The organism is Streptomyces sp. RPT161, assembly GCF_027533845.1.
In the GTDB taxonomy this organism is placed as follows: domain Bacteria; phylum Actinomycetota; class Actinomycetes; order Streptomycetales; family Streptomycetaceae; genus Streptantibioticus_A; species Streptantibioticus_A silvisoli_A.
In genome coordinates this window covers 681,592-738,479 of sequence record NZ_JAPZVN010000001.1, presented here as the reverse complement: position 1 = coordinate 738,479, position 56,888 = coordinate 681,592, and the positions used below count along the sequence as shown (strand labels likewise).

At 71.0% G+C, this 56,888-nt stretch carries 51 protein-coding genes, 1 pseudogene and 1 riboswitch (2 of these 53 only partly in view); of the genes and pseudogenes, 33 read left to right on the top strand and 19 right to left on the bottom strand.

All coding sequences use genetic code 11. The features are described 5' to 3' along the window. A protein-coding gene (pcrA, locus tag O5O46_RS03335; RefSeq protein WP_269853664.1) for a DNA helicase PcrA crosses the window boundary here: on the top strand, window positions 1-653 show its 3' end. 1,789 nt of this gene lie to the left of the window's left edge; the window shows 653 of its 2,442 coding nt (coding positions 1,790-2,442); its start codon lies beyond the left edge, outside the window; the stop codon is at window positions 651-653. 44 nt (window positions 654-697) lie between these two features. Here the strand turns inward: pcrA and O5O46_RS35430 are convergent. Together O5O46_RS35430 and O5O46_RS03325 are read right to left on the bottom strand one after the other, a co-directional pair. Beyond that, window positions 698-1,246 (bottom strand): annotated as a pseudogene (locus tag O5O46_RS35430) (M23 family metallopeptidase); the annotation flags it as partial. 636 nt (window positions 1,247-1,882) lie between these two features. Beyond that, window positions 1,883-2,713 (bottom strand): esterase/lipase family protein, encoded by an 831-nt coding sequence (locus O5O46_RS03325; RefSeq protein WP_269853663.1) that lies wholly within the window; start codon window positions 2,711-2,713, stop codon window positions 1,883-1,885. 414 nt (window positions 2,714-3,127) lie between these two features. On the opposite strand from O5O46_RS03325, the gene O5O46_RS03320 reads away from it, so the two are divergent. Then, window positions 3,128-3,541, top strand: coding sequence for a cobalamin B12-binding domain-containing protein (locus O5O46_RS03320; protein ID WP_269853662.1), 414 nt, complete (start codon window positions 3,128-3,130; stop codon window positions 3,539-3,541). Window positions 3,542-3,568: 27 nt separating this feature from the next. On the opposite strand, the gene O5O46_RS03315 is transcribed toward O5O46_RS03320, so the two are convergent. Continuing rightward, window positions 3,569-5,173: a DUF5691 domain-containing protein gene (locus O5O46_RS03315; protein WP_269853661.1), complete on the bottom strand. Its 1,605-nt coding sequence runs from the start codon at window positions 5,171-5,173 to the stop codon at window positions 3,569-3,571. 46 nt (window positions 5,174-5,219) lie between these two features. Then, window positions 5,220-6,593, bottom strand: a complete 1,374-nt coding sequence (locus O5O46_RS03310; RefSeq protein WP_269853660.1) for an SWIM zinc finger family protein — start codon at window positions 6,591-6,593, stop codon at window positions 5,220-5,222. 135 nt (window positions 6,594-6,728) lie between these two features. Between O5O46_RS03310 and O5O46_RS03305 the strand changes: the two genes are divergently transcribed. From O5O46_RS03305 to O5O46_RS03270, 8 genes are all read left to right on the top strand, one after another. Next, window positions 6,729-7,814, top strand: a complete 1,086-nt coding sequence (locus O5O46_RS03305; protein WP_269853659.1) for an ATP-binding protein — start codon at window positions 6,729-6,731, stop codon at window positions 7,812-7,814. Further along, a complete protein-coding gene (locus O5O46_RS03300; protein WP_269853658.1) occupies window positions 7,811-10,096 on the top strand; it encodes a DUF5682 family protein in 2,286 nt (761 codons plus the stop codon). Before O5O46_RS03305 ends, O5O46_RS03300 begins: the two co-directional genes overlap by 4 nt. Further along, window positions 10,093-11,262: a VWA domain-containing protein gene (locus tag O5O46_RS03295; protein ID WP_269853657.1), complete on the top strand. Its 1,170-nt coding sequence runs from the start codon at window positions 10,093-10,095 to the stop codon at window positions 11,260-11,262. The genes O5O46_RS03300 and O5O46_RS03295 overlap by 4 nt, the downstream gene beginning before the upstream one ends. A 132-nt stretch (window positions 11,263-11,394) precedes the next feature. After that, entirely contained in the window at window positions 11,395-12,150 is a 756-nt protein-coding gene (locus O5O46_RS03290; protein WP_269853656.1) for a hypothetical protein, read from the top strand. Between the two features lie 294 nt (window positions 12,151-12,444). Next, window positions 12,445-13,656: a hypothetical protein gene (locus O5O46_RS03285; protein ID WP_269853655.1), complete on the top strand. Its 1,212-nt coding sequence runs from the start codon at window positions 12,445-12,447 to the stop codon at window positions 13,654-13,656. Window positions 13,657-14,034: 378 nt separating this feature from the next. Then, complete coding sequence (gene sucC, locus O5O46_RS03280; protein ID WP_269853654.1) at window positions 14,035-15,207, top strand: ADP-forming succinate--CoA ligase subunit beta; 1,173 nt, start codon at window positions 14,035-14,037, stop codon at window positions 15,205-15,207. 20 nt (window positions 15,208-15,227) lie between these two features. Further along, window positions 15,228-16,112, top strand: a complete 885-nt coding sequence (gene sucD, locus O5O46_RS03275; protein WP_269853653.1) for a succinate--CoA ligase subunit alpha — start codon at window positions 15,228-15,230, stop codon at window positions 16,110-16,112. A 216-nt stretch (window positions 16,113-16,328) separates the two neighbouring features. Then, complete coding sequence (locus tag O5O46_RS03270) at window positions 16,329-17,627, top strand: cell division protein PerM (protein WP_269853652.1); 1,299 nt, start codon at window positions 16,329-16,331, stop codon at window positions 17,625-17,627. Window positions 17,628-17,650: 23 nt separating this feature from the next. Here the strand turns inward: O5O46_RS03270 and O5O46_RS03265 are convergent, their stop codons facing one another. After that, entirely contained in the window at window positions 17,651-18,277 is a 627-nt protein-coding gene (locus O5O46_RS03265) for a hypothetical protein (RefSeq protein ID WP_269853651.1), read from the bottom strand. A gap of 217 nt (window positions 18,278-18,494) precedes the next feature. On the opposite strand from O5O46_RS03265, the gene purN reads away from it, so the two are divergent. Together purN and purH are read left to right on the top strand one after the other, a co-directional pair. Next, a complete protein-coding gene (gene purN, locus O5O46_RS03260; protein WP_269853650.1) occupies window positions 18,495-19,133 on the top strand; it encodes a phosphoribosylglycinamide formyltransferase in 639 nt (212 codons plus the stop codon). After that, a complete protein-coding gene (gene purH / locus O5O46_RS03255; protein WP_269853649.1) occupies window positions 19,130-20,683 on the top strand; it encodes a bifunctional phosphoribosylaminoimidazolecarboxamide formyltransferase/IMP cyclohydrolase in 1,554 nt (517 codons plus the stop codon). The genes purN and purH overlap by 4 nt, the downstream gene beginning before the upstream one ends. 73 nt (window positions 20,684-20,756) lie before the next feature. Here purH and O5O46_RS03250 read toward each other — a convergent pair whose 3' ends face one another. Then, window positions 20,757-21,539, bottom strand: coding sequence for an RDD family protein (locus tag O5O46_RS03250; protein WP_269853648.1), 783 nt, complete (start codon window positions 21,537-21,539; stop codon window positions 20,757-20,759). 229 nt (window positions 21,540-21,768) lie between these two features. Between O5O46_RS03250 and O5O46_RS03245 the strand changes: the two genes are divergently transcribed. From O5O46_RS03245 to O5O46_RS03220, 6 genes are all read left to right on the top strand, one after another. Continuing rightward, entirely contained in the window at window positions 21,769-22,632 is an 864-nt protein-coding gene (locus O5O46_RS03245; RefSeq protein WP_269853647.1) for a bifunctional methylenetetrahydrofolate dehydrogenase/methenyltetrahydrofolate cyclohydrolase, read from the top strand. 16 nt (window positions 22,633-22,648) lie between these two features. Continuing rightward, window positions 22,649-23,275 (top strand): DUF3017 domain-containing protein, encoded by a 627-nt coding sequence (locus O5O46_RS03240; protein WP_269853646.1) that lies wholly within the window; start codon window positions 22,649-22,651, stop codon window positions 23,273-23,275. Window positions 23,276-23,315: 40 nt separating this feature from the next. Further along, window positions 23,316-24,536 (top strand): NADP-dependent isocitrate dehydrogenase, encoded by a 1,221-nt coding sequence (locus tag O5O46_RS03235; RefSeq protein WP_269853645.1) that lies wholly within the window; start codon window positions 23,316-23,318, stop codon window positions 24,534-24,536. A 131-nt stretch (window positions 24,537-24,667) separates the two neighbouring features. After that, window positions 24,668-25,324, top strand: a complete 657-nt coding sequence (locus O5O46_RS03230) for a peptidoglycan-binding domain-containing protein (protein WP_269853644.1) — start codon at window positions 24,668-24,670, stop codon at window positions 25,322-25,324. After that, window positions 25,321-25,929 carry a DUF2690 domain-containing protein gene (locus O5O46_RS03225; RefSeq protein WP_269853643.1) on the top strand — a complete coding sequence of 203 codons (609 nt, stop codon included), beginning with the start codon at window positions 25,321-25,323 and terminating at the stop codon, window positions 25,927-25,929. Before O5O46_RS03230 ends, O5O46_RS03225 begins: the two co-directional genes overlap by 4 nt. Window positions 25,930-26,090: 161 nt before the next feature. Then, window positions 26,091-27,080 carry a malate dehydrogenase gene (locus O5O46_RS03220; protein ID WP_269853642.1) on the top strand — a complete coding sequence of 330 codons (990 nt, stop codon included), beginning with the start codon at window positions 26,091-26,093 and terminating at the stop codon, window positions 27,078-27,080. A gap of 63 nt (window positions 27,081-27,143) precedes the next feature. Here the strand turns inward: O5O46_RS03220 and O5O46_RS03215 are convergent, their stop codons facing one another. Further along, the gene (locus O5O46_RS03215) at window positions 27,144-27,695 is read right to left on the bottom strand and encodes a Uma2 family endonuclease (RefSeq protein WP_269853912.1); all 552 of its coding nucleotides are present in this window, start codon (window positions 27,693-27,695) and stop codon (window positions 27,144-27,146) included. 246 nt (window positions 27,696-27,941) lie between these two features. Here O5O46_RS03215 and O5O46_RS03210 point away from each other — a divergent pair, with 246 nt between their 5' ends. Then, on the top strand, window positions 27,942-29,120 hold the full coding sequence (locus tag O5O46_RS03210; protein WP_269853641.1) for an FAD-dependent monooxygenase: 1,179 nt from the start codon (window positions 27,942-27,944) through the stop codon (window positions 29,118-29,120). Window positions 29,121-29,167: 47 nt separating this feature from the next. Here the strand turns inward: O5O46_RS03210 and O5O46_RS03205 are convergent, their stop codons facing one another. After that, on the bottom strand, window positions 29,168-29,359 hold the full coding sequence (locus O5O46_RS03205) for a DUF397 domain-containing protein (RefSeq protein ID WP_269853640.1): 192 nt from the start codon (window positions 29,357-29,359) through the stop codon (window positions 29,168-29,170). Beyond that, window positions 29,356-30,195, bottom strand: coding sequence for a helix-turn-helix domain-containing protein (locus O5O46_RS03200; protein ID WP_269853639.1), 840 nt, complete (start codon window positions 30,193-30,195; stop codon window positions 29,356-29,358). The genes O5O46_RS03205 and O5O46_RS03200 overlap by 4 nt, the downstream gene beginning before the upstream one ends. Before the next feature lie 214 nt (window positions 30,196-30,409). Here O5O46_RS03200 and O5O46_RS03195 point away from each other — a divergent pair, with 214 nt between their 5' ends. The 7 genes from O5O46_RS03195 to O5O46_RS03165 all read left to right on the top strand — a co-directional run bounded on the left by O5O46_RS03195 (window position 30,410) and on the right by O5O46_RS03165 (window position 38,401). Continuing rightward, window positions 30,410-30,709 (top strand): DUF6415 family natural product biosynthesis protein, encoded by a 300-nt coding sequence (locus tag O5O46_RS03195; RefSeq protein WP_269853638.1) that lies wholly within the window; start codon window positions 30,410-30,412, stop codon window positions 30,707-30,709. Between the two features lie 99 nt (window positions 30,710-30,808). After that, window positions 30,809-31,090 carry a hypothetical protein gene (locus tag O5O46_RS03190; RefSeq protein WP_443072367.1) on the top strand — a complete coding sequence of 94 codons (282 nt, stop codon included), beginning with the start codon at window positions 30,809-30,811 and terminating at the stop codon, window positions 31,088-31,090. A gap of 199 nt (window positions 31,091-31,289) precedes the next feature. Next, window positions 31,290-32,792, top strand: coding sequence for an aldehyde dehydrogenase family protein (locus O5O46_RS03185; RefSeq protein ID WP_269853636.1), 1,503 nt, complete (start codon window positions 31,290-31,292; stop codon window positions 32,790-32,792). A 62-nt stretch (window positions 32,793-32,854) separates the two neighbouring features. Continuing rightward, a complete protein-coding gene (locus O5O46_RS03180; protein WP_269853635.1) occupies window positions 32,855-34,405 on the top strand; it encodes a GMC family oxidoreductase in 1,551 nt (516 codons plus the stop codon). Further along, window positions 34,402-35,472 (top strand): quaternary amine ABC transporter ATP-binding protein, encoded by a 1,071-nt coding sequence (locus O5O46_RS03175; RefSeq protein WP_269853634.1) that lies wholly within the window; start codon window positions 34,402-34,404, stop codon window positions 35,470-35,472. The genes O5O46_RS03180 and O5O46_RS03175 overlap by 4 nt, the downstream gene beginning before the upstream one ends. Before the next feature lie 5 nt (window positions 35,473-35,477). Continuing rightward, a complete protein-coding gene (locus O5O46_RS03170; RefSeq protein ID WP_443072382.1) occupies window positions 35,478-37,430 on the top strand; it encodes an ABC transporter permease in 1,953 nt (650 codons plus the stop codon). A gap of 8 nt (window positions 37,431-37,438) precedes the next feature. Further along, a complete protein-coding gene (locus O5O46_RS03165; protein WP_269853633.1) occupies window positions 37,439-38,401 on the top strand; it encodes an ABC transporter substrate-binding protein in 963 nt (320 codons plus the stop codon). A gap of 46 nt (window positions 38,402-38,447) precedes the next feature. Here the strand turns inward: O5O46_RS03165 and pdxR are convergent, their stop codons facing one another. Beyond that, the gene (pdxR, locus tag O5O46_RS03160) at window positions 38,448-39,821 is read right to left on the bottom strand and encodes a MocR-like pyridoxine biosynthesis transcription factor PdxR (RefSeq protein ID WP_269853632.1); all 1,374 of its coding nucleotides are present in this window, start codon (window positions 39,819-39,821) and stop codon (window positions 38,448-38,450) included. Window positions 39,822-39,976: 155 nt separating this feature from the next. Here pdxR and O5O46_RS03155 point away from each other — a divergent pair, with 155 nt between their 5' ends. Beyond that, complete coding sequence (locus tag O5O46_RS03155) at window positions 39,977-40,465, top strand: carboxymuconolactone decarboxylase family protein (protein WP_269853631.1); 489 nt, start codon at window positions 39,977-39,979, stop codon at window positions 40,463-40,465. Window positions 40,466-40,531: 66 nt separating this feature from the next. Here the strand turns inward: O5O46_RS03155 and O5O46_RS03150 are convergent, their stop codons facing one another. From O5O46_RS03150 to O5O46_RS03140, 3 genes are all read right to left on the bottom strand, one after another. Continuing rightward, a complete protein-coding gene (locus O5O46_RS03150) occupies window positions 40,532-41,389 on the bottom strand; it encodes a hypothetical protein (RefSeq protein ID WP_269853630.1) in 858 nt (285 codons plus the stop codon). A gap of 13 nt (window positions 41,390-41,402) precedes the next feature. Then, entirely contained in the window at window positions 41,403-42,248 is an 846-nt protein-coding gene (locus tag O5O46_RS03145; RefSeq protein ID WP_269853629.1) for a papain-like cysteine protease family protein, read from the bottom strand. Between the two features lie 301 nt (window positions 42,249-42,549). Next, window positions 42,550-43,428 (bottom strand): hypothetical protein, encoded by an 879-nt coding sequence (locus O5O46_RS03140; RefSeq protein ID WP_269853628.1) that lies wholly within the window; start codon window positions 43,426-43,428, stop codon window positions 42,550-42,552. A gap of 214 nt (window positions 43,429-43,642) precedes the next feature. Here O5O46_RS03140 and O5O46_RS03135 point away from each other — a divergent pair, with 214 nt between their 5' ends. Next, window positions 43,643-45,937, top strand: coding sequence for an FUSC family protein (locus tag O5O46_RS03135; protein WP_269853627.1), 2,295 nt, complete (start codon window positions 43,643-43,645; stop codon window positions 45,935-45,937). A gap of 138 nt (window positions 45,938-46,075) precedes the next feature. Here O5O46_RS03135 and rocD read toward each other — a convergent pair whose 3' ends face one another. Then, a complete protein-coding gene (rocD, locus tag O5O46_RS03130; RefSeq protein WP_269853626.1) occupies window positions 46,076-47,290 on the bottom strand; it encodes an ornithine--oxo-acid transaminase in 1,215 nt (404 codons plus the stop codon). 194 nt (window positions 47,291-47,484) lie between these two features. Next, window positions 47,485-47,575: riboswitch (ZMP/ZTP riboswitch) on the top strand. Window positions 47,576-47,611: 36 nt separating this feature from the next. Here rocD and O5O46_RS03125 point away from each other — a divergent pair. From O5O46_RS03125 to O5O46_RS03110, 4 genes are all read left to right on the top strand, one after another. After that, entirely contained in the window at window positions 47,612-49,063 is a 1,452-nt protein-coding gene (locus tag O5O46_RS03125) for a glycine hydroxymethyltransferase (protein ID WP_269853625.1), read from the top strand. A gap of 63 nt (window positions 49,064-49,126) precedes the next feature. Next, window positions 49,127-50,137, top strand: a complete 1,011-nt coding sequence (gene trpS / locus O5O46_RS03120) for a tryptophan--tRNA ligase (protein WP_269853624.1) — start codon at window positions 49,127-49,129, stop codon at window positions 50,135-50,137. A gap of 61 nt (window positions 50,138-50,198) precedes the next feature. Beyond that, window positions 50,199-50,795, top strand: a complete 597-nt coding sequence (locus O5O46_RS03115) for a 2'-5' RNA ligase family protein (RefSeq protein ID WP_269853623.1) — start codon at window positions 50,199-50,201, stop codon at window positions 50,793-50,795. Between the two features lie 184 nt (window positions 50,796-50,979). After that, complete coding sequence (locus O5O46_RS03110) at window positions 50,980-51,981, top strand: YihY/virulence factor BrkB family protein (protein WP_269853622.1); 1,002 nt, start codon at window positions 50,980-50,982, stop codon at window positions 51,979-51,981. On the opposite strand, the gene O5O46_RS03105 is transcribed toward O5O46_RS03110, so the two are convergent. Next, on the bottom strand, window positions 51,893-53,146 hold the full coding sequence (locus O5O46_RS03105; protein ID WP_443072366.1) for a D-alanyl-D-alanine carboxypeptidase family protein: 1,254 nt from the start codon (window positions 53,144-53,146) through the stop codon (window positions 51,893-51,895). The genes O5O46_RS03110 and O5O46_RS03105 overlap by 89 nt on opposite strands. 192 nt (window positions 53,147-53,338) lie before the next feature. Between O5O46_RS03105 and O5O46_RS03100 the strand changes: the two genes are divergently transcribed. Next, entirely contained in the window at window positions 53,339-53,587 is a 249-nt protein-coding gene (locus tag O5O46_RS03100; protein ID WP_269853620.1) for an SCO4848 family membrane protein, read from the top strand. Between the two features lie 119 nt (window positions 53,588-53,706). Here O5O46_RS03100 and O5O46_RS03095 read toward each other — a convergent pair whose 3' ends face one another. The 4 genes in view from O5O46_RS03095 to sdhC are tightly spaced (at most 19 nt apart) and all read right to left on the bottom strand, a layout consistent with a single transcriptional unit that may run on beyond the window. After that, window positions 53,707-54,480, bottom strand: a complete 774-nt coding sequence (locus O5O46_RS03095) for a succinate dehydrogenase iron-sulfur subunit (RefSeq protein ID WP_269853619.1) — start codon at window positions 54,478-54,480, stop codon at window positions 53,707-53,709. After that, entirely contained in the window at window positions 54,480-56,234 is a 1,755-nt protein-coding gene (gene sdhA, locus O5O46_RS03090) for a succinate dehydrogenase flavoprotein subunit (RefSeq protein ID WP_269853618.1), read from the bottom strand. The genes O5O46_RS03095 and sdhA overlap by 1 nt, the downstream gene beginning before the upstream one ends. A 19-nt stretch (window positions 56,235-56,253) precedes the next feature. Then, on the bottom strand, window positions 56,254-56,727 hold the full coding sequence (locus tag O5O46_RS03085) for a succinate dehydrogenase hydrophobic membrane anchor subunit (RefSeq protein WP_269853617.1): 474 nt from the start codon (window positions 56,725-56,727) through the stop codon (window positions 56,254-56,256). 2 nt (window positions 56,728-56,729) lie between these two features. Continuing rightward, a protein-coding gene (gene sdhC, locus O5O46_RS03080) for a succinate dehydrogenase, cytochrome b556 subunit (RefSeq protein ID WP_269853616.1) crosses the window boundary here: on the bottom strand, window positions 56,730-56,888 show its 3' portion. 222 nt of this gene lie beyond the right edge of the window; the window shows 159 of its 381 coding nt (coding positions 223-381); its start codon lies off the right edge, out of view; its stop codon occupies window positions 56,730-56,732.

Here is a 56,888-nt window from a genome sequence, read left to right as displayed (position 1 = left end):
AGCAGGAGCAGCCGGAGGGTGTGCTCTCGGACTTCCTTGAGCAGGTAGCGCTGGTCGCCGACTCCGACCAGATCCCCGACGAGGAGGACGGCAGCGGTGTCATCACGCTGATGACGCTGCACACCGCCAAGGGCCTTGAGTTCCCGGTGGTGTTCCTGACCGGCATGGAGGACGGCGTCTTCCCGCACATGCGCGCGCTCGGCCAGACCAAGGAGCTGGAGGAGGAGCGCCGACTGGCCTATGTCGGCATCACCCGCGCCCGCGAGCGGCTGTACCTCACGCGCTCCGCGATGCGCAGCGCCTGGGGCCAGCCGTCGTACAACCCGCCGTCGCGGTTCCTTGAGGAGATTCCGGACAAGCTCATCGAGTGGAAGCGCACCGGCGGTTCGGCGCCTTCGGTGTCGGCCGCGTCCGCCGCGCTGTCGTCCGGGCGCACCGGCAAGGCGGGGCCGTCCGGGTTCGCCACCCGGCGGGCGAAGGAGCGGGAGGTCGTCTCGCTGGCGGTCGGCGACCGGGTCACCCATGACTCGTTCGGGCTCGGCACGGTGGTCGCGGTCAAGGGCAGCGGCGACAACGCCGAGGCGACGGTCGACTTCGGGGACGAGAAGCCGAAGCGGCTTTTGCTGCGGTACGCGCCGGTCGAGAAGCTCTAGGAACGATCAGGGGCTTCGGCCCCCGCCCCCTGGACCCGCCTCGTTCAGCGCGGGTCCAGGCCGTGGGAGGTCAACCACGGTAGGGGGTCGACCGGTTCGCCGCCGTGAGGGCGAACCTCGAAGTGCAGATGGGGGCCGGTGGTGTTGCCGGTGTTGCCGGAGTAGGCGATCACCGTGCCCGCCTGGACGGCGCCGCTGCGGACCTTGGTGCTGCTCAGATGGCAGTACCAGGTCTCGGTGCCGTCAGGAGCGGTGACTATGGCCATGTTGCCGTAGGACGGATTCCACTTGGTGCGGACCGTGCCGTCCGTGGCCGCCACGACGGGGGTGCCCTCGCTCACCGGGAAGTCGATACCGGTGTGCACCGACATCCAGTTGATGCCCGCCTGGCCGAAGTAGGCGCTCAATCCCCGCTGGGCGACCGGCAGTACGAACTTCGGCCGCATCGCTTCCTTACGGGCCGCCTCGGCCGCCTTCCGTTTGGCCTCCTCGGCCTGCCGGTTCCTGAGGTCGAGGCGCTGCTGGGCGCGGCTGGCCCGGTCGGCGAAGTCGTCGGCACCGTGGCTGACATCGGACAGCTGCTGGTCGAGTTTGGTGGCCGGGGCCTGGGTTGGGGTGGCCTCGGCCTGGGGCGGCGCGCCGTCGTGGTGTCCGGCGGCGACGCTGCTCACCGCGGCGGCGGTGACCCCCATGACGGCCATCGACGGCACGCCGACGGTGAGCATCGCGGACCGCCGGGAGCGTCTGACGGCGCGCCGCCGGCGTCCCGGTCCGCCCGACTGCCTTACGGCGGGCTCGGGTTGGGGCGCCGGGGGCGGGAGTTCGTCCTGCGCCGGTTCGGCGGGTTCCGTTATTACCGCCGTATAGTCATCGATTTCCTGGGGGTCGAGGACGTAGCTGCCGGTCTCATACGTCCCCGTGTCGTATGTGTGGAATACCGGGTAGCCGCCGGTGTCATGGACCTCGTGAAAGCCCTGCGCGGTACAGGGGTCATATGCGCTGCCCGGGGCGTATGCGACGGCCGTGCTGTCGAAGTGCGCATACGTGCCGGTCTCGTACGCCCCGGTGGAATAACCGTCGTAGCCGTACGTGCCGTACTCGTCCACCGCCAACTTCGCTTTCGCCTCGGCATCGGAAGAATCAGCGGCGACTGTATCCCGCACTACCGGACGGCGACAATCTACGCGCCGATTCGGGCATGCGCGCGAAGAACATCCGAGCGCTCGGAGTCATGCGGCGTCCACGGCTCCGTCGGATTCCTCCTCGGTGCTCAGTGTCTGCCGAATCGCCGCGACCACCGCGCTGTTGACCGGGAACGTCAGATGTCCGATGCCCGGCGCCAGGACGTTGCGGGCGGTCAGGTCGGGATGGTCGAGCCGGGCGGTTTCGGCGGGCACCATGAATTCGTCGAGTTCGCTCCAGAAAGCGACGAAGCGGGTGCGGCAGCCGATCGCCGGTTTCCCGAGTTCGCGCAGCAGTTCGGAATTCGGCCGCATTTGCCGAATGAGCGGGTGCGGGCTGGCGAACGGTATGACACGGGTACCGGAGTGCGGTGTGCCGAGGGTGATGAGCGTGCGCACCCGGGCGTCGCCGCCCAGCCGTTGCACGTAATAGCGGGCGACCAGGCCGCCCAGGCTGTGTCCGACGATGTCGATCCGCTGGTGACCGGTGAGTTCGCACAGCCGCTCCACCTGCTGTCCCAATAACGCCGCCGCGTCGCGCACATCGCCGGTCAGTGGCGAGTAGTTGAGCGCCTGCACGGTCGTCCAGCCGTGCCGCCGCAGGCTGCGGGAGAGCAGGGCGAAGACCGACCGGTTGTCCACGAAGCCGTGCAGCAGCAGCACCGGCGGCGGCCCGCTCGGCGCGGCCGGAATCCGGCGGCCGGCGAGCGCGTCGTCCGCGGCGGCCTGCGCGTCGGCGGCGCGCTCCTGGAGGACACCGGTGGGGTAGAGGAGGAGGTGCCCGGTGAGCACCGCCAGCTCCACGCTGGTGGCCCGGAGCAGTGCGAGCGAGCGCATCAGTCCGCGCCAGCCCACGTCCGTCAAGGACAGATCAACCATGGCCCGACCTCCCCCTTTTCGGCGCAGGGAAGACAGGCCTGGCCCCCCGCGGCCCTTGTGGGTCGCCGGGTGGTGCCCGTGGCCCGCCCGCACCGACGGTGTCGGCGGGCAAAGCCGTACCGCCGCGCCGTGCGGCTGACGGCGCGGGGGTACGGCGACCTGGCTGCGGCTCCCCAGGTAGACGAGCGGCCCGCCTGCCACCACCCGGTCGCTACGGGTGGCGCGCTACGACGAGGCGCTACAAACGACGAGGGCGCAGATGCGGGCCGATCGCTGTGCGAACGTGTCCCACGTGTGATTTCCCCCTCCCTGCGCACCGTGAAACTGCCGTGTGCGCAATGCTGGAGATAACGTTCGTTCACGCTGGAGCCGAATGGCGCTCGATGGCAGCGATGGCATGGCATGGAGGCAGTGATGGGTGTGTCCGGTCCGATCCGCGTGGTGGTGGCCAAGCCGGGTCTCGACGGCCACGACCGGGGGGCCAAGGTCATCGCGCGGGCGCTGCGCGACGCGGGCATGGAGGTCATCTACACCGGTCTGCACCAGACCCCGGAGCAGATCGTGGACACCGCGATCCAGGAGGACGCCGACGCGATCGGCCTGTCCATCCTCTCCGGCGCGCACATGACCTTGTTCGCCAAGGTGATCGAGCTGCTGCGGGACCGGGACGCGAGCGACATCAAGGTGTTCGGCGGAGGGATCATCCCCGAGGCGGACATCCCTCCGCTCAAGGAGCTGGGCGTCGCGGCGATCTTCACCCCGGGCACGCCGACCGGCGACGTGGTGACCTGGGTGCGGGAGAACGTACGGCAGCCCGCCCAGGCCTGAACGACATCCCCGGCCGAGCGGTCGGGACTACCCCGCCAGCTCCGCCAGCATGGCCGCGCGTAGCCGCAGCGTACTGACCAGCCGCTGGAACGCCTCCGACCAGTACGCCCCGGCGCCCGGAGAGGCGTTGGAGCCGTCCTCCGGGGTCGCGGTGAGCGGGTCCAGGCGGTCCGCGAGCGCCGGGTCGAGACAGCGTTCCGCAAGGCCCATCACGCCGCTGAAGCTCCACGGGTAGCTGCCCGCCTCGCGGGCGATGTCCAGCGCGTCGACCACCGCCCGGCCCAGCGGCTCGGCCCACGGCACCGCGCACGCGCCCAGCAACTGGAACGCCTCCGACAGACCGTGCCCGGCGACGAACTCGGCCACCCACACGGCCCGTTCGTTCTCCGGCAGCACGGACAGCAGCTTCGCCGGATCCCCGACGGCCACCACCGCACCCGCCGGTACCGGCGGCGGCCCGAGCAGCGCCCTGGCCCACTCGGCGTCCCGCTGCCGCACCGCCGCGCGGCACCACGCCGCGTGCAGGTCCGGCTGCCAGTCGTCGGCCACCTCCAGCGCCACGATCTGCTCCGGCGTGCGGCCCCCGAACCGGGCGGGCCATATCCCCAGCGGTGCGCCTTCCACCAACTGGCCCAGCCACCAGGACCGTTCACCACGCCCCGGCGGCGGACCGGCGGTGACCCCGTCCCGTTCCATCGCCGGATCGCAGGCGTGCGGCGCCTCGACCGCGATGCGCGGAACGACCCCCGTACGGTCCAACGCGACACAGGCCAGGGCCCGTTCGGCCATGCGGTGGGAGAGCGCGGAGCCGGGCAGCGCGGACAGCAGCTCGGCGGCGGTGGCGCGGACGTTGCGGCTGCGGTCGGTGAGCGCCTGCTCCAGGAACGGCTCGTCGTCAGGGCCGAGACCGCCGCGCAGCGCGTCCAGGAACAGCAACCGGTCCTCGGCCCGCTCCTGCGCCCAGGTGCCGCTCAGCAGCGCCAGTCCGGCGGCCGGATCCCGCTCCCGTACACCGGTGAGCAGTGCGACGCGTTCGGCGAACAGGCCCTCCGCCCACAGCCGCCGGGCCGCCTGCGGGTCGGCGGCGGCGTCTCCGGCCGCACCGCGGTTGCCCGCGCGCAGGGCGAACCTCCACTCCGGGTTCAGCTCGGCGAGCCACACGGCGCGCGGACCGGCCAGGGCCAGTGCGTCGGGCCGCAGATCGGTGCGCGCCCGGGCGGCGTCCAGCAGATCCGGTAGCACCGCGGCCGGGGCGCGGTAGCCGTGCCGTCCGGCCGCGGCCAGCCACTGCGGCAGCAGTTCGGCGAGGCTCGGTGCCGCGCCGCGCCGTCCGCCCCCCGAACCGCCCTGGTGCGTACGGTCGTTGAGCAGGTCGCGGAGCCTGGCCCGGGCGGCCGGCGGGGGCAGCGGACGCGGATCGTCCGGAGCCGGTGCGGGATGTGGTGCGCTACGGGCCGGGCGCAGTCCGGCGCGGCGGCGCACCGTGGCCACGGCCGCCGCGTCCAGCAGCGCGGCCGCCGGGTCGGGGTGCTCGTCGCCGGTCTCGATGGGCGGTCTGCGCCTGGCGGTGCCCAGCAGTGCGGCGGACACCAGCTCCTCCCAGGCCGGTGCCGCACGCTCGGTGATGCTCATGGTTCCCCTCCCGTTCGTTGCCGCCGCCAAGGCGCCGCGAGCCGCGTCACAGCGCCACCGCCTGCGCCGCCCCGTCGCCCGCCGACCAGGTGGTCAGTGGGGTGAAACCGCGGTGCCCCACGGTGCCGAAGACGGTGACCGGATGGCCGCCGGAGACCGCGGCGAGCCGCCACAGGCCTGGCCGTCCCAGCCGCCGCGGATCCACCGGAAGCGCCGAGTCCCCCTGTCCGTCGGCCAGTTGCCAGCCGCTCTGGTCGGGTATCGGCACCACCCCGGAGAGCACCACCGGCCATTCGTCCAGCCAGGGGTCCGCGCGCAGCGCCTCTCCGTACCCGGACAGTGCCTCCCCGACCGGCACGCCCTGCGGTGTGTGGCCCGGGACCGGTGGGCCGTGCCGGGTGCCCAGCGCGGCGCGCAGCGGCAGCCCACCCGGGTGGTAGGCCAGCTCGGCCTCCAGCGACCGGCCCACCGGCAGCGCCACCTCCGGCGCCCGGCCCGCCGCTCCGAACGACAGCAGCAGCGCCGAGCGACCGCTGCGCACACCGCGCAACCAGATGCGGCGGGTGGTCATCGCCCCGTCCACACTGTCCTGTTGGGCGAGCACCAGCCAGCTGTCCCGGAGCGTCGGACCGGCCAGCAACTCCGCGCCGACGGTGGTGAATCCGAGCCGGGCACGGACCGTGTCGGCCAGCGGGCCGGGCAGCGAGTCCAGGGCGAGGCAGCCGCGGGCCAGCAGGTGCAGCATCGCGTACTCCTCCAGCAGCCGCGACGGCCAGTCGCCGCCGGACATCGGTATCGCCCCCAACTCCCGGGCCCGCGCGGCGAGTCCGGGCGCTTGGGCGTCGACCATGCGGGCGGCCACGCCGTGCCAGCCGTGCTGGTCCTCCCGGCCCGTGGCGAGCCCGCCGCGCAACTGGTCGACCAGCCGGGCCTCCAGCTCGACCGCGCCCGCCGCCACCCGCTGGGCGCGCCGCTCAGTTCGTCTGCGGGCCGCCTGCGGGCCGCCCGCCGCGCCCCCGCCGTCGCGCCTGGCCGCCTTCTCGCGCACAGCCGCCGTGCGCTTGGCACACCACTGCGCCACCCACTCCGGCGGCTCTGCCTCGTGCGTGCCCGCGGGCAACTCGCGCCGCGCCCACAGCAGCAGCACCCCCAGGGCGTGCTTGCACGGGAACTTGCGGCTGGGACAGCTGCAGTTGAACGCCGGACCCGCGAGATCGACGGCCGTGCGGTACGGCTTGCCGCCGCTGCCCGCGCACAGCCCCCACACCACCGCACCGCCACCGTCCCCCGACGGTCCCGCGGTGCCCGTGCCGGACCACGGCCCTGGTACGGCCAGCCGGGTACCCGCCTTGTGTGACGCGGCGTCAGGAGCAAGCGCGAGCACCTGCTCCACCGACCACCGCTGCTCGGTGTCCTCCATGCCCACGACGCTACGAGCCACCACTGACAACCGGCTCTGACCTGCGGCTTACCCCTCTCCAAGGGGGATTGTCAGTGGTCTCGTGCAACCTGGGGCCACACAAGTTCCCTGCCTGGAACGACCGTTGGGGGAGTCATGTCCGAAGAGGCCCTGCGTCCGCATGCCGAGGACGCCTTCGCCGAGGAGCTGAAGGCGCTGTCGGCCGTCGACGACCGCCCGCGCCCCGCCCGTTGGCGGCTGTCGCCGTGGGCGGTGGCGACCTATCTCATGGGCGGCACGCTGTCCGACGGAACCGTCATCAGCCCGAAGTACGTGGGGCCGCGGCGGATCATCGAGGTGGCCGTCTCCACCCTCGCCACCGATCGCGCGCTGCTGCTGCTCGGCGTGCCGGGCACCGCCAAGACGTGGGTGTCCGAGCACCTCGCGGCGGCCGTCAGCGGCGACTCCACGCTCCTGGTCCAGGGCACCGCGGGCACGCCCGAGGAGGCGATCCGCTACGGCTGGAACTACGCCCACCTGCTGGCGCACGGCCCCAGCCGGGCCGCGCTGGTGCCCGGGCCGGTGATGCGCGCCATGTCCGGGGGCGGCATCGCCCGGGTCGAGGAGCTGACCCGCATCCCCGCCGACGTCCAGGACACCCTCATCACCATCCTGTCGGAAAAGACCCTGCCGATAGCGGAGTTGGGCGAGGAGGTGATGGCGGTACGCGGCTTCAACCTCATCGCCACCGCGAACGACCGGGACCGCGGTGTCAACGACCTGTCCAGCGCGCTGCGCCGCCGGTTCAACACCGTCGTGCTGCCGCTGCCCGCCACCGTGGAGGACGAGGTGGACATCGTCGCGCGGCGGGTGGACCAGATAGGCCGGGGCATTGAGCTGCCGCCGGTGCCCGAGGGCACGGACGAGATCCGCCGCGTCGTCACCGTCTTCCGTGAACTGCGCGACGGCATCACGGCCGACGGCCGTACCAAGGTGAAGTCCCCGTCCGGCACGCTTTCCACCGCCGAGGCGATCTCCGTGCTGACCGGCGGCCTGGCGCTGGCCGCGCACTTCGGCGACGGGGTGCTGCGCCCCTCCGACGTCGCCGCCGGAATCCTGGGCGCGGTGGTGCGCGACCCGGCGGCGGACCGCGTCATCTGGCTGGAGTACCTGGAGTCCGTGGTGCGCGAGCGCGACGGCTGGAAGGACTTCTACCGGGCCTGCCGCGAGGTGACCGGATGAGCGTCACGCATGAGCGGCCACTACTGCTCGGGGTGCGGCACCACGGGCCGGGCTCCGCCCGGGCGGTGCGCGCCGCGCTGGAGCGGTACCGGCCGGAGGCGCTGCTGGTGGAGGGGCCGCCCGAGGCGGACGCGGTGGTGGGGATCGCGGCGCAGGAGGGGCTGCGGCCACCGGTGGCGTTGCTGGCGCACGCGGCGGACGATCCGGCGCGGGCCGCGTTCTGGCCGTTCGCCGAGTTCTCACCGGAGTGGGTGGCGATCCGCTGGGCGCTCGGCCGGGACGTGCCGGTGCGCTTCATCGACCTGCCCGCCGCCCACACCCTCGCCCTGCCCGACGAGGCCGACGAGGAGAGCGGGCAGGAGGCCGCCGCACGGGTCGATCCGCTGGCGGTGCTGGCCGGGGCCGCCGGACACGACGACCCGGAGCGCTGGTGGGAGGACGTCGTGGAGCACCGCGCCGACGGCGGCCCGGACGCCGACCCGCTGGCCCCGTTCACCGCGCTCGCCGAGGCCATGACCGCGCTGCGCGAGCGGCACGCGGACGGCGGCCATCCCCGCGACGCGGTACGCGAGGCCCATATGCGGCTGCGGATCCGCGAGGCCGCCCGCGAGCACGACCGCACCGCCGTGGTCTGCGGCGCCTGGCACGTACCGGCGCTGGCCGCGCCCGCCACCGCCACCGCCGACCGGCAGACGCTGCGCGGCCTGCCCAAGGTGAGGACCGAGATCACCTGGGTGCCCTGGACCCACCGCAGGCTGCGCCGCCGCAGCGGTTACGGCGCCGGAATCGACTCGCCCGGCTGGTACCGGCACCTGTTCACGGCCCCGGACCGCCCCCTGGTGCGATGGATGACCGCGGTCGCCGGGCTGCTCAGGGCCGAGGACCGCCAGGTGTCGTCCGCCCACGTCATCGAGGCGGTACGGCTCGCCGAGACGCTGGCCGGGATGCGCGGTCGGCCGCTGGCCGGTCTCGCCGAGACCATGGACGCGGTACGGGCGGTGATGTGCGAGGGATCACAGCTGCCGCTGGCGCTGATCCACGACCGCCTGGTGGTGGGCGACGACCTCGGCGAGGTCCCCGACACCGCCCCCGCCGTACCGCTGGCCCGCGACCTGGCCCGCCAGCAGCGCACCCTGCGGCTCAAACCCGAGGCGGCAGAACGGGAGTTGGACCTGGACCTGCGCCAGGGCACCGACGCCGCCCGCAGCCGACTGCTGCACCGGCTGGCCCTGCTCGGCATCCCCTGGGGCGAGCCGGTCCGCTCCCGTACCGCCAACACCGGAACGTTCCGGGAGAGTTGGCGGCTGCGCTGGGAGCCGGAACTGGCGGTGCGGGTGGCCGAGGCCGGGGTGTGGGGCACCACGGTGGAGTCTGCCGCCACGGCGAAGGCCGAGGACACCGCGGTGGCCGCCGCCCAGCTCGCCGAGGTCACCGCGCTCGCCGAGCGGTGTCTGCTCGCCGCGCTGCCCGACGCCCTGCCGACCGTGCTGCGGGTACTCACCGACAAGGCCGCGCTCGACGCCGACGTCGGCCATCTCGCCCAGGCACTGCCCGCGTTGGTGCGCTCCGCGCGCTACGGCGACGTACGCGGCACCGACGCGGGTGCGCTGCGCGAGGTCGCCGAGGGCATCGCGCTGCGGATCTGTGTGGGCCTGCCGCCCGCGTGCGTGGCGCTGGACGAGGCGGGCGCCACCGAGATGCGCGGCCATCTCGACGCCGTGCACTCGGCGGTCGGCCTGCTGGCGGCGGATCGGCCGGGCGAGCGCTGGACCGCCGTGCTGACCTCGCTGGCCACCCGGGACAGCACGGTCGCGGGCACGATACGCGGCCGGGCCGCCCGGCTGCTGCTGGACGAGGGACGGTTCGACGCGGCGTGGGCCGCCCGGCTGATGGGGCTCGCCCTGTCACCCGGCAGCACACCGAGGGACGCCGCCGGCTGGCTGGACGGGTTCCTGTCCGGCGGCGGAGTGCTGCTGGTGCACGACGGGCAGCTGCTGGCCCTGATCGACGGCTGGCTGTCGGCGGTACCGGACGAGGCGTTCACCGATGTACTGCCGTTGGTGCGGCGGACGTTCGCCGAGTTCGAGCCCGGTGTGCGGCGCACGGTGGGGGAGTTGGTGCGACGTGGGCCGGGGGCGGCCGGGCCGGGGGCGGCCGAGGCGTACGGCAACGGCTTCGGGGAGGGGCTCGACGCCGCCCGCGCCGATGCCGTACTGCCCACGCTACGGCTGCTGTTGGGGACCGGCGCCCAGGTCGGTCTCAAGGAGGGGAGCAGCGCATGACGACCGACGACGAGCGGCTTCGCCGCTGGCGGCTGGTGCTGGGCGGCGAAGCGGACGGCACCGGATGCCAGCTGGCCGGCCGGGACCTGCGGATGGACGCCGCCCTCGCCGCGCTCTACGGCGGCGGCAACCAGTCCGGTGCCGACCGCGCGGCGGGGCTCGGCGGCTCAGCACCGAGGGTGGCCCGCTGGCTGGGCGACATCCGAACGTACTTCCCCACCTCGGTGGTCCAGGTGATGCAGCGCGACGCCATCGACCGGCTCGGGCTGTCCGCCCTGCTGCTGGAGCCCGAGATGCTGGAGGCCGTGGAGGCGGATGTCCATCTGGTCGGCACGCTGCTCTCGTTGCACCAGGCGATGCCGGAGACCACCAAGCAGACGGCGCGGACCGTGGTGCGCAAGGTGGTGGCCGACCTGGAGGCGCGGTTGGCGACCCGTACCCGGGCGACGCTGACCGGCGCCCTGGACCGCTGCGCGCGCGTTCGGCGGCCGAGGCACCGCGACATCGACTGGGAGCGCACCATACGCGCCAACCTGAAGAACTACCTTCCGGAACACCGCACGGTGGTGCCCGAGCGGCTGGTCGGCTACGGGCGGGCGGCACAGGGCGTCAGGAAGGACGTGGTGCTCTGCGTCGACCAGTCGGGGTCGATGGCGGCCTCCGTCGTCTACTCCTCCGTGTTCGGCGCCGTACTGGCCTCGATGCGGTCGATCGCCACCAAACTGGTCGTCTTCGACACCTCAGTGGTGGACCTCACCGATCAACTGGACGACCCAGTGGAGGTGTTGTTCGGCACCCAGCTCGGCGGCGGCACCGACATCAACCGTGCGCTCGCGTACTGCCAGACGCTGATCACCCGGCCCAGCGAGACCGTGGTGGTGCTCATCAGCGACCTGTACGAGGGTGGGATACGCGACGAGATGCTCAAGCGGGTCGCGGCGATGAAGGCTGCGGGCGTGCAGTTCGTGGCGCTGCTCGCGCTGTCCGACGAGGGAGCGCCGTCATACGACCGGGAGCACGCGGCTGCGCTCGCCGCGCTGGGCGCGCCCGCCTTCGCCTGCACCCCTGACCTGTTCCCCGAGGTGATGGCGGCCGCCGTCGAGAAGCGACCGCTGCCCATCCCCGACGACGCTCCGCCCATAACGGACATGAAGCCGCATCAGTAGCAAGCGGAATACCGGGCTTGCGCCAGCAAGCCCGTACCCGCAAGGATCGAGGCTGTCACCCGGAACGTGTGTCATCCGTACGGGAAGGTCTCCCACTTGCTACCTGCCGCGCTTGCCCTGCCTGCTGCCGTCGTGCGTCCGCGCACCACGGCCGCTCGGCGTGCGCTCCAGGTAGCGCTGTTGCTTGGAGGCTTCCTCGCGCTGGCGTTCGTACTGAGCGGGCAGGCGCACGCGGACTCACCGGACGCGGTGTCCCTGCGATACGCGGGGACACCTTTCGGCGCGGTGGACGAGGTCGCGCCAGCGGCACCGTTCCACGCCGTCGCGCAGGGCGCCGCACAGCGGTTCGCCGCTGACGCGCAGCAGGCCGACCGGGGCGTCAAGGACACGGTGGCGGCGGCCACCAGCAGCGTGCGGCCGGTGACCGGCCTGCTCGGTGCCGTCCAAGACGCGGCCGGCCAGGTCACGTCGCCCATCGCCGGTGCCACCGGCGCAGGGCACGGCGACCCCGGCAACCCGGTCAGCAGCGCGCCAAGCCCCCTACCGCACAAGGCGGTTCCGGCGCACGTCGGCACCGCACCCGCCGCCCGACCCACCGCTTCCGTGGCGGGCCGGTACCCGGCGGGCGCCGCGCACCGTGCCGCGGCGCACCAGGCGCACCCGGCGCACCAGCTGCGGGACGGGCGGGCACCGGCCCAACTCCCGTTCCCCGCGGGCCACTCGGGCCACCCCTGCGAGGGTGACGGTTCCACCCACCACACGGGTGACGCGCACGCCGCGCTGTTCGCGGACGGTGCGCGGTTCCACCTGGGCGCGGACGTGCCGCGCCCCGCGAACGGTTCGTCGCCGTCCCGTCGGTCGACGGACGTCTCCGTCCAGCCGGACTAGGCGGTTCCGGCACCACCCGGTGCGTTGGCACGGGTGATCGCGCCCCACGTGCCCCACACGGCTCCTTGTAGTCATGTGGCATGTGGCGGACCGCCGCCGGTCGCTGTTCAGCCGGTCTCGGACTCCGCAGGTACGGGCGCACCGCCCCTCGCTCCCAGCGCATCGCGTGGTCGAGCCGTTCCATGACGCATCAGCCGGCGTCGCTCGTCAGTCGACGTCTATTCAATCCCCCTGTCACGCAGCCCAGTTGATCGACGCTGCGTAGATCAGTGACCCGCAAGGAGCAGGTTCACCATGCGTACCAGCATTCGTCGTGCCGTCATCGTGGCCGCCGCCGCTTCCGGTATCTGGGCGGTGGGCAGCGTCGCCGCCAACGCGGCCGTACTGCCCAGCGTTCCCGGCACCGGCGCCCTGACCGGCGCCGCCAGCTCGGTCACCGGCCAGCTGCCCGCCACCGGTTCGCTGACCGGTACCGCCACCGGCGCCGCCAGCTCGGTCACCGGCCAGCTGCCCGGCACCGGCTCGCTCACCGGTACCGCCACCGGCACTGTCCGGTCCGTCGAGGGCCTGACCGGCGCCGGCCACACCATGCACCCCGGGCTGGCCCCCCAGGGCAGGGGCCGCGGTCCGGTCAAGGGTCTGCCGGTCGCCCCCACCCGTTCCGTCGAGACGCTGACCGGCGCAGCGCACGGCCTGACCGGCAAGGGCCTGCCGACCGGGGCCGTCAAGCACGTCACCGACACGGCCAACGGCGCCGTCAAGCACGTCGGTCACCTGCCGTCGACCACCTCGGTCCCGTCGCTGCCCGGGCTGCCGAACCCGGGTCGGGCCACCGACCTGGCCAACGGCGTCCTGGCCGTGGGTTCCCGGCTTGACGCCCTGACCAAGCTGACCAAGGCCGCCAAGCTCCCGTCCGGCCTGCCCGCCGTGCCGAGCGTGCCGTCCGGCCTGCCCACCGCTGTGCCGACCGCGGGTCTGCCGTCGGTGCCCTCCGTTCCGGCCGTGGCCGGCGCCGTGCACGCCGTCACCGCGCAGGTGACGCCGACCGTGGCGCAGGTGACCGCCGATGTGCTGCCGCCGCTGGGGCAGCGCGTGGTGGCCGGTGTGCTGCCGGTGGCCCAGGGCGCGGTCACTGGTGTCGGCACCCTGGCGCAGACCGAGGGCGCCCAGCTGCCGCCGTTCGCCAACGGTGTGGTCAACCAGGTCAAGCCGTTCGCGGCCGGTGTGGCCGCCGAGGCCGTGCCGTTCGCCAAGGGCGTCGCCGCCCAGGCGGTGCCGTTCACCGAGGGCGCGGCCGCCCAGGTCGGCCCGCTGGCCCGGGGCGTCGCCGGTGAGGCGGCCGGGTTCGCCCAGTACACCGTGCGCAACGTCGCCGGCCACGTCACGGTGATCGGTGAGGGCACCGTGTACGACGTCAAGCTGGTCGTCGCCTCGCTGCCCGAGGGCGGCACCGCGGCCGGTCTGACCGGCCCGGCCGCCATCCCGGGCCTGCCGGCCGCCGTCTGAGCCGGGCCGCCGTCCGACCCGGACGGCGCGCCACCCGACTGGGCGGCTCCGGGCGAGTACCTCCCCTTACTCGTCCGGGGCCGCCCGGCCTGCGTTTTTACGCCCGTTTCGTGGCGTCCGCCTTGCATCTGTGGCTTGGTACAGCAGTTCGGTCGCTGACTCTGTGACCGTTCTCACCGCTTCGGTGCGGTCTGGAATTTAGACCGGTGCCACAGGCAGGGATAACCTGCGAGGCGGACATGCCGCGTACCTGGTCGACGTGAGCGCCCTCTAACAGATCGCGTAGTCACGCTGCCCGTCACGTCACGGCACGCCCACGCAGACAACTAACCCGCGATCACCAGACTGCGATTTAGAGAAGCAAAGGGACGGACGCGCGTGGACCTGTTCGAGTACCAAGCGAGGGATCTCTTCGCGAAGCACGGAGTACCCGTGCTCGGCGGCGAAGTCATTGACACCCCTGAGGCAGCGCGCGAGGTGGCCGAGCGTCTCGGTGGCCGCGTGGTCGTCAAGGCCCAGGTCAAGACCGGCGGCCGCGGCAAGGCCGGTGGTGTGAAGCTGGCCGACGACCCGGCGGACGCCGTGGAGAAGGCCACCGCGATCCTGGGCATGGACATCAAGGGCCACACGGTCCACAAGGTGATGCTGGCCCAGACCGCGAGCATCGCGGAGGAGTACTACGTCTCCTTCCTGCTGGACCGCGCCAACCGCACCTTCCTCGCCATGGCGTCCGTCGAGGGCGGCATGGAGATCGAAGAGGTGGCGGCCACCAAGCCCGAGGCCCTCGCCAAGATCCCGGTCGACGCCAACGAGGGCGTCACCGACGCCAAGGCCCGCGAGATCATCGAGGCCGCCAAGTTCCCGGCCGAGCTGCACGACCAGCTGGTCGAGGTCCTCAAGAGCCTGTGGACCGTCTTCATCAAGGAAGACGCGCTGCTCGTCGAGGTCAACCCGCTGGCCAAGACTCCCGAGGGCAAGGTCCTCGCGATCGACGGCAAGGTCTCGCTGGACGAGAACGCGCGCTTCCGTCAGCCGGAGCACGAGGCGCTGGAGGACAAGGCCGCGGCCAACCCGCTGGAGGCCGCCGCCAAGGCCAAGGGCCTCAACTACGTCAAGCTGGACGGCGAGGTCGGCATCATCGGCAACGGCGCGGGCCTCGTGATGAGCACCCTCGACGTGGTCGCCTACGCGGGCGAGAAGCACGGCAAGGTCAAGCCCGCGAACTTCCTCGACATCGGTGGCGGCGCCTCCGCCGAGGTGATGGCCAACGGTCTGGAGATCATCCTGGGCGACCCGGACGTGAAGTCCGTGTTCGTCAACGTCTTCGGCGGCATCACCGCGTGCGACGCGGTCGCCAACGGCATCGTGCAGGCCCTGGAGTTGCTGAAGTCCAAGGGCGAGGACGTCAACAAGCCGCTGGTCGTCCGACTCGACGGCAACAACGCCGAGCTGGGTCGCAAGATCCTGACCGACGCTAACCACCCGCTGGTCCAGCAGGTGGACACCATGGACGGCGCCGCGGAGCGGGCCGCCGAGCTGGCTGCGAAGTAAGGGACGAGGTCACCAACACCATGGCTATCTTCCTCACCAAGGAATCCAAGGTCATCGTCCAGGGCATGACCGGCTCCGAGGGTCAGAAGCACACCCGGCGGATGCTCGCCTCCGGCACCAACATCGTCGGCGGCGTGAACCCGCGCAAGGCCGGCCAGAAGGTCGACTTCGACGGCCAGGAGATCCCGGTCTTCGGCTCCGTCAAGGAGGCCATCGAGGCCACCGGCGCCGACGTCACCGTCATCTTCGTGCCGGAGAAGTTCACCAAGGACGCGGTCATCGAGGCGATCGACGCCGAGATCCCGCTGGCCGTCGTGATCACCGAGGGCATCGCGGTGCACGACACCGCCTCGTTCTGGGCGCACGCCCAGGCCAAGGGCAACAAGACCCGGATCATCGGCCCGAACTGCCCCGGCCTGATCACCCCCGGCCAGTCCAACGCGGGCATCATCCCGTCGGACATCACCAAGCCGGGCCGCATCGGTCTGGTGTCGAAGTCCGGCACGCTGACCTACCAGATGATGTACGAGCTGCGTGACATCGGCTTCTCGTCGGCGGTCGGCATCGGCGGTGACCCGATCATCGGCACCACCCACATCGACTGCCTCAAGGCGTTCCAGGAGGACCCCGACACCGACCTGATCGTGATGATCGGTGAGATCGGTGGCGACGCGGAGGAGCGCGCGGCGGCCTACATCAAGGAGCACGTGACCAAGCCGGTCGTCGGCTACGTCGCCGGCTTCACCGCCCCCGAGGGCAAGACGATGGGCCACGCGGGTGCGATCGTCTCCGGTTCGTCCGGCACCGCCCAGGCGAAGAAGGAGGCCCTGGAGGCCGCGGGCGTCAAGGTCGGCAAGACCCCGTCCGAGACGGCGCGCCTGGCGCGCGCCGCGCTCAACGGCTGAGCCCCCAGCTGACCGAAGAGGTCCGCCCTCCCCGACAAGGGAGGGCGGACCTCTTCGTCTTCGTACCGCACAGAGCGTGAGCGGCCGGGGCGGAGCCCCCGAAAGGGGGCCTGCGGGGGCACGGCCTCCGGACCCCAACCCCCTTTCGGGGGGCGAAACCATTCCTTTTCGTGCCGTACCGCACGCATTCGCGCGCAATATGCAGCATTAGGTGACGTGACCCAATTGCTGCACCGCTTCAGGTTGTTGTACCGGCATGACCATGCCCTCCGCTTCTCGCCGAAGGCCGCCACCGCCATGTTCGGTGGGGTGGTCGCCGCCGGGGCCGGGCTCGCGGCGCTGGCGGTGCTGGCGCTGTCGCTGTGGACCATCTCGCCGTACTCCGCCGGAGGCCCCGGCACCGCCTTGCACGTCGCCGCCGCGCTGTGGCTGCTGGCGCACGGCGCCGAGCTGTCCCGAAGCGACGGGCTGACCGGCGGCACCGTACCGATCGGGGTCACCCCGCTGCTGCTGACCGCGCTGCCCGCGTGGCTGCTGCACCGCATCGCCGCGCAGGCGCTCGCCCCCGACCCGCTGGCCGACGGTGAAGGCCCGGACGGTGAACCGGAGTTGGGGCCGGTCGCCGCCACCGGATGGTTGGTCGCCGGGTATCTGCTGGTGGCGCTGGCCGCCGCGCTCTACACCGACGTCGGTCCGCTGCGCGGGGAACCGCTGTCCGCGCTGCTGTGCGTACCGCTGGTGGCCGCGCCGGTGGCGGCCGTGGGCGCCTGGACGGCGTACGGGCGGCCGACGTCGGCGCTGGCGAACTGGGCGCCGCCTCCGGTGGCCTGGCTGCTGCCGCGCGGCGGCGCGAGCACGGGACTGCGGGCCGCCGGGGTGGCGGTGGGCGCGGTGGTCGTCGGCGGCGCGCTGCTCAGCGGCGGTGCGCTGGCGTGGCACGCGGGCGCGGTGGGCGATGACTTCGGCCAGCTCACCGGTTCGTTCTCCGGACGGTTCGCGGTGCTGCTGCTGATCGTCGCGCTGGTGCCCAATGTGGCGCTGTGGGGCGCGGCCTACGCGCTGGGGCCGGGGTTCGCGCTGGGCGTCGGCGGTGCGGTGTCGCCCGCCGGGGCCTACGGGTATCCGCGGGTGCTGCCGCACTTCCCGCTACTGGCGGCGCTGCCCTCACCGACCGGTCGCGACGGCGGATCGCCCTTCCTGTGGCTGGTGTTGGCGGTCCCGGTCGCCGCCGCGGCGGTGTTGAGCTGGTACGTGGCCCACGTGGCGGTACAGCACGACTGGACGGTGCCGGGCACCGCGGCGGTGGTGGCGCTGGCCGCCCTGTGCGGTGGCGCTGTGCTGGCCTGGTCCGCCCTGCTGGTGGCCGGTCCCATGGGCACCGGTGCCCTCTCCAGCTTCGGTCCGGTTGCCTGGTCCATGGGAGTGGCACACTTCGGCTGGATGCTGGGGCTGGGGCTCCCCGGAGCGCTCGGCGTCCGCTGGTGGCTGCTGTCCCGGGCCGGGGCACGCGTGTAGCCTTCGCGGGCCGCAGAGAAACGTCAGTCCTGAGCTCCGAGGACCTGTCGGAGTTGCGAGGGCAGCAACTGGCTGCAAGCCTGCCGCGCGGGCTGCGTCAGCGCGTCGTTGACGCACGAGTAGTAGTTCCGGTACGCCAGTTGGAACGTGAAGCTCGCGGCGACGATCGCCAGCGCCACGACGCCCGTCAGGATTCCGCTCAAGGCCGCGGTGAACTGCGGCCGTTGCCCCTCCTTGGGCTTGGCGCGCAGCGAGCTGACCCCCCAGTACAGCGCCAGCACCCCCAGCAGCAGTGCCACCGGCGCCATGCTGAACAGCCCGAAGAACAGCCCCCACATACCAGCCAGCAGCGCGTAGCGCGCCCGCCGCTGCGCCGGGTCGGTCACATCGAACCGAGGGCCCTCGGGCCGCACCGGGCCGCGGGAGCCGAACTGGCCGTTGGACGGGTCGTGACGCTCCGGCTGCTGGTCGCTCCACCGTTCGCCCTGGCCGCTCCTCGGCTGCCACGGCCGATCCGGCGTGCCCTTCGGCGGCGGCGCGAACGGATCCCGCTCCTGCTCGTCGGACGGCGCCTGGCGCTCACGCAGCGCGGGGGTCGCGAGCGGGGCGGGGCCCGGATCGCGATAGGTGGTGATGCGGACGCTGCTCATGGTTGGTTGCGCCATCCCCTTGCCGTCGGCTTCCTCGTGCGTCGTCGCACGTCATCAGACGCTACCCGGCTCCGTCGCCCCCGTCCCCGTGGGGGCCGGACGCCGTGCCGGTATCGTTGCTGACGGTCGGCGCCTTCGTAGGGTTCCCTGGATCTCAAGGACCCTCCGTTTTGTACGACCACACAAACGAACGGTCCCGCGAGAAAGAACCCCTGCCGTGGCCCCCGCCGAGTCCGTACCGTCCGCCCGCCCGTGCCGCCTGGTCGTCCTGGTCTCCGGTTCCGGCACCAACCTCCAGGCCCTGCTCGACGCCATCGCCCGTGACCCCGGGTACAAGGCGCGGATCGTGGCGGTGGGCGCCGACCGGGAGGGCATCGCCGGTCTGGAGCGGGCCGAGCGGGCCGGGCTGCCCACCTTCGTCTGCCGGGTCAAGGACCACGAGGACCGCGCCGCCTGGGACCTCGCGCTGGCTGAGGCGGTCGCCGGGTACCAGCCGGACCTGGTCGTCTCGGCGGGCTTCATGAAGATCCTGGGCAAGGAGTTCCTGGGCCGCTTCGGCGGCCGGGTGATCAACACCCACCCGGCGCTGCTGCCCAGTTTCCCCGGCACCCACGGGGTCCGGGACGCTCTCGCGTACGGCGCCAAGGTCACCGGCTGCACCGTCCACTTCGTCGACGACGGCGTCGACACCGGCCCGATCATCGCGCAGCGCGCGGTCGAGGTCCGGGACGAGGACGACGAGGACACGCTGCACGAGCGCATCAAGGAAGTCGAGCGACGGCTGCTCGTCGAGGTCGTCGGGCGGATCGCCCGCGACGGCTACCGCATTGAGGGAAGAAAGGTCATCGTCCCGTGAGTACGAAGCGCCCCATCCGACGGGCCCTGGTCAGCGTCTACGACAAGACCGGCCTTGAGGAACTGGCCCGAGGGCTGCACGCGGCCGGGGTCGAGCTGGTCTCCACCGGATCGACCGCGAAGAAGATCGCCGACGCCGGGGTGCCGGTCACCCCGGTCCAGGAGCTGACCGGCTTCCCCGAGTGCCTGGACGGCCGGGTCAAGACCCTGCACCCGAGGATCCACGCGGGCATCCTGGCCGACCAGCGGCTGGAGTCGCACCGCGAGCAACTCGCCGAGCTGGGCGTCGCCCCGTTCGAGCTGGTGGTGGTCAACCTGTACCCGTTCCGGGAGACCGTCGCCTCCGGCGCCTCGCAGGACGAGTGCGTGGAGCAGATCGACATCGGCGGCCCCTCGATGGTCCGCGCCGCCGCCAAGAACCATCCGTCGGTCGCGGTGGTCGTCAACCCGGCCCACTACGAAGAGGTGTTGAAGGCCGCGGCGGACGGCGGCTTCGACCTGGCCGCCCGCAGGAAGCTGGCCGCCGAGGCGTTCGCGCACACCGCCGCCTACGACGTGGCGGTGGCCAACTGGTTCGCCACCGACTACGCCGCCGACCAGGACACCGCCTTCCCGGAGTTCCTGGGCGCCGCCTTCGAGCGCAAGAACGTGCTGCGCTACGGCGAGAACCCGCACCAGGGCGCCGCCCTCTACACCGACGGCACCCCCGGCCTGGCGCAGGCGGAGCAGTTGCACGGCAAGGAGATGTCGTACAACAACTACGTCGACACCGAGGCCGCCCGCCGCGCCGCCTACGACCACGACGAGCCGTGCGTGGCAATCATCAAGCACGCCAACCCCTGTGGCATCGCGATTGGTTCGGACGTCGCCGAGGCGCACCGCAAGGCGCACGCCTGTGACCCGCTCTCCGCGTTCGGCGGCGTGATCGCGGTCAACCGGCCGGTGAGCGTGGCGCTGGCCGAGCAGGTCGCGGAGATCTTCACCGAGGTCATCATCGCGCCCGGCTACGAGGACGGCGCGGTCGAGGTGCTGTCCCGGAAGAAGAACATCCGGGTGCTGCGCTGTGCCCACCAGCCGTGTGAGCGGCGGGAGTTCCGGCGGATCGAGGGCGGTCTGCTGATGCAGGTCAAGGACCTGTTGCAGGCGGACGGCGACGACCCGGCCAACTGGACGCTGGCCACCGGCGATCCGCTGGACGAGGCGGCCCTGCGGGAGTTGGCCTTCGCCTGGCGGGCCTGTCGCGCGGTGAAGTCGAACGCGATCCTGCTGGCCAAGGACGGCGCGACGGTCGGCGTCGGCATGGGCCAGGTCAACCGCGTCGACTCGGCGCGGCTGGCGGTGCAGCGGGCGGGCGCCGAGCGCGCGGCGGGCTCGTACGCGGCGTCGGACGCGTTCTTCCCGTTCCCCGACGGGCTTGAGGTGTTGACCGAGGCGGGCGTCAAGGCCGTTGCGCAGCCGGGCGGTTCGGTGCGCGACGAGGCGGTGATCGAGGCGGCGCGCAAGGCGGGCGTCACGATGTACCTCACCGGCACGCGGCACTTCTTCCACTGACGCCGACCAGGAAGAAGCCGCCAACGCGTAAGGGGCGGCCCGCGGTCGCGGGCCGCCCCTTGGGGTTCACGCGCTACTTCTTGACGACCACGGTTCCGGCCGCGCGGTCGTGCCAGCCCTGGAGCTTGCCGGAGTTGTCGAAGAACGGCGACAGGTACACCAGCAGCGCGCCGATGTAGCACAGGAAGACGCCGACGATCGGGATGATGTAGCGGATGAAGCCGCCGCCCAGGCCCGGGGCCTGGCCGTTGGACTCCTTGACCACCTTCAGGCCCATCGCCATCTTGCCCAGCGTGGCACCGAGGAACGAGATCATCAGCCACTCGTAGAGCAGCGCGAACAGCGCGAACGTGCCGATGAAGGCGAACATCACCGCGATGACGCCGGAGCCCGCGTTGAGGTTGTCGTTCAGGCACTGCGAGTACTCGGGCGTGCCGTAGGTGTAGACCGAGCAGTCCTTGTTGCTGTGCGCGACGCCCATCGCGCTGGCCATGCCCGCGAACATGACGATGGTGATCACGATCCCGGCGACCAGGCCGTCGATCAGCCGGGCCAGGAAGCGCTGGCCCATCGTGGCGACCTGGACGGTGCCCAGGTAGGCGATGTTGATGTACCCGTTGTTGGCCTGGACCGTGCCCGGCGCCTGCGGCGGGTAGCCGTACGGCGCGGAGTTCGGGTCGTACCCCGGCTGCTGCTGGTAGCCCGGCTGCTGCGGGTAGCCGTACGGAGGCTGTCCTTGCGGCGGCTGCTGCGGGTAGCCGTACTGCGGCTGGCCCGGAGGCTGCTGCTGCGGGTAGCCGTACGGCTGCTGCGGCGGCTGGCCGTACGGGTCCTGGGGTCCGGGCGGGTAGCTCACGTAACAGTCCTTACAACGAGAAGCGGGGACGAACCGGACCATGAAAGATCCGGGCATGATTGAGCACCCTGTTCCCCCGTGGTCCAGCGACCCCATGGTTCTAGCACCCGGCGGGCCATGTCCAGACAGCACCCACTGGGCCAGCCGGTATGTGGGGAATTACGGTGAATGACCGGACGGATCTGGTCCGGATTGGTTCACGGCGGGCCGCATCCGCGAGGATGGGAGCATGACCGCCCAGATTCTCGATGGCAAGGCCACCGCCGCCGCGATCAAGTCCGAGCTAGCCGAGCGCGTCAAGGCGCTCAAGGCCCAGGGCGTCACGCCCGGCCTGGGCACCCTGCTGGTCGGTGACGACCCGGGCAGCCGCTGGTACGTCAACGGAAAGCACCGCGACTGCGCGGAGGTGGGCATCGCCTCCATCCAGCGCGAGCTGCCCGCCACCGCCACCCAGGAGGAGATCGAGGCGGTCGTACGGGAGCTCAACGAGAACCCGGCGTGCACCGGCTACATCGTCCAACTGCCGTTGCCCAAGGGCATCGACACCAACCGCGTGCTGCAGCTGATGGACCCGGCCAAGGACGCGGACGGCCTGCACCCGATGAGCCTGGGCCGCCTGGTGCTCAACGAGACCGGGCCGCTGCCGTGCACCCCCAACGGCATCGTGGAGCTGCTGCGCCGGCACGGCGTGGAGATCAACGGCGCGCACGTGGTCGTCGTCGGCCGGGGCATCACCGTCGGCCGCTCCATCGGCCTGCTGCTCACCCGGCGCTCCGAGAACGCCACCGTGACCCTGTGCCACACCGGCACCCGGGACCTGCCGGGCCTGCTGCGCCAGGCGGACATCATCGTGGCGGCGGCGGGCGTGCCGCACCTGGTCAAGCCGGAGGACGTCAAGCCGGGCGCCGCCGTGCTGGACGTCGGCGTCAGCCGGGACGAGAACGGCAAGATCGTCGGCGATGTGCACCCCGGCGTACGTGAGGTGGCCGCCTGGCTGTCGCCGAACCCGGGTGGTGTGGGCCCGATGACCCGCGCCCTGCTGGTCCAGAACGTCGTGGAAGCGGCCGAGCGGGCGGCCGACGCCGCGCACTGACGGAGAGGGGTCCCTCGTGGCCGGAACAGATCCCCGGGGGGCAGCCCCCGGGTCGAACGGCGCGGGCGCCAAGGCGAACGGCACCGCCGCGAAGCTGAAGGACACCGCCGCCGCCAAGCAGCCCGACGGCGCGGGCGCCGACGCCAACGGCACGGCCGCGAAGGCGAACGGCACGGCCGCGAAGGCGAACGGCGCGGGCGCCAAGGCGAACGGCACCGCGGGCCGAGCCACCGGCAAGCCCGCCGCCAAGGCGGCCGCGCCGTCCCACCGCTTCCCCGAGGTCACCCAGGACACCGCGCGCCCCGAGGGCGGCGGCCGGGCCGCCGGCGGGGCGGCTCCGGCCCCGGCCCGGCAGTGGCCGCTGCTGACCGTGTTGGGCGGGGTCGCCCTCGGCCTGGCCATCACGGCCGCGGGCGGTTTCCGGGTCGGGCTGATCCTGGTGGGCGCGTGCCTGCTGCTGGGCGCGGTGCTGCGCTGGCTGCTGCCCGAGGTCGGCATGCTCGCCGTCCGCAGCCGTTTCACCGACCTGATCACCTACGGCGGGCTGGGCTCCGCCATCGTGCTGCTGGCCCTGATGATCCAGCCGAAGCCGATCCTGCACCTGCCCTTCCTGGACGACATCGTGCACTTCGCCGTCCGCTGACGTTCCATGGAACGGGGGAAGTGGAAACGGAAGCGGCGCCATGGCCAAGATCAAGGTCGCCCGTCCCGTGGTCGAGCTGGACGGCGACGAGATGACCCGGATCATCTGGCGGTTCATCAAGGACCAGTTGATCCTGCCGTACCTCGACATCGAGCTGAAGTACTTCGACCTGGGCATCGAGCACCGCGACGCCACCCGTGACCAGGTCACCGTGGACGCCGCCAACGCGATCAAGAAGTACGGCGTCGGCGTCAAGTGCGCCACCATCACCCCGGACGAGGCCCGGGTCGACGAGTTCGGCCTCAAGGAGATGTACCGGTCTCCCAACGGCACCATCCGCAACATCCTCGGTGGCGTGATCTTCCGCGAGCCGATCATCATCGCCAACGTCCCCCGGCTCGTCCCGGGCTGGACCAGGCCGATCGTGGTCGGCCGCCACGCCTTCGGCGACCAGTACCGCGCCACCGACCTCAAGGTTCCCGGCCAGGGAACCCTCACCATGACCTTCACGCCGAAGGACGGCTCGGACCCGGTGGAGCTTGAGGTCTACGAGTTCCCCGGGGCCGGTGTGGCGCTGTCGATGTACAACCTGGACGCCTCGATCCGCGACTTCGCGCGGGCGTCGTTCCGCTACGGCCTGGACCGCGGCTTCCCGGTCTACCTGTCCACGAAGAACACGATCCTGAAGAAGTACGACGGACGCTTCAAGGACATCTTCCAGGAGGTCTTCGACACCGAGTTCCGCGACGACTTCGGCAGGGCCGGGCTGACCTACGAGCACCGGCTGATCGACGACATGGTCGCCGCCGCCCTGAAGTGGGAGGGCGGCTACGTGTGGGCGTGCAAGAACTACGACGGCGACGTGCAGTCCGACATCGTGGCGCAGGGCTTCGGCTCGCTCGGCCTGATGACCTCGGTGCTGATGACACCGGACGGCCGGACCGTGGAGGCCGAGGCCGCGCACGGCACCGTCACCCGCCACTACCGCCAGTACCAGCGCGGCAGGCCGACCTCCACCAACCCGATCGCCTCGATCTTCGCCTGGACCCGCGGCCTGGCCCACCGCGGCAAGCTGGACGGCACCCCCGGGGTCAGCGACTTCGCGCACACCCTGGAGCGGGTCTGCGTGTGGACCGTCGAGGGCGGCCAGATGACCAAGGACCTGGCGCTGCTGATCTCCCCCGACCAACCGTGGCTGACCACCGAGGAGTTCCTCGCCGCGATCGACGAGCACCTGAGGGCGCGGCTCGCTCTCGCCTGATCTGGCCGGAATGCTATGGCTGACGCGACGCGTTGCGACCAACCGCTGCCTGACAGGCATGGCTTGGGGTAATCACCGTGTGGGGTGATTCCCATCGGGGGACGCGTTGCATAGATGGGCGGGGGAGAGGCATGGCACGTTGGCAGCCGTTACCGGACGGCCTTGAGGCCCAGCTACGCGAGCTGGTGCGGTACACCCGCGGCACCAAGGACCGCCCGCCACGGCGAATGGTCGCGCCGCGGGGCGCGTTGGCGGGAGGTGACACGCTGCGGCTGGTCGAGCTGTGGGAGACCGCGGCCCGTGGTGCGAGCGTCGATCCGCCGGTGTGGGGCCGCGAACCCTTCGTCGGCTTCGAGGACTTCACCGCGCCGCTGGTCTCCGAGCGCCGGTCCCGCCAGCGCCGCGCGGTGCTCGCCGCGGCCGTGGCGATCGTGGTGCTCGGCGGGGGCCTGGCCAGCGGCTACGCGCTGCTGCCCGGCGCGCAGCGGGACACCGGTACGGGGGCGGCGGGCGAGCTGCCCGGCTTCCCGTGCCACGACAAGGTGCAGGACGGCCGCCACTACGCCGGTTACGTGCAGACCAGCACGGACGTGGTGGGCGAGGGCGCGAACGGTCCCCAAGTCACCGAGATCCAGTGCCTGTTGCGGCGCCAGCGGGTGGACACCGGCACGGTCAACGGTCACTTCGGGCGGCGCACCGCGGACGCCGTCAAGGCCTACCAGAGGACCCACCGCCTCCCGGCGGACGGTGTGGTGGGCAAGGACACCTGGGTGCGGTTGCGCGCGTGAGCCGCCTGACCGACGACCCGACCAATCCGGCCGGCCACCCGGAATGTCCCTCGTGTGAGGGAGCAGGATTCGGTCAGCCCGCGCGGGGGCAGCCGGGGGAACCGGAACAGCCGTGGCCCGAACCCACCCGCAGCCGACTGGAGCTGGCCGTCTGGACGGCGCTGGCCGCGGGCGCGGTGGCCCTCGCCGTGGGCGCCGTGCTGCTCCTCGTCGGCGCGGTGCCCAACTCCACCGCCACCGAGGTCGCGCCGCCGTTCTGCCAGGGCCGCAGCTGCGCCGGTCTGGACCCGGACGTCACGCTGTGCGCCGACGACGCGGTGACCACGGCGTCCGCGTGGCTCGCCGGGCGCGAGGTCGACCTGCGGGTCAGCACCCGCTGCCGGGCCGCCTGGGCGCTGCTGCGCGATCCCCGGGCGAGCGACGCCATCGAGGTGCGCGGCGCGCACGGCGACGTACGGTGGCAGAACGCCCAGGGCACCGGGGTACGGGCGTTCACCCCGATGATCCCGGACACGCGCGGCGAGGCCGTGGAAGCCTGCCTCGCCGCCCGTGACGGACGGGTCTGCGCGCACCCCGAAGCACACCCGGACGAAGGACACCCGTAAGCGGTGACCCGGGCCACACCCTCCCGAGGGTTCGACGCGCCCTAGGTCCGATAGCCTGACGGCGGATCTCTCGGCGTCGAGACATCGGCAGTCACCGGCGCCGGACCATCCCGAAACAACAGGGGCCGGGGCGCCCAAAAAACACAGCGCAGGAGATCGCAATGACCCGCACTCCCGTCAACGTCACTGTCACCGGTGCGGCTGGCCAGATCGGCTACGCACTGCTTTTCCGCATCGCGTCCGGGCAGCTCCTCGGCGCCGACGTTCCGGTCAAGCTGCGCCTGCTGGAGATCACGCCGGCCCTGAAGGCAGCCGAGGGCACCGCCATGGAGCTGGACGACTGCGCCTTCCCGCTGCTCAAGGGCATCGACATCTCCGATGACCCCAACGTGGCCTTCGACGGTGCCAACGTGGCCCTGCTGGTCGGCGCCCGCCCCCGCACCAAGGGCATGGAGCGCGGCGACCTGCTGGAGGCCAACGGCGGCATCTTCAAGCCGCAGGGCAAGGCGATCAACGACCACGCCGCCGACGACATCAAGGTCCTGGTGGTCGGCAACCCGGCCAACACCAACGCGCTGATCGCCCAGGCCGCCGCCCCCGACGTACCGGCCGAGCGCTTCACCGCGATGACCCGCCTGGACCACAACCGCGCGGTCACCCAGCTGGCGAAGAAGACCGGCGTCGCCGTCTCCGAGATCCGCAAGCTGACGATCTGGGGCAACCACTCCGCCACCCAGTACCCGGACATCTTCCACGCCGAGGTCGCGGGCAAGAACGCCGCCGAGGTCGTAAACGACGAGAAGTGGCTGGCCGAGGAGTTCATCCCGACCGTCGCCAAGCGCGGCGCCGCCATCATCGAGGCCCGTGGCGCCTCGTCGGCCGCCTCCGCCGCCAACGCCGCCATCGACCACGTCCACACCTGGGTCAACGGCACCAAGGAGGGCGACTGGACCTCCATGGGTATCGTCTCCGACGGCTCCTACGGTGTGCCGGAGGGCCTGATCTCCTCCTTCCCGGTCACCACCAAGGACGGCAAGTTCGAGATCGTCCAGGGCCTGGAGATCAACGAGTTCTCCCGCACCCGCATCGACGCGTCCGTCAAGGAGCTTGAGGAGGAGCGCGAGGCCGTCCGCGCCCTCGGCCTCATCTGAGCCGCAGACACCAACTGGGCCCCGCCGTCGGCACGTTGCCGGTGGCGGGGCCCAGTGATTTGTTCAGTCGCGGGGGAACTCGGCGGTGGTAAGGGTCAGTCCGATGACGGTGTCGGTGAGGTCGACGGGCACGCCGAAGGCGGCGGTGAGTTCGCTGAGGTAGGCGCCGTCCTTGGGCTGGGTGAAGAGGTGGCACGTGCCGGTATACGGGTCGGCGATGAGGTAGACGGGGACGCCAGCCGTCGCGTACGTGGCCTTCTTCGACCCGTAGTCGTTGTTCGCGGTGTTCCTGGAGATCACCTCGGCAACGAACTCGACATCTTGGTATCGCGGGTGGCCCTTTTTGGTGGGCTGGGCGTCCTTGCGGAGCACTGCCACATCTGGACAGAACCCGTTCATTTCGCCGGGGAAGTCCATCCGGACGTCGGAACGAATCTGCTTCCTGGAGTACTTCGCCCGCAGTTGCTCGACGATATCCAGGATGATCTCCCAGTGCGCAGCCCGTTGCGGCGACATGTAGACGGCCCCCTCGACAATCTCAACCCTGTAGCCCTCGGGGACTGGCTCCAGCTGCTCGAACAGGGCGTCCAAAGGGGTCTGGTCGCTCTCGGCCATCTCGGTCCTGTCCATCAGGTCGGCGGTCACGTTGAGCTCCTCCCCGCTGCCGCGTATCGCAAGCAGCCGCACAGTTCAACGATACGCACGGCGGCCAGGACACGAGGCCCTTTGTCAGCGGGCTGACAGTGGCCGGAACGGCTTGTCAGTGGGTTGTCAGGCGGAATGGCCAGGATCGGTGGCAACGCCAGGCATCACGTCTCGCGTCGAACCGGATAGATCCCACCTGATGTCGAGGAGCCCCAGATGGAGAACGTCAATGTCCTTATCTCCGGAGCAAGCGTCGGTGGCCCCGCCCTGGCGTACTTCCTGAACCGATACGGCTTCAACGTCACCGTCGTCGAGCGGGCGCCCCACCTACGTCCCGGCGGGCAGGCGATCGACGTGCGGGCCGCCGCGCTCGATGTCCTTGAGCAGATGGGCGTCCTGGAGGAGGCGCGCCGTCTCAAGACCGACGTGCGCGGCATGTCCATCGTGGACAGCACCGGCAAGGAGCTGTACCGCACCGCCGAACACACCTTCACCGGCGGCCCGATCGCCAACTCCGATGTCGAGATCCTCCGCGACGACCTGTGCCGTCTGATCTACGAGGCGACCGGTGAAGGCGTCGAGTACCTCTTCGACGACTCGATCACCAGCATCACCCAGGACGCGCACACCGCCCACGTCACCTTCGAGAACAGCGCACCGCGCGACTTCGACATCGTCGTCGGCGCGGACGGACTGCACTCCAACGTCCGCAAACTGGTCTTCGGCCCCGAGTCGCAGTTCTTCCGCTACCTCGGCTCCTACCTGGCCGTGTTCACCGCCCCCAACTTCCTTGACCTGGACCACTGGCAGGTCTTCTACCGACTCGGCGGCATCATGATGAGCCTCCGCGACAACAGCGAACTCCGTGTCTACATGGGCTTCGAGTCCAAGGAACCCATTGACTACGACTTCCGCGACCTCACCGCGCAGAAGCGGCTGATCGCCGAGAGGATGGCCAACGTCGGCTGGGAGTTCCCCAACGCGCTCAAGTACATGTGGGACGCCCCCGACTTCCACTTCGACTCCATGAGCCAGATCCGCATGGACAGTTGGTCCAACGGCCGGGTCGTACTGCTCGGCGACGCCGGATACTGCGGCTCGCCCATGTCCGGTCAGGGCACGAGCATGGCGCTGATCGGCGCGTACGTCCTCGCGGGCGAGCTCAAGGCGGCGGGCGGCGACCACGCCGCGGCGTTCGCCGCCTACGAGGACGAGCTACGTGGCTTCGTGGAGCGGAACCAGGGCATCGCCCTGGAGAACGCCGAACAGCGGGCCGCGGCGGAGGAGGCCTTCGCCGGGATGTCCGAGGAGGAGATAGCCCAAGCGATGGGCGACAGCGGGGACCACGAGGAGTTCCGCGACGTGGTGACGTCGTACTCCCTCAAGACGTACTGACGGGAAGTGGCCGCCCCCCCCGCGTGGGGGCGGCCACTTCACCCTGCTCAGACGACGGTGGGGTACGCGCGGGCGAACTCCACGAAGGCGGACCACTGTTCGGGCGTGAAGTCCAGTACGGGACCGGTCTTGTCCTTGGAGTCCCGGACGTGGACGGCGGCGGGGTGCGCGGCGACTTCAACGCACTGGCCGCCTCCGCCGCCGCTGTAGCTGGACTTGAACCAAACGAGCTCGTTCATGTCGCTCCCGTTGCCAACTGCTTGATGAAGCTGACCGATTCATCGGGTGTAAGGGCCTGGCTCCGCAGGATCGCATACCGTTGGGCGATCTTGCTGACGGTTGGACGGTCTGTGATCAGGCGGCCGATGTTCTGGACCTCTAGGTACGCGCACAGCTCTTTCTCAGGCGGTTCGACCACGGTCAGTGGACCTTCGAGCCCGGCGTGGCCTGGGCGCTCGGTCGGCATCACTTGGATTTCGACGTGCCGCATCTGTGCTACGTCCAACAGGCGCTCCAGTTGCTCGCGCATGACCTCCCGGCCACCGACGGAGCGACGTAGAAGAACCTCTTCGAAAATGAAGCTCAGGGATGAGGCTGGCACGCGCGTGAGCAGCTTCTGTCGGGCTAGCCGAGCGTCGACTCGGAGTTCGATCTCCTGGTCGTCCAAGGCTGGGCGGTGCTCGATGTGTACGGCGTGTGCGTACGCCTCGGTTTGTAGCAGCCCGTTGACGAGTTGGTTGTCGTACGCCGACAGCGCAACCGCCTCTGCCTCCAGCTCCGCGAACGGCTGGAACCACGAGGGATGCGGCTCCTTCAGCAGTTCATCCGCCACCGACGTGAAGACCCCGTGCACCTGGAACAGCTCCTCGAACGCAAGCAGTAGTTCGGGCTTCGGGGTCCGCCGCCCTGACTCGATGCTGCGGATCTGGGACTCCGAGTACCCGACCTTCTTACCGAGTTGAGCCTGGGTGAGCCCGGCTCTTAGCCGTAGGGCCTTGACCTGGGTGCCGATGATCCGCAAGCTCACAGGTGTGTTGCCGTCGCTCATCACGATTCTCCCCTCATCGATGAGCACGAAGCGCGCACCGCGCAACCACCGCACAGATCCACCGCACAGCGCGTCAGCGGCCCCGTACCCTGCGTGGATCTCGAAACCGTAGCCCTGACCAGGGCAGCCTCGGGGCATGAACGCTGAAAGCCCACCCGATCGAATGCCGGTTCCCCTGCGAGGAGTTGGCGGAGAGAGGACGTTTACAGACGCGGCGCCGGTGGACGTACGGACGATCGCCATGACCGTGAACACGGTCCTGGGCGACCGCGCCGCCTACCCCCGGTACGAGGAGGTCGAGGAACTCGTCCTGTGCCTGCGTGGGCACATCATGCTGCTGATCCCCGAGGTGGAGACGCTGGCATGCGCGCAGCCGAAGGACGACCTGTGCCGCGCGCTGGCGCTGGCCGGAATCGCGGAGGCCCGGCGGAAGTTGCGCGGCGACACCGGGACGGGACTGGCGTCCGCCGTCCTGCACGCGCAGCAACTGGCGCGAGCCTGCCAGGCGTTGCTGCTGCACCACAAACGCCTGACGGCGTAGCGCCGAAAAAAATCATGGACACGGGTGTCATACGAGGGCGCCCCCTCGCTCGTGTAGCTGGTGAAGGTCACAGCAGCACCGAGACCAAGGGGGAAAACAATGGCATCCGTGCTCATTCGGAAGACCGCGGCGCTGGCCGCCGGCGTGGCCGCCGTGGCGGGCCTCGGCTTCGTCGCACCGGCCGCCCAGGCCGTCCCGCGGCACCACGCCGTGGTGGCACACCACAGCGACCAGGCCCCGTCCGGATGGATCGACCGCGGCAAGTACTGGACGTTCGACGGTTGCAACAGCGACGGCCAGCAGGGCGTCCAGCGCGGTGCGTGGGACCAGTACCAGTGCGCCAACGGAAGTGTCTTCTGGAACCTGTGGACCAACCGCTGAACCACCCTCCGAAGGGGCGGCCGGGGAGTACGTGACGGGGGCTCCGGCCGCCCCGGCAGGATCGGCCGCCACGCAATGGCGGAAAGGTGACTAGCGTCACTCTTTTCAAGAAAACACGCATACGTATGCGCCTTCCGGTTAGGGGTTCGCTGCTGGTCAGCCAGCTTGCGCAAATCGGACATTGGAAGGCAGAACAGACGTGTCGGCAGTCGAGACCATTCATGTGAACGGGGCGTGGCAGCCCGCCGCGTCCGGCGCGCAGCGGGAGGTCCTCGACCCCGCAGACGCGAAGACGCTGGCCTTGGTGGCCGAGGGCGGCGTCGCCGACACGGACGCGGCGGTGGCCGCGGCCCGCCGGTCGTTCGACGAGGGGACCTGGCCGCGGACGACGGTCGCCGAGCGGGCCGCGCTGCTGCGCCGGGTCGCCGACCTGCTCCAGCGGGACCGCGAGGCGATCGCGCTGACCGAGAGCCGGGACACCGGGAAGACCCTGGAAGAGGGCCGCGTCGACGTGGACGACGTGACCAACGCGTTCCGCTACTTCGCCGACCTGGTGATGAACGAGAGCGGCGGCCGTGTGGTGGACGCGGGATCGCCCGACGTGCACAGCGTGGTCGTCTACGAGCCGGTCGGCGTGTGCGCGATGATCACGCCCTGGAACTACCCGCTGCTCCAGGCCAGTTGGAAGATCGCTCCGGCGCTGGCGGCGGGCAACACCTTCGTCATCAAGCCCAGCGAGGTCACCCCGCTGTCCACCGTGCATCTGATGAAGCTGCTGGTGGAGGCAGGGCTTCCGGCCGGAGTCGGCAACGTGGTCACCGGCTCCGGCGACCCGGTGGGCGCCCGGCTGGCCGAGCACCCGGACGTGGACCTGGTCTCGTTCACCGGCGGTCTGGCCAGCGGCACCAAGGTGATGGAGGCCGCCGCGGCCAGCGTGAAGAAGGTCGCGCTTGAGCTGGGCGGCAAGAACCCGAACGTGGTCTTCGCCGACGCCTGCGCCACCGAGGAGGGCTTCGACACCGCCGTCGACCAGGCGCTGAACGCGGCCTTCATCCACAGCGGCCAGGTCTGCTCGGCCGGTGCCCGACTGATCATCGAGGACTCGGTGCGCGACCGCTTCGTCGCCGAACTCGCCCGCCGCGCCGAGCGGATCAAGCTCGGCCGGGGCACCGAGCCGGGCGTCGAGTGCGGCCCGCTGGTGTCCGCGGCCCAACTCGCCAAGACGGAACGCTACGTCGCGGCGGCGCTCGCCGAGGGCGCCAGCCTGCGCTGCGGTGGCTCCCGCCCCGAGCCCAGCCAGATCCGCCCGGCCACCGGCTACTTCTACTCGCCGACCGTCCTCGACCACTGCCATGGCGAGATGAGCGTGGTCCGCGAGGAGACCTTCGGGCCGATCCTCACAGTGGAGACCTTCCACACCGAGGACGAGGCGGTGGCGCTGGCCAACGACACCGAGTACGGCCTGGCGGGCGCGGTGTGGACCACCGACGCGGGCCGCGCCCGGCGGGTCGCCGGACGGCTGCGGCACGGAACGGTGTGGATCAACGACTACCACCCGTACCTCCCGCAGGCCGAGTGGGGCGGCTTCGGCAAGTCCGGCATCGGACGCGAACTCGGCCCGTCCGGGCTGAACGAGTACCGCGAGCCCAAGCACATCTACCAGAACCTGGCGCCGCGCCCGGTCCGCTGGTTCGGCGGCTGACCGCCGAACCGTTCCAAAGGGCCCGAGTTCACGCACCCCCGCACCAGAGGAGCAGTACCCCCATGCCCGTGAATGACCACGTTTACGACTATGTCGTGATCGGCGGCGGCACCGCAGGATCCGTCATCGCCTCCCGGCTCACCGAGGACCCCTCGGTCCAGGTCGCGGTGATCGAGGGCGGGCCGTCCGACGTCGACCGCGAGGACGTGCTCACGCTGCGCCGCTGGCTGGGACTGCTCGGCGGCGACCTGGACTACGACTACCCGACCACCGAGCAGCCGCGCGGCAACTCGCACATCCGGCACAGCCGCGCCCGGGTGCTCGGCGGCTGCTCCTCGCACAACACGCTGATCAGCTTCAAGCCGCTGCCGTCCGACTGGGACGAGTGGGCGCAGGCCGGTGCCGAGGGCTGGGACGCGGCGGCCATGGACCCGTACTTCGACCGGCTGCGGAACAACATCGTGGCGGTGGACGAGAAGGACCGGAACGCCATCGCCCGTGACTTCATCGACGCCGCCCAGGCGGCGATCGGCGTGCCGCGCGTCGAGGGCTTCAACCGCAAGCCGTTCCACGAGGGCGTCGGCTTCTTCGATCTGGCGTACCACCCGGAGAACAACAAGCGGTCCTCCGCGTCGGTCGCCTACCTGCACCCCTTCCTCGACCGCGGCAACCTCCACCTGATGCTGGAGACCTGGGCGTACAAGCTGGAACTGGACGCCGACAAGCGGGTCACCGGTGTGCGGGTGCGCACCAAGGACGGCGAGGAGATCCTCGTCCGGGCCGCCCGCGAGGTGCTGGTGTGCGCTGGCGCGGTGGACACCCCGCGGCTGCTGATGCACTCCGGCATAGGCCCGAAGCAGGACCTTGAGGCGCTGGGCATACCCGTGGTGCACGACCTGCCGGGCGTCGGCGAGAACCTGCTGGACCACCCCGAGTCGGTGATCGTCTGGGAGACCGACGGGCCGATCCCGGACAACTCCGCGATGGACTCCGACGCGGGCCTGTTCGTCCGCCGGGACCCGGACTCCAAGGGCCCCGACCTGATGTTCCACTTCTACCAGATCCCGTTCACCGACAACCCCGAGCGCCTCGGCTACGAAAAGCCCCCGCACGGGGTGTCGATGACCCCCAACATCCCCAAGCCGCGCAGCCGCGGCCGCCTCTACCTGACCAGCGCGGACCCGTCGGTCAAGCCCGCCCTGGACTTCAGGTACTTCACCGACCCCGAGGACTACGACGGACGCACCCTGGTCGACGGCATCCGCATCGCCCGGGAGATCGCCAGGACCGAGCCGCTGGCCAGCTGGCTCAAGCGCGAGGTCTGCCCGGGGCCCGAGGTCACCTCGGACCAGGACATCTCCGAGTACGCCCGCAAGGTCGCGCACACCGTCTACCACCCGGCGGGCACCTGCAAGATGGGCGCCGACGACGACGAACTCGCCGTCGTCGACCCGCAGTTGCGGATCCGGGGCCTGAACGGCGTCCGTATCGCGGACGCGTCCGTCTTCCCGACGATGCCCGCGGTGAACCCGATGATCGGCGTGCTGATGGTGGGGGAGAAGGCCGCCGAACTGCTCGGCGCAACCCCGACCCGAGGCGGTGATGCCCGATGAGCGACTCCACGAACCCGGTGTTCGCCGTCCGCAACCTGTGGAAGGTCTTCGGCCCCAAGGCCGACCGGATCCCCGGATCCCCCGAAGCCGACCTGAGCGGCGAGGACCTGCGGCAGCGCACCGGCTGCACGGTCGCGGTACGGGATGTCTCCTTCGACGTGCGCAAGGGCGAGGTCTTCGTCGTCATGGGCCTGTCCGGCTCCGGCAAGTCCACCCTGGTGCGCTGTCTGACCCGGCTGATCGAGCCGACCTCCGGCGGGATCGCCATCGACGGCGAGGACGTGCGCGGCATGGACACCGCCCGGCTGCGCGAGCTGCGCCGCCACCGCGCGGCCATGGTCTTCCAGCACTTCGGCCTGCTGCCGCACCGCTCGGTGCTGGACAACGTCGCCTACGGCCTGGAGATCCAGGGGGCGGGCAAGGCGGAACGGCGGGCCAAGGCCGGCGAGATAGTGGAGAAGGTCGGCCTGGCGGGCCTTGAGGGCCGACGCCCCGGCCAGCTCTCCGGTGGCCAGCAGCAGCGCGTCGGGCTCGCCCGGGCGCTCGCCGTCGACCCCGAAGTGCTGCTGTTCGACGAGCCGTTCAGCGCGCTCGACCCGCTGATCCGCCGGGACATGCAGGAGGAGGTCGTCCGCCTGCACCGGGAGGAGGGCCGCACGATGGTCTTCATCACCCACGACCTGTCCGAGGCGCTGCGGCTCGGCGACCGGATCGCGCTGATGCGCGCCGGGCGGATCGTGCAGTGCGGCACCCCGGAGGAGATCGTCGGCTCCCCGGCCGACGAGTACGTGCGCGACTTCGTCCGGGACGTGCCGCGCGAGCAGGTCCTCACGGTGCGCCGCGCGATGCGGCCCGCCGTGGGCGGTGAGGCCGACAACGGTCCCGCGGTGGCCCCAACGACCCTGGTCAGCGAGGCGATCGAGGCGGTGGCCAGGACCGGCGGTCCGGTCCGGGTGGTCGAGGGCGCGCGCTGCCTCGGGGTCGTGGACCACCAGGTGCTGCTGGCGGTGGTGGCGGGGGTTGAGAGCGCCGGTTCCGGTGCGCCGACTGAGAAGGCCGTCGCGTGAGTGCTGTGAGTACGGCCGCGGCCAAGCCCGTCGGCGGTTCCGTCCGGGAGTTGGTGGCACGGCGGCGTGGGCTCGCCAAGCTGGTGCTGCTCGCCGTTGTCGCGGCGGTCGTGGTGCCGCTGGTGAACTCGCGCTGGGGCAGCGGCAGTTGGCCCGCCGCGCTGACCGTCGACCCGTCGGGTTCGCTGGGCAAGGCCAGCAACTGGATCATCGACAACCGGGACAGCAGCCCGGTCTTCCTCTACTTCTTCGGCTACGTCAGCTACGGCGTGGGCTACGCCGTACGCGGTGTCTACCTCCTGTTGCTGGCCCTCGGCTGGACCGGGGTGACCGCCGCGGCGACGCTGCTGGCCTGGCGGTTCGCCGGGCGGCGGGTCGCGCTCACCGCCCTGGTCTCGCTGCTGGCCTGCGGGGCGCTCGGCATGTGGGTGCCGACCATGCAGACGCTGGCGCTGATGGTGGTGGCCGTGCTCGCCTCGGTCGCCGTGGGCGCGCTGCTCGGTCTTGCCGCCGGGCTGTCGGACCGGATGTTCCGGGTGCTGCGGCCGGTGCTGGACACCATGCAGGTGCTCCCCGCCTTCGCCTATCTGCTGCCGTTCGTCTGGGTCTTCGGCATCGGCGTGCCGCCCGCGGTGCTGGCCACCGTGGTCTACGCGGCCCCGCCGATGGCCCGGCTCACCGCGCTCGGGCTGCGCGGCGCCGACTCCGGCGTGCTGGAGGCGGTCACCTCGCTCGGGGCGACCGGGCGGCAGCGGCTGCTGACCGCGCGGCTGCCGCTGGCCCGGGGGCAGCTGCTGCTGGGCGTCAACCAGACGATCATGATGGCGCTGTCGATGGCCGTGATCGCCTCGGTGATCGGCGCGGGCGGCCTCGGCGACCGCGTCTACCAGGCGCTGTCCACCGTCGACGTCGGCAACGCGCTGGCCGCGGGCATCCCGATCGTGCTGCTCGCCGTCGTGCTCGACCGTACGACGGCGGCCGCCGGGGCGCGGATCGGATCCGATCGCGAGCGGTTCGGGCGCGGCTGGGTCGTGTGGAGCGTGCTCGCCGCGGCGATCGCCGGGTGCGCGCTCGTGGGACGGTTGCTTGACTCGGCTTCCTGGCCGGGGAGTTGGACGGTCAGCATCGCGGCACCGGTCAACAGCGTCGTCGGCTGGATCACCGGGCACCTCAACACCGGCGTTCCGGTGATCGGCGGGACCGCCGACTGGGCGGCCGGGTTCACCACCTGGGTCCTCGACCCGCTGCGCGACGGCCTTCAGGGTCTGCCGTGGTGGTCGGTGCTGCTGGTCGTGGGCGCGCTGGCCTGGCTGATCGGTACCTGGCGCACGGCGCTCACCGCCGTGCTGGCGATGGCGGCGATCGGCGTGCTCGGGGTGTGGAGCGTCTCGCTGGACACCCTCTCGCAGGTGCTGGCCGCGCTGGCGGTGACGCTCGTCGTCGGCATCGCCATCGGCATCGCGGCGGCGCGCAGCCGTCGGTTCGAAGCGCTGCTCCGGCCGGTGCTGGACGTCTTCCAGACCATGCCGCAGTTCGTCTACCTGATCCCGGTCGTCGCGCTGTTCGGCGCGGGCCGGGCCGCGGGCGCGGCGGCGGCCGTGGCGTACGCGGTACCGGCGGTCGTGCGGATCACCACGCAGGGCCTGCGGCAGGTGGACCCCGGGGCGATGGAGGCCGCGCGGTCGCTGGGCGCGACCGGGGGCCAGCAGGTGCGACAGGTGCAACTGCCGCTCGCCCGGCCCGCGTTGCTGCTCGCGGTCAACCAGGGCGTGGTGCTGGTACTGGCGGTGGTCGTCATCGCGGGCATGATCGGCGGCGGTGCGCTCGGCTACAACGTGGTCTTCGGGCTCGCCCAGGGCGATCTGGCGACCGGGTTGATCGGCGGTACGGCGATCGTGTGCCTCGGGCTGATGTTGGACCGGGTGACGCAGCCGGTCGCCTCCGCGAAGGGACGGTGATGGTGATCATGCGTAGGAAGTTGCTGGGCGCGCTGCTCGCGGGTGGCGTGCTGGTCACCGCCACGGGCTGCGGTGCGGCCGACATGACCAAGCAGACCTCGCCGTACGCGAACGCCTCCGGTGCGAAGACGGTGACCCTGTCCGTGCAGTCGTGGGTGGGCTCGCAGGCCAACGTGGCGGTCGCCCAGTACCTGCTGGAGCACGAGCTGGGGTACCGGGTGGACACCGTCCAGGTAGACGAGGTGCCCGCGTGGGACGCGCTCAGCCAGGACCGCGTGGACGCGCTCCTGGAGGACTGGGGGCACCCCGACCAGGAGAAGCGGTACGTCCAGGAGAAGAAGACCATCGTCTCCGCCGGGGGCGAGGGGGTCACCGGGCACATCGGCTGGTGGGTGCCGAAGTATCTCGCCGACGAGTATCCGGACATCCTCGACTGGCGGAACCTCAACAAGTACGCGGATCTGATGCGGACCGCGGAGAGCGGCAACAAGGGGCAGTTGCTTGACGGTTCGCCGTCCTACGTCACCAACGACAAGGCGCTGGTGAAGAACCTCCATCTCAACTACCAGCCGGTGTTCGCCGGTTCCGAGGCGGCGCAGATCACCCAGATCAAGCAGTTCGCCAAGGACAGGAAGCCGTTCCTGACGTACTGGTACACGCCGCAGTGGCTGTTCAACGAAGTGCCGATGGTGGAGGTGAAACTCCCGCCGTACACGGACGCCTGTGGCGCCAAGGCGCCAGCGGACATCGACTGCGCCTACCCCACGACTCCGTTGCAGAAGTACCTGAACGCGAACTTCGCCAAGCACGGGGGGAAGGCTGCTCAGTTCCTGAAGAACTTCCACTGGACGAAGGACGAGCAGAACGAGGTGTCGCAGATGATCGCGGAGCAGAAGCTGTCGCCGGAGGCGGCGGCGAAGCGGTGGGTTGACGCCCATCCGGACGTCTGGCGGGCCTGGCTGCCCAAGTAGTTCTTCCCGCCCGCCCACCCGTTTGCCGCGGGTGGGCGGGCGGAAACTACGGCGCCAGCGTGGCGCAGAGGGCGTCGAGCGCGCCGGCGAAGGCGTGTTCCGGCGGGGTGCCGTATCCCACGACCAGCGCGGGGCGCTGGCCCGTCGCGCCGTACATCCGCATGCCCGTCACCGCCAGGCCCAGTTGCGCCGCGCGCTTGATGAGGTCCGCCTCCGGCGGGTAGCCGTCAGGCAGTTCGATGACCGCGTGCAGTCCGGCAGCGATGCCGGAGACCCGTACCCCGGGCGCCCGCGCCGCCAGCGCGGTGACGAGGCGGTCCCGCCGCAGCCGGTACCGCGACCGCATCCGCCGCACATGCCGGTCGTACGCGCCGCCGGCGATCAGCTCCGCCAACGTCAACTGATCGACGACCGGTGACTGCCGGTCGGCGAGCCGCTTCTGCCGTACCAGTGGCTCCATGAGCCGCTGGGGCAACACCAGCCACGCCAGCCGAACCCCCGGCGCCAGGCTCTTGCTCGCGGTCCCCGCATACACGACATTGGCCGGATCAAGCCCCTGGAGCGCTCCGACCGGCTGCCGGTCGTACCGGAACTCCCCGTCGTAGTCGTCCTCGACCACCACGCCCCCGCTGGCATGCGCCCACGCCACCGCCGCCGTACGGCGCTCCGGCGAGAGCGCCACGCCGGAGGGGAACTGGTGCGCGGGCGTCAGCAGCACCGCCTCCGCGGCCAGCGAGGACAGCGTGCCGACATCGGCGCCGTACTCGTCCACCGGCAGTTCCACGGTGGCGAGACCGGACTCCCGCAGCACGGTGCGGGTGTCGGGGAACCCCAGCGCCTCCACGGCGATCCGCCGCCCGCCGAGTTCCGTGAGCGCCCTGCCCAGCAGGCCGATGGCCTGCACATAGCCCGTGCAGACCAGGATCAGGTCCGGGTTCGCCCGTACCCCCCGCACCCGGGAGAGGTACTCCGCGAGCGCCTCCCGCAGTTCCACCCGGCCGCGCGGATCGGTGTAGCCGAAGGCGTCGTGCGGCGCCTTGGCCATCGCCTGCCGGGTGGCGGCGACCCACGCGGTGCGCGGGAAGGACGACAGGTCGGGCGAGCCGGGCCGCAGGTCGTACGGCAGGTGGTCACCGGCGGCCAGCCCCGGGAACGCCAGCGCGACCGACGTCGACACCGGCTTCTGCGGGCGGGCGCCCGGCGCCACCCGGGTCCCGGAGCCCTGGCGCGCCGTCAACCACCCTTCGGCGACCAGCTGTCCGTACGCGTCGGCGACGGTGTTGCGGGCCAGGCCGAGGTCCCGGGCGAGGGCTCTGGACGAGGGCAGTCTGGTGCCCGGCGCGAGGCGTCCGTCGCGTACCGCGTTGCGCAGCGCGGATTCCAGGCCGCTGCGCAGCCCACCGCCAGAGCGAAGTTCCAAATGCAGGTCAAGTCCATGACCAGAGGGGTCTGAATCGCTCGTACCGCTGTCATGCTGCCTGCCACACCGGTCAGAACCGTGCGGTTGAATGGCCCGTTCAAACACATCACAAGTGGACCATGCGTGCGTACCAGTGCGCACCTACGGTGGATGTCATGACGACAACGGTGAACCCCGCAGAAGCCCTGGTCCCGGCCCCCACCCAGCGGATCGCGCTGGCGAAGCTCATGCCCGACTTCTACAAGGCGATGGTCGCGCTCGACCGCGCCGCGTCGGACGGGCTCGACCCGGACATCAGGGAACTGATCAAGATCCGCGCCTCGCAGCTGAACGGCTGTGCTTACTGCCTCGACATGCACACCCGTGACGCGCGGAGCCAGGGGATGTCGGAGCAGAAGGTGTTCGGCGTGCAGGTCTGGCGGGAGACGCCGTTCTTCACCGCCCGCGAGCGCGCCGCTCTGGCGCTGACGGAGGCCGTCACCCACCTGGGCGAGCACGGCGTCCCCGACGAGGTCTACGACGAGGCGGCGAAGGTCTTCGACGAGCAGGAGCTGAGCCGGGTGATGGGCATGGCCATCGTCATCAACGCCTGGAACCGCATCGGTGTGGCGTCCCGCCTGTCGCCGGCCCACCGCCACGCGTAGCCCGGCCCCCACGGCGGCGGGGGCCATGCCCCGCCGCGCCGTGGCGGGACATGGGCACGCCGGGTGTCAGGCGGACCGGGTCCGCCTGCGTACGGCGACGGTGCCGCCCACCGCCACCAGTGCCAGGGCCGCGCCCGAGCCGCCCAGCAGCGCCGGATCCGGACCCGTGGAAGGACGCGCCGGGGCGGCGAGGCCGTAGCCCCCGGCGAGGCCCTTGCGGTCGTAGGCCGACCCCGGCAGCTTGTCGGCGTACCGGCCGTGCACCAGCTGCTGGTACGCGCCGAGCGACATCGTCCGCTTGCCGCCGAAGGCGGCGACCGCCTCCTGGTTGAGCGGTTGGACAATGCCGCCCTTGAGGCGGTACCAGGCGTGGATCTGCGGCTCCGTGAAGACCGTTGAGTCCGCCGTGGCCTGGTCGGCGTAGCCGATGTCACCGCCGCCGTCCCGCACTCCGGCCAGTTGCCAGGCGGTGCCCCTGGGCCCGGCGGACAGCAGCACGGTGGCCTGGTGACCGCCCGCCCCGCGCACCAGTGCGGCCAGATACGACAGCCGCAGCGCACCCGCCGCGGTCGGGCGGGCCTTCCCGGTGACGAAGCCGGGCGTGATCTCGTACAGCGCGACCGGGTCGTTGACGCTGAACGTCTGCTGGTTGTCGCGCGCTCCCGCGTTCATCGGCGCGTCCTGCTGGCCGCCGTCGGCGCCGACGTTCGCCGTGGCGCTGAGGAACCGGGAGACGGTGTCGTGCACCCGCGCCGACCGCAACACCTGGCGCGCGCCCTGGTAGTTCGGAACGCCCGCGGGGCCGTCGGCGGCCTGGGCCTGGGGGCATACGGCGAGCAGAAGCGCCGTCACGGAGAGTGAACCGAGGGACAGCTCGCGGGCCAGTCGTGGAATTCTTCTTCTACTACCGTCGCTGTTGCGCATTTGCCGCCCGCCTTTAGCTGTAGATCCCGACACGGGAATGAGTCCACTGGAACGACGAGTTGCTCACGTAGTCGTTGTAGTTCCACCACGTGTAGGTCTGGGTGGACGGCCAGGGATCGCCGACCGCGATCATTTGCGACGACGGGTCGTATCCGTAGACGACGTTCATGTGGCCACCGCCGGAACGCCAGCCGATACGGACGGCGAACGGCCGTCCGCTGGTTATCTCCTTGCCGGTTTCGGAGAAGGAGGCACTGCGGTAGAGGTCGTAACCGGTGCTGGTGAAACCCATGTTGGACCAGGCGTTGGCCATGTCGTCCAGCGTCGCCGGCTGGTCATCGCAACTGAGGTTGCCGTTCTGGGCGGCCAGGCGGCAGAAGTCGTTCTGGCTGTACTGGGTGTAGCCCCAGTAGTCCGCGATGGTCAGGCCGGAGGCGTCCCAGCACCACTCGTCCTGGACCTGCTTCTGCATCGCGATGTTCAGGGTGACCCGCACGTCGGGCCGCGACGAGCAGACGGGCAGGCTGTCGGTGTTCTCCGAGATGAACGCGTCGGCTATGTAGAAGGATCCCGGTGCGGACCAGATCCAGCGGGCGTCGTTCTCCACCGTGTCGCCCTGTACCTGGCAGGTCATGGAGACGGTGCCGCCCACGGTGGCCTGACCGACTATCTGCGCGGAAAGGCGCGGCGCCTGGCGTTCGTTGATGGTGCGGTAATTGCCCTGGCCGCCGACGACGGTACCGGTCGGGGAATCGGCCTGGGCGCGGCCGCCGCCGCTGAGCAGAAGTACGGCGGCGAGCGCGGATGCCGCGACCGCCGCCAATGCTCTGCCCGGCAGGGAGAAGCGGGAAGCGTGCATGGAAGGACTCTTTCGGGCGTGGGGGAAGACACGCGCACGCCAAACGGCAGGAAACGGCGTGCGACGCGTACCTGTGCCGGGCGGACCAACTCGCCGCCCCGCGCGGGGAATTACTACAGCACCCGAACACCGCGAGGCAATGACTCTCCGTCAATATCCGTGAAATGAAGGGGAGTAGTCGCAGGCTGTGACGAACGCAGTCGCGGCCCCGAACCCCAGGCCAGGGGATTCGGGGCCGCGACCGCGGACGTTGTCTGTGTTCTGTCTGTTGGTTACTGGCGGTAGTGCTCGACGGGCCGTCTCAGGATTCCGCGCCGACCTTCGTCGCCGACGTATCGGCCGCTGGTTCCGCGCCGCCTTCGCCGAAGCGGGCCAGTGCGAGCGCGCCGAGCACGGCGAGCGCGTAGCCCGCCACGGCCAGGCCGCCCAGGCCCGCCCGGGTGCGGTCGCCCAGGGCGAGCACGCCGACCAGCGCCGGGCCGATCGTCTCGCCGATCACCATGCCCGCCGTCGCGACCGTCACGGAACCGCGCTGGAGCGCGGTGGTCAGCAGCATGAACGCCGAGGCTCCGCCGAGCAGCACCGCGTAGGTCGCAGGGTTCGTGAGCATGTCCATGATGTCGAAGTCCGGCACCAGCCGCACCGCCACGGTCACCACGCCGAAGCCGAAGCCCGCGCCGAGGCCGAGTGCGGCGGCCCGCACGCGTTCCGGCAGCCATCCGGCGGCCAGGCCCGCCAGCAGTACGAGCGCCGCCGCGCCGAGCACGCCCCAGCGCAGTTCCGGGCTGCCGGAGCTGTGCCCTTCCGCGCCGGAGGCGGCGGCCAGCAGGCCGAGGCCCAGGCAGACGGTGGCTACGGCGCCCCACTCGGCCTTGCCGAGGCGTGCCCTGAGCAGCCGGGAGGCGACCACCGCGGTCACCGCGAGGCTTGCCGCCAGCGCGGCACCGACCGCGTAGATCGGCACGGTACGGAGGGCGACCAGCTCCAGTCCGAACCCCGCGCCGTCCAACGCCAGCCCGACCACGTACCACCACTGCCGCAACGCGCGCACCAGCAGGCGGGGGTCCACCCCCGCGGAGTCCTCCCCGGTAGCGGCCCGCCGCGCCGCGACAGCCTGAAAAACGGAGGCGGTGCCGAAGCAGACCGCCGCCCCCAGCGCACACAACAATCCCAGAACCACGCACTGGACTCTACGCGGCGCCCGAGGGCCTGCCGGGCGGCGCCTGCCACGGTGACGGCACCGCCACCTCCCGCCGCCGCGGCGGGCCCGGTCGTCAGGCCGCCGTTACCGGAAGGATATTTCCGCAGCTGCGGGGGTAGCCGTGGGAAGCTGTACGCGATAGATCATCGCTGGTCGGCGGTCCGCGCGAGGCGGGCTTCGCGCGGAGGGCGGAATGGCAGAAGCACTTCAACGGGTACGGCAGGCGTGGGACGAGGTGTGGGACCGGTTCGTCGCGTCCGACCCGGGGCTGATCCGGCTGATGGCCGGACTCCGCACCGTCGCGTCCATCGTGCTGACCCTCGCGGTGCTGGCCGCGTTCCAGATCCCGGTGAGCCTGCTCGTCGCGGGCGCGATGGCGGCCATGGTCGCGACGTTCGCGATCAGCGAGCCGCTGCCCAGGGACCAGGCGGTCACCCTCGCCTGGGGCCTGCCCACCGCGTTCGCCGCGATGTCCCTCGGCGCCCTGCTGAATCGTTACGTCATCATCGGCGACCTGTTCTTCGTGGCGTTGATCTTCGCCGCGGTCTACGTACGCCGGTTCGGCGACCGCGGCACCTCGCTCGGCCTCATCGGCTTCCAGGTCTACTTCGTCTCGCTGTTCGTGCACGCCCGCGTCGCCACGCTGCCGCAGCTGTACGGAACGCTGTTCGCCGCGTTCTGCTGCGCGGCGGTGGCGCGGTTCGTCCTGGTACGGGCCACGCCCGAGTCCACGTTGCAGCGGCTGCGCAGGGCGTTCAGGGCGCGTCTGGCCCAAGTGGTGGAAGCACAGATGGCGTTGGTGGGGGAGACCTCACCGGACAAGCTGGACAAGGCGATTGACGACCTGCGGCGGCAGACGGCCCGCCTGCACGAGTGCGCGCTGATGATCCAGGGGCGGCTGGAGGACGGCACCCGCGACGCCACCTCCGCCGCGCTGCTGCAACGCCGCGTCGCCGACGCCGAGATCGCCGCCGAGCGCCTCGGCGTACTGCTGCTCAAGGCCCGGCACTTCGACAGCGCCGACACCCTCACCCTGCACCTGCCGGACGCCCCCGCGCTGGACGCCCCGGCGAAGGCTCCGGTGGAGGACGAGACGACCCGGCGGCTCCGCCGCGACCTCGCCGGACTGCACCTGCTGATCACCCGCATCGCCCCGAACGACCGCGGCACCGGCCTCGCCGTGATCCGCAACCGCCTGCTGGACTACCGGGAGGACGAGAACCTGCCGCGCGCCTCGCTCGCCGTACAGGACGCGTTCCGCGGCGTCGGTGAGGCCGCGCGCGCGGTGCTGGGCCTACGGCTGGCACTGGACGGCCCGCAGGACGAGACGGACGACAGCCCGGAGACGACCCGTTCCCGCGAGGAGTTCGACGCCGAGGACGTGGCGATCGTCCGGGAGGAGGAGCCCGAGGAGACGCTGGCCGGGCTGCAACGGCCCACCACCCGGGCGGCCTTCCAGGTCGGTGTCGGCTCGGCGCTGGCCATCGCCGGCGGCGAACTGCTGTCCAGCCAGCGCTGGTACTGGGCGGTGCTGACCTGCTGGGTGGTCTTCCTCAACACCTCCTCGACCGGCGAGATCCTGGTGAAGGGCTACCGGCGGCTGCTGGGCACGGTCATCGGCGTGATCGCCGGTGTGGTGCTCGCCGGACTGGTCGGCCACCACACCTGGACGGCGTTCGCCCTCGTACTGCTCTGTGTGTTCGGCGCGTTCTTCACCGCGCCGCTGTCGTACGTGCTGATGTCGTTCTTCCTCACCGCGATGCTCGGCCTGCTCTACACGCTGCTGAGCACCTACAGCATCGCCGTGCTGGAACTGCGCATCGAGGAGACCGCGTTGGGCGCCGCGTGCGGCATCATCGCCGCGCTGTTCGTCCTGCCGGTACGCACGCACCACCACACCGACCGGCAGTTGCGGGAGGTGCTCGACAAGCTCGGTGAGGTCAGCTCGGCCGCGGTCGAGCAGCTCAGCGGCGGTCCGGCGGCCGATCTGCTGGACCTGGCACGGGAGTTGGACAGCGCGCTGGACAACCTGCGGCGCTCCACCCGGCCGTTGACGCACCCGATCACCCCGCTGCGGGTGCGCCGCCGTACCGCGCGCTATCTGGTGGCACTGCTGGAGACCTGCGCGTACCACGCGCGCAGTCTGGCGGCCACCGCCGAACTCGTACCCAGCAGCACCCGGATCGCCGCCGACCCGCGGCTTGAGCGGGCCGGTCGGCGCATCCGGCGCAACATCGACGTGCTCATCGAGCACCTGGAGGACGAGAACGCCACCAGCGAGGTCGAGTCCGGCGCGAGCGTGGCCTCCATGCTGGAGGGGCCGGAGGCGGTCGGGCCGAAGCCCGGTTCCGTGACGTTCCGGGTGCTGCGGCATCTGCAACGGCTGCACGAGGGCGTGGTCGGCCTGGCCCGGCCGCTGGGCGTTCCGGTGGCCGAGACCCGCGACCGGGGAGGCAAGGCGGTTCAGACCCTCCCGAGCGGATCCTGACCACGGGTGCCGTGGTTGCGGCGGGTCTTCTAGCAGGGGCAAGTCCCCAAGTCCCGAAGTCCACAAGCGACCTGAGCAACTCCCCTGGCGCGGCGCCGCCGAGACGGTCGCGGCGGGCCAGGATCCGCCGGAGCGGCGCTACACGTCGAGCACCGTGCGCAGCTGCTCCAGGCCCCAGTCCAGGTCCTCCTTGGAGATCACCAGCGGCGGGGCGATGCGGATCGTGGCGCCGTGCGTGTCCTTGACCAGCACCCCGCGCTCCATCAGCGCCTCCGACACGTCCCGGCCCGAGCCGTGCCCGGGCGCGATGTCCACTCCGGCCCACAGGCCCCGGCCGCGTACCGCCTGCACGGCGCCGCCGCCCACCAGCGCGCCCAGCTCCCGGTGGAGATGGGCGCCCAACTCGGCGGCGCGCTGCTGGAATTCACCGGTCCGCAGCATCGCGATGACCTCCAGGGCCACCGCGCAGGCCAGCGGGTTGCCGCCGAACGTCGAACCGTGCTCGCCCGGCCGGTACACGCCGAGCACCGCGCTCGACGACACCACGGCGGAGACCGGCACCACACCGCCGCCGAGCGCCTTGCCCAGGACGTACATGTCCGGTACGACGCCCTCGTGTTCGCAGGCGAAGGTGCGGCCGGTCCGACCGAGGCCCGACTGGATCTCGTCGGCGATGAACAGCGTGCCGCGCCGCTCGGTGATCCGCCGTACCTCGGCGAGGTAGCCGGACGGCGGCACCAGCACCCCGGCCTCGCCCTGGATCGGCTCCAGCAGTACGGCGACCGTGCGCTCGTCCACCGCCGCGTCGATCGCGGCCGCGTCGCCGTACGGCACGATCTCGAAGCCGGGGGTGTAGGGGCCGTAGTCCCGGCAGGCCTCCTCGTCGGTGGAGAAGCTGATGATGGTGGTGGTCCGGCCGTGGAAGTTGTCGCCGGCGACCACGATCTTGGCCTGGCCGTCGGGCACGCCCTTGACCCGGTAGCCCCACTTGCGGGCGGTCTTGACCGCGGTCTCCACGGCCTCGGCGCCGGTGTTCATCGGCAGGACCATCTCCATGCCGCACAGGTCCGCCAACTCCGTACAGAACGCGGCGAACTGGTCGTGGTGGAACGCGCGGGAGGTGAGGGTGACGCGGTCCAACTGAGCCTTGGCCGCGTCGATCAACCGCTGGTTGCGGTGGCCGAAGTTGAGCGCCGAGTACCCGGCGAGCATGTCCAGGTAGCGACGGCCCTCGACATCCGTCATCCAGGCGCCTTCCGCTGTCGCGACGACGACGGGCAACGGGTGGTAGTTGTGCGCGCTGCGCGCGTCGGCTTCCCGGATCAGCTCCGCGGAAGTGGCGTGCGTGGTCATACGGGCTCCTCTCGTCACACGTCTCACACGACGAGGCAGCAGCTTGCCGCCTCAAGTGTGCGGCCCGGAACCCCGGCGGCGGCACACTTTCGTGTAGTTGCCCGCCGTCGCGGCGGATTTTCCTCCTGTGCCCCGGTGGGCCGGGAGTCTTCGGAGGCGGCCCCGGAAGATCGAGCGCCGGAGGCGATAGGCTCAGGACGGGCCGTGACTGGCGCGCTGGGATGGGAATGACCATCGGGGAGCGGCTCGGGTAGTAACAGGGAGCCGTGCGCCTGGGCCGTCGCAACGCAGAGCTGTCCGTACGCCCTCAGGAGAGTCCCCATGGCCGCAGAGCCGAGTGCCCCGACCACCGAGACGATCGCCTACCGCTCCGCCCTCGACGTGATCGGCGGCGTCGAGCCGCGCGTCGCCGACGCCATCCGCGCCGAGCTCGCCGACCAGCGAGAGTCCCTCAAGCTCATCGCCAGCGAGAACTACGCCTCCCCGGCGGTGCTGCTGGCCATGGGCAACTGGCTCAGCGACAAGTACGCCGAGGGCACCGTCGGCCGCCGCTTCTACGCGGGCTGCCGCAACGTCGACACGGTGGAGGCGCTCGCCGCCGAGCACGCCCGCGAGGTCTTCGGCGCCGCGCACGCCTACGTACAACCGCACTCCGGCATCGACGCCAACCTGGTCGCCTTCTGGGCGGTGCTCTCCCAGCGGGTGGAGAGCCCGGCCCTGCACAAGGCCGGAGTACGGCACGTCAACGACCTGACCGAGGCGGACTGGGCGACGCTCCGCCGCGAGCTGGGCGACCAGCGGATGCTGGGCATGTCGCTGGACGCGGGCGGCCACCTCACGCACGGCTTCCGCCCCAACATCTCCGGCAAGATGTTCGACCAGCGCTCCTACGGCACCGACCCGGCCACCGGCCTGGTCGACTACGACGCGCTGCGCGCCTCCGCCCGCGAGTTCCGCCCGCTGATCATCATCGCCGGGTACTCCGCGTACCCGCGGCTGGTGAACTTCCGGATCATGCGCGAGATCGCCGACGAGGTCGGCGCGACGCTGATGGTCGACATGGCGCACTTCGCGGGCCTGGTCGCGGGCAAGGTGCTCACCGGTGACTTCGACCCGGTACCGCACGCCCAGATCGTCACCACGACCACCCACAAGTCGCTGCGCGGCCCGCGCGGCGGCATGGTGCTGTGCGACTCCGAGCTGGCCGAGCACGTGGACCGCGGCTGCCCGATGGTGCTCGGCGGTCCGCTGCCGCATGTGATGGCCGCCAAGGCGGTGGCGCTCGCCGAGGCCCGGCAGCCCGGCTTCCGGGACTACGCGCAGCGCATCGTCGACAACGCCCAGGCGCTGGCCGAGGGCCTGCTCAAGCGCGGCGCCCGACTGGTCACCGGCGGCACCGACAACCACCTGGTGCTGCTGGACGTCTCCGGCTACGGCCTGACCGGCCGCCAGGCCGAGGCCGCGCTGCTGGACAGCGGCATCGTCACCAACCGCAACTCCATCCCGCAGGACCCCAACGGCGCCTGGTACACCTCCGGCATCCGGATCGGCACCCCCGCGCTGACCACCCGTGGCCTGGGCGGCGCCGAGATGGATGAGATCGCCGAGCTGATCGACACCGTGCTGGCCGCCACCGCACCCGGCTCCGGCGCGGACGGCAAGCCGTCCAGGGCCAAGTACACGCTGGACCCGGCCGTGGCCCAGCGGGTCGCGGGCCGGGCCAGTGAACTGCTCGCCGGGTTCCCGCTCTACCCGCGCATCGACCTGAGCTGACGGCGCGCCGCCGGAGGGCGCGCGGGGTGCCTTGCCGCTCCGCCGACCTGAGACAATGAGGGCATGGCCTCCCGACCTCGTGTGCTCTCCGGCATCCAGCCCACCGCGGGCTCGTTCCACCTCGGCAACTATCTCGGCGCGGTGCGCCAGTGGGTGGCGCTCCAGGAAACCCACGACGCGTTCTACATGGTCGTGGACCTGCACGCGATCACCGTGCCGCAGGACCCCAAGGAGCTGCGGGCCAACACCCGGTTCGCGGCGGCCCAGCTGCTGGCGGCCGGCCTCGACCCGGAGCGCTGCACGCTGTTCGTGCAGAGCCATGTGCCGGAGCACACCCAGCTGGGCTGGGTGATGAACTGCCTGACCGGCTTCGGCGAGGCGTCCCGGATGACGCAGTTCAAGGACAAGTCGGCCAAGCAGGGCGCCGACCGCACCACGGTCGGCCTGTTCACGTACCCGATCCTCCAGGTCGCCGACATCCTGCTGTACCAGGCCAACCAGGTGCCGGTCGGTGAGGACCAGCGGCAGCACATCGAGCTGACCCGGGACCTGGCCGAGCGGTTCAACACCCGCTACGCGCCGACGTTCACCGTCCCCGAGGCGTACATCGTCAAGGAGACGGCGAAGATCTACGACCTCCAGGACCCGACGACCAAGATGAGCAAGTCGGCGTCCTCGCCCAAGGGCCTGGTCAACCTGCTGGACGAGCCGAAGGCCTCGGCCAAGAAGTTCAAGAGCGCCGTCACCGACACCGACACGGTGATCCGCTACGACGCCCAGAACAAGCCGGGCGTCAGCAACCTGCTGACCATCTACTCCACCCTCACCGGCAGCTCCGTCCCGGAACTGGAGGAGCGCTACGCGGGCAAGGGCTACGGCGCCCTGAAGACCGACCTCGCCGACGTCTTCGTGGAATGGGTCACACCTTTCCGCGCCCGCACCGAGGAATACTTGGACGATCCGGAGACGTTGGACTCTGTTCTCGCCAAGGGCGCCGAGAAGGCCCGGGCGGTGGCGGCGGAGACCCTGGCCACCGTCTACGACCGGATCGGATTCGTTCCGGCCAAGCACTAGGCGACGGCGCGCCTTATCCTCCAGATCTTCCGCGATCCGACGGTTCGAAAGGGGTGTGCGCATGGGGACCAGCACGATCGGTGTGTCCATCGCGGTCCCGGAGCCGTACGGCAGACTGCTCCAGGAGCGCCGGGCGGGCTTCGGGGACCTGGCGGCCCACGCCATCCCCACGCACATCACCCTGCTGCCGCCCACCGAGGTCGACACCGCCGCGCTGCCCGGCTTCCGGCGGCACCTGACGGTGGTCGCCGAGTCCAGCCGCGCCTTTCCGCTGCGGCTGGACGGCACGGACTCGTTCCGGCCGCTGTCGCCGGTGGTGTACGTACGGCTCGCCGAGGGCGCGGTGGACTGTTCCCTGTTGCAGGAACGGGTGCGGTCCGGGCCGGTGGTACGGGAGCTGCAGTTCCCGTACCACCCGCATGTGACGGTGGCGCACGGCATCGAGGACGAGGCGATGGACCGCGCGCAGCGCGAGCTGGCGGGCTTCACCGCCCACTGGACGGTCACCGGCTTCTCGCTCTACGAGCAGGGCGACGACGGCGTGTGGCGCTCAAGGGGCGACTTCCCTTTCGGCCGCCCGGGCACGGCGGCGGCCGTGCCGGCGCAGACGGCCCGCCTGGACGCGATGCCGTCCCCTGGGGACCCGCTGCACGCGTAGCGTGAGCGCTTTATCACATGGTGTGGAGAAAAGCCGGTATTTCGTAGAACGTGGCGCCACGCCGGGTTCCGGATGTTTTGGCGCGAATGGCGTACCGCCCGGCCGCCAACCGGTGGATGTGCCCGTTCCGGTAGAACCGCGGATGTCCAGGAGTGCGGGCGGTCACCGAGGGTAGGCGGTGATCATGGAGTGGTTGACCCGGCTACCCGTCATCGGACCGTGGATCGCCAGGGGCATGCGGACGCACGCCTGGCGCGCCTTCGAGCACGCGCAGCGGGCCCACTGGTCCCGGCTCGCCGCGGCCATCACCTTCATCAGCTTCATCGCGTTGTTCCCGCTGCTCACCCTGGGCGCGGCGATCGGCGCCGCGGTGCTGACCAACGGTCAGCTGCACACCGCCGAGCAGAAGCTGAGCCAGCAGGTGCCGGGCCTGTCGAAGCAGTTCGACATCGCCGCGCTGGCCGCGAACGCGGGCACCGTCAGCGTGGTCGCGGGCGCCGTGCTGCTGCTGGCCGGCATCAGCTGGGTCGGCCAGCTGCGTGGCTGCCTACGGGCCGTCTGGGGCCGGGAGGAGGACCAGGAAAACCCGCTGCTGCGCAAGGCCAAGGACGCCGGGGTGCTGCTCGGGCTGGGCCTGGTGGGCCTGTTCTCGCTGGCCGTGTCGGCCTTCGCGACCACCGCCGTGGGCTGGACCGCGCGCCAGGTCGGGCTGGGGCAGGGCGGCGCGGGCAGCGTGCTGCTGACCGTCGCCGGGTACTGCATCGCCGTACTCGCCGACTTCCTGCTGCTGGTCTACATGCTGACCTGGCTGCCGGGCGTCAGGCCCACCCGCCGCTCGCTCGTCGTCGCGGGCCTGCTCGGCGCGGTCGGCCTGGAGATCCTGAAGGTCGCGCTCAGCGGCTATCTGCAGGGCGTGGCCACCAAGAGCATGTACGGCACGTTCGGCACCCCGGTCGCCCTGCTGCTGTGGATCAACTTCATGGCGAAGCTGCTGCTGTACTGCGCCGCCTGGACCGCCACGCCGGCCAGCGCACCCCCGGTCGCCGAGCGGCCGGACAGTTCCGGGGAGGCCCCCGACGCCTCCCCGGAACCGCCCGCTACGACTCGTCGTGCCGCTTCGGCAGCGGCCAGCGCTTCCGAACCACCATCGTCACGCCGCCCAGCACCACCAGCGCACCGACCGTGATCCCGGCCGCCATCGCCACTCCGCCGCCGCTGGAACCGGGCGTGGCGGCCGCGGACGCCGAGGTGCTGCCCTTGGGCGCCTCGGTGCGGCCTGCGGTCGGCTGGGCGTTCTTCGGCGCCACCAGCGTGCCCACTGGCTTGACCTTGCCCGCGGCCTGGAAGCCCCAGTCGAGCAGGGCGGTGGTCTCCTTGTAGACCTCGTTGTCGCCCGGCGCCGGGTGCATCACCGTGACCAGCAGTTTCACCCCATCGTGGTCGGCGACACCGGTGAAGGTGTTGCCGGCGTTGGTGGTGAACCCGTTCTTGACGCCCGCCAGGCCCGGATACGGCTTGACCCCGTCGATGCCGCTGAGCAGCCGGTCGGTGTTCTGGATGCCGAACGACTCCCGCTCCTTGCTGCCCTTCTTGAAGTCACCGGGGAACTGGGCGCTGGCCGTGGAGCAGTACTCGCGGAAGTCCGCGTTCTGCAGCCCGGCCCGGGCGAACAGCGACAGGTCGTACGCCGAGGAGACCTGACCCGGCATGTCGTAGCCGTCGGGGCTGAGCACATGCGTGTCGTTGGCCTGGAGGTCCCTGGCGCGCTCCTGCATCTCACGCACGGTCTTGTCCACGCCGCCGTTCATCGCGGACAGCACGTGCACCGCGTCGTTGCCCGAGCGCAGGAAGACCCCGCGCCACAGGTCCTGCACGGTGTACGGCAGGTTCTCCTTGATCCCGACCATGCTGCTGCCATCGCCTATTCCCGCCATGTCCTGCGGGGTGACGGTATGGGACTGGTTCCTGGGGAACTTGGTGATCAGCGTGTCCGCGAACAGCATCTTCAGCGTGCTCGCGGGCGCCAGCGGCCAGTGCGCGTTGTGCGAGGCCAGTACCTCGCCGGTCTCCGCGTCGGAGACGATCCACGCACGGGCCGTGGTCTTGGGTAGCGGGGGCACACCTGACGTGAGGTCGACCTGGGTGCCCGCCTGAGCGAGCCGGTCACCGCCGATGGTTGACATGTTCTCGGGCGGCCGCGGCTCCTCCGGCTGCTGGGGCGTCTTCGCCGGTTGACCCGGGCGGGGCACGGCGGACGCGGCAGTAGCGGCCGGAAACAGCGCGGTGCCCACCAGGGCGGCGGCACACACGGTCAGCGCGGGACGGCGCAGGGCCGGACGATTCGAGAGCACCAACCGAACGTACAGGGAGACAGTGGAAGAGCGGACATCGCAGAGTTGACCCGGAGGGGTGAGGAGCGACACGGCCGCCGGAGGGAACCCCCGGGCGACCTCGCGGCGTCTTCCCACTCCTGACGTTCCGTCCAGTACCGCCCCGCGGCCCCTGCCGTCCATGCCGCGCGGGTCCCGTCCCATACTGGCGGTATGAAGCTCAGTCGCCGCGCCTCCTGGTTCCTCACCGCCTTCGGCGTGTGGAGCTGGTGCATCTGGATCACCTTCGCCAAGAACCTGTGGGCCGACGCCAGCGGCCTGGCGTTCCACAACGGCCAGCCCACCGCCTACTTCTGGGTGCACCTGCTGCTCGCCATCACCTCGTTCCTCCTCGGCACCGCCGTGGGCGTCCTTGGCCTGCGCGGCCTGCGGGCGCAGCGGGCCCAGGCGCGGAACGTGTAGCAACTGCGAGGCGAGTACCGGAGCAAAGCGAAGGTCCCGTTCCGAGTCGGAACGGGACCTTCGACGTGTCGGGCGCAGGACCTTAGGTCCGCCAGGACCGGGGCCTTCGGCCCGTCAGGTCAGAACCGGCGCGTGATCAGCGCCCGCTTGACCTCCTGGATGGCCTTGGTGACCTCGATACCGCGCGGGCAGGCGTCCGTGCAGTTGAAGGTGGTGCGGCAGCGCCACACGCCTTCCTTGTCGTTGAGGATCTCCAGGCGCTGCTCGCCGCCCTCGTCACGCGAGTCGAAGATGAAGCGGTGCGCGTTGACGATGGCCGCCGGGCCGAAGTACTGCCCGTCGTTCCAGAACACCGGGCAGGACGACGTGCACGCGGCGCACAGGATGCACTTGGTGGTGTCGTCGAACCGCGCACGGTCCTCGGCGGACTGCAGGCGCTCCCGGGTCGGCTCGTTGCCCTTGGTGATCAGGAACGGCATCACGTCGCGGTACGCCTGGAAGAACGGGTCCATGTCGACCACGAGGTCCTTCAGCACCGCCATGCCCTTGATGGGCTCGACCGTGATCGGCTTCTCCGGGTTGATGTCCTTCAGCAGCGTCTTGCACGCCAGCCGGTTGCGGCCGTTGATGCGCATCGCGTCCGAGCCGCAGATGCCGTGCGCGCAGGAACGGCGGAAGGTCAGCGAACCGTCGATCTCCCACTTGACCTTGTGGAGGGCGTCAAGGACGCGCTCCTTCGGGTCCATCTCCAGCTGGTAGTCCACCCATGTGACCTCGTCGGAGACCTCGGGGTTGAACCGGCGGACCCGCAGCGTGATGGTGATCTGCTCGAAAGCGCCGCTCTCGGCCGCGTCCAGGGCGGCGGAGTGCTTGTCCAGCGTAGGGGTGCTCATCAGTACTTACGCTCCATCGGCTGGTAGCGGGTCTGGACGACCGGCTTGTAGTCGAGGCGGATCGACTCGCTGCCGTCCTCGCCAACCTCGCGGTACGCCATGGTGTGCCGCATGAAGTTGACGTCGTCACGGTTCGGGTAGTCCTCGCGGTAGTGACCACCGCGGGATTCCTTGCGGGCCAGTGCGGAGACGGCCAGCACCTCGGCCAGGTCCAGCAGGTTGCCCAGCTCGATGGCCTCCAGCAGGTCGGTGTTGTACCGCTTGCCCTTGTCCTGGACGCTGACGTTCCGGTAACGCTGCTTCAGCTCGGCGATGTCCTCGACGGCCTGCTTCAGCGTCTGCTCGGTGCGGAACACCATGGCGTTGGTGTCCATGGTCTCCTGCAGCGCCTTGCGGATGTCCGCCACCCGCTCGTTGCCGGTCGCGTCGCGCAGCGACTCCACCTGGTCGACCACCAGCGAGGCCGGGTCCTCCGGCAGCTCGACGAAGTCGTTGCGGGAGGCGAACTCGGCCGCGGCGATGCCCGCCCGGCGGCCGAACACGTTGATGTCCAGCAGGGAGTTGGTGCCCAGCCGGTTGGCGCCGTGCACCGAGACGCACGCCACCTCGCCCGCCGCGTACAGGCCCGGCACGACGGTGGTGTTGTCCGCCAGCACCTCGCCCTCGACGTTGGTCGGGATGCCGCCCATCGCGTAGTGCGCGGTCGGCTGGATCGGCACCGGGTCGGTGTACGGCTCGATACCGAGGTACGTACGCGCGAACTCGGTGATGTCCGGCAGCTTGGCGTCCAGCTGCTCCGGCGGCAGGTGGGTGAGGTCCAGGTAGACGTGGTCGCCCTCGGGACCGCAGCCGCGGCCCTCGCGGATCTCGGTGTAGATCGCGCGGGAGACCACGTCACGCGAGGCCAGATCCTTCATGACGGGCGCGTACTTCTCCATGAAGCGCTCGCCGTCCTTGTTGCGGAGGATGCCGCCCTCACCACGGGCACCCTCGGTGAGCAGGATGCCCATCCGCCAGATGCCGGTCGGGTGGAACTGGAAGAACTCCATGTCCTCCAGCGGCAGTCCGCGCCGGTAGGCGACCGCCTGGCCGTCACCGGTGAGGGTGTGCGCGTTGGAGGTCACCTTGAAGAACTTGCCGGTGCCACCCGAGGCGAACACCACGGCCTTCGCCTGGAAGACGTGGATCTCGCCGGTCGCCAGCTCGTAGGCCACCACACCGGCGGTGCGCTTGACGCCGTCCACCTCGGTGAGCAGCAGGTCGAGCACGTAGAACTCGTTGAAGAACTCCACGCCCTCCTTGACGCAGTTCTGGTACAGCGTCTGGAGGATCATGTGGCCGGTGCGGTCGGCCGCGTAGCAGGCGCGGCGCACCGCGGCCTCGCCGTGGTTGCGGGTGTGGCCGCCGAAGCGGCGCTGGTCGATGGTGCCCTGCGGCGTCCGGTTGAACGGCAGGCCCATCTTCTCCAGGTCGAGGACCGCGTCGATGGCCTCCTTCGCCAGGATCTCGGCGGCGTCCTGGTCGACCAGGTAGTCACCGCCCTTGATCGTGTCGAAGGTGTGCCACTCCCAGTTGTCCTCCTCGACGTTGGCGAGGGCGGCGGCCATGCCGCCCTGCGCGGCGCCGGTGTGGGAGCGGGTCGGGTACAGCTTGGTCAGCACGGCGGTGCGGCTGCGCTTGGTCGACTCGATGGCCGCGCGCATGCCGGCGCCGCCGGCGCCGACGATGACGGTGTCGTACTTGTGGATCTGCATGGTCGCGTCAGCCCCGGGTCTACTGGATGTTCGGGTCGAAGGTGAAGATCACCAGCGTGCCGAGGAAGACGGTGAACACCGTGGCGGTGTACAGCAGCATCTTCAGCCAGAACCGGGTGGTGTCCCGCTCGGCGTAGTCGTTGATGACCGTCCGCAGGCCGTTGGCGCCGTGCAGCATCGCCAGCCACAGCATCAACAGGTCCCACATCTGCCAGAACGGCGAGGCCCAGCGGCCGGCCACGAAGGCGAAGCCGATCTTGGTGACGCCGCCGTCCAGCACCAGCTGGATCAGCAGGTGGCCCAGGACCAGCACCACCAGGACGATGCCGGACAGCCGCATGAACAGCCAGCCGTACATCTCGAAGTTGGTGCGGGTGGCGCGCGGCGTGCGCTTGGTGCGGGCACGCGGCGGCTCGATGACCGGGGCCGGGTTGTCCGGGCTGAAGGTGCCCGCGCCGACCACTGGGGCGTCGACAGGAGTCTCGGCAGACATTCTCAGCTCCCGAACAGAGTGCGCAGGGTGTGCTCAAGGACGGGGTAGAACGCCCCGGCCATCAGCACGATCCAGATACCGACCACGGACCACAGCATCTGGCGCTGGTACTTCGGGCCCTTGGCCCAGAAGTCCACGGCGATGACGCGCAGGCCGTTCAA

Coding starts and splice junctions, on each gene's coding strand:
- O5O46_RS03325 (WP_269853663.1), bottom strand. CDS start 2,713: ATGGTTGATCTGTCCTTGACGGACGTGGGCTGGCGCGGACTGATGCGC.
- O5O46_RS03320 (WP_269853662.1), top strand. CDS start 3,128: ATGGGTGTGTCCGGTCCGATCCGCGTGGTGGTGGCCAAGCCGGGTCTC.
- O5O46_RS03315 (WP_269853661.1), bottom strand. CDS start 5,173: ATGAGCATCACCGAGCGTGCGGCACCGGCCTGGGAGGAGCTGGTGTCC.
- O5O46_RS03310 (WP_269853660.1), bottom strand. CDS start 6,593: ATGGAGGACACCGAGCAGCGGTGGTCGGTGGAGCAGGTGCTCGCGCTT.
- O5O46_RS03305 (WP_269853659.1), top strand. CDS start 6,729: ATGTCCGAAGAGGCCCTGCGTCCGCATGCCGAGGACGCCTTCGCCGAG.
- O5O46_RS03300 (WP_269853658.1), top strand. CDS start 7,811: ATGAGCGTCACGCATGAGCGGCCACTACTGCTCGGGGTGCGGCACCAC.
- O5O46_RS03295 (WP_269853657.1), top strand. CDS start 10,093: ATGACGACCGACGACGAGCGGCTTCGCCGCTGGCGGCTGGTGCTGGGC.
- O5O46_RS03285 (WP_269853655.1), top strand. CDS start 12,445: ATGCGTACCAGCATTCGTCGTGCCGTCATCGTGGCCGCCGCCGCTTCC.
- sucD (WP_269853653.1), top strand. CDS start 15,228: ATGGCTATCTTCCTCACCAAGGAATCCAAGGTCATCGTCCAGGGCATG.
- O5O46_RS03265 (WP_269853651.1), bottom strand. CDS start 18,277: ATGAGCAGCGTCCGCATCACCACCTATCGCGATCCGGGCCCCGCCCCG.
- O5O46_RS03245 (WP_269853647.1), top strand. CDS start 21,769: ATGACCGCCCAGATTCTCGATGGCAAGGCCACCGCCGCCGCGATCAAG.
- O5O46_RS03235 (WP_269853645.1), top strand. CDS start 23,316: ATGGCCAAGATCAAGGTCGCCCGTCCCGTGGTCGAGCTGGACGGCGAC.
- O5O46_RS03230 (WP_269853644.1), top strand. CDS start 24,668: ATGGCACGTTGGCAGCCGTTACCGGACGGCCTTGAGGCCCAGCTACGC.
- O5O46_RS03220 (WP_269853642.1), top strand. CDS start 26,091: ATGACCCGCACTCCCGTCAACGTCACTGTCACCGGTGCGGCTGGCCAG.
- O5O46_RS03215 (WP_269853912.1), bottom strand. CDS start 27,695: ATGGCCGAGAGCGACCAGACCCCTTTGGACGCCCTGTTCGAGCAGCTG.
- O5O46_RS03210 (WP_269853641.1), top strand. CDS start 27,942: ATGGAGAACGTCAATGTCCTTATCTCCGGAGCAAGCGTCGGTGGCCCC.
- O5O46_RS03205 (WP_269853640.1), bottom strand. CDS start 29,359: ATGAACGAGCTCGTTTGGTTCAAGTCCAGCTACAGCGGCGGCGGAGGC.
- O5O46_RS03195 (WP_269853638.1), top strand. CDS start 30,410: ATGACCGTGAACACGGTCCTGGGCGACCGCGCCGCCTACCCCCGGTAC.
- O5O46_RS03190 (WP_443072367.1), top strand. CDS start 30,809: ATGGCATCCGTGCTCATTCGGAAGACCGCGGCGCTGGCCGCCGGCGTG.
- O5O46_RS03180 (WP_269853635.1), top strand. CDS start 32,855: ATGCCCGTGAATGACCACGTTTACGACTATGTCGTGATCGGCGGCGGC.
- O5O46_RS03175 (WP_269853634.1), top strand. CDS start 34,402: ATGAGCGACTCCACGAACCCGGTGTTCGCCGTCCGCAACCTGTGGAAG.
- O5O46_RS03165 (WP_269853633.1), top strand. CDS start 37,439: ATGCGTAGGAAGTTGCTGGGCGCGCTGCTCGCGGGTGGCGTGCTGGTC.
- O5O46_RS03155 (WP_269853631.1), top strand. CDS start 39,977: ATGACGACAACGGTGAACCCCGCAGAAGCCCTGGTCCCGGCCCCCACC.
- O5O46_RS03150 (WP_269853630.1), bottom strand. CDS start 41,389: ATGCGCAACAGCGACGGTAGTAGAAGAAGAATTCCACGACTGGCCCGC.
- O5O46_RS03145 (WP_269853629.1), bottom strand. CDS start 42,248: ATGCACGCTTCCCGCTTCTCCCTGCCGGGCAGAGCATTGGCGGCGGTC.
- O5O46_RS03135 (WP_269853627.1), top strand. CDS start 43,643: ATGGCAGAAGCACTTCAACGGGTACGGCAGGCGTGGGACGAGGTGTGG.
- rocD (WP_269853626.1), bottom strand. CDS start 47,290: ATGACCACGCACGCCACTTCCGCGGAGCTGATCCGGGAAGCCGACGCG.
- O5O46_RS03125 (WP_269853625.1), top strand. CDS start 47,612: ATGGCCGCAGAGCCGAGTGCCCCGACCACCGAGACGATCGCCTACCGC.
- trpS (WP_269853624.1), top strand. CDS start 49,127: ATGGCCTCCCGACCTCGTGTGCTCTCCGGCATCCAGCCCACCGCGGGC.
- O5O46_RS03115 (WP_269853623.1), top strand. CDS start 50,199: ATGGGGACCAGCACGATCGGTGTGTCCATCGCGGTCCCGGAGCCGTAC.
- O5O46_RS03110 (WP_269853622.1), top strand. CDS start 50,980: ATGGAGTGGTTGACCCGGCTACCCGTCATCGGACCGTGGATCGCCAGG.
- O5O46_RS03100 (WP_269853620.1), top strand. CDS start 53,339: ATGAAGCTCAGTCGCCGCGCCTCCTGGTTCCTCACCGCCTTCGGCGTG.
- O5O46_RS03095 (WP_269853619.1), bottom strand. CDS start 54,480: ATGAGCACCCCTACGCTGGACAAGCACTCCGCCGCCCTGGACGCGGCC.
- sdhA (WP_269853618.1), bottom strand. CDS start 56,234: ATGCAGATCCACAAGTACGACACCGTCATCGTCGGCGCCGGCGGCGCC.
- O5O46_RS03085 (WP_269853617.1), bottom strand. CDS start 56,727: ATGTCTGCCGAGACTCCTGTCGACGCCCCAGTGGTCGGCGCGGGCACC.